Here is a 57231-nt window from a genome sequence, read left to right on the forward strand (position 1 = left end):
CACAACACTGAGACACGAGACGAACACACTACGGTGTGGAAGCCATTGATGCCCTGCTTCCAGGAAAAGCCTCTAAGCTTCAGATTACAAGTCATCGTACCCCAAACCGACACAGGTGGTCGGGTAGAGAATACCAAGGCGCTTGAGAGAACTCGGGTGAAGGAACTAGGCAAAATAGAACCGTAACTTCGGGAGAAGGTTCGCTCTTGACAGTGAAGTCCCTTGCGGATGGAGCAGTTGGGAGTCGCAGTGACCAGATGGCTGGGACTGTTTATCAAAAACACAGCACTCTGCAAACACGAAAGTGGACGTATAGGGTGTGACACCTGCCCGGTGCCGGAAGGTTAATTGATGGGGTTAGCGCAAGCGAAGCTCTTGATCGAAGCCCCGGTAAACGGCGGCCGTAACTATAACGGTCCTAAGGTAGCGAAATTCCTTGTCGGGTAAGTTCCGACCTGCACGAATGGTGTAACCATGGCCATGCTGTCTCCACCCGAGACTCAGTGAAATCGAATTCGCCGTGAAGATGCGGTGTACCCGCGGCTAGACGGAAAGACCCCGTGAACCTTTACTACAGCTTGGCACTGAACATTGAACCTACATGTGTAGGATAGGTGGGAGGCTTTGAAGGCGTGACGCCAGTTGCGCTGGAGCCGTCCTTGAAATACCACCCTTGTATGTTTGATGTTCTAACGCAGGGCCCTGAATCGGGCTCGCGGACAGTGCCTGGTGGGTAGTTTGACTGGGGCGGTCTCCTCCCAAAGAGTAACGGAGGAGCACGAAGGTTGGCTAATCCTGGTCGGACATCAGGAGGTTAGTGCAATGGCATAAGCCAGCTTAACTGCGAGACGGACAGGTCGAGCAGGTACGAAAGTAGGTCATAGTGATCCGGTGGTTCTGAATGGAAGGGCCATCGCTCAACGGATAAAAGGTACTCCGGGGATAACAGGCTGATACCGCCCAAGAGTTCATATCGACGGCGGTGTTTGGCACCTCGATGTCGGCTCATCACATCCTGGGGCTGAAGTCGGTCCCAAGGGTATGGCTGTTCGCCATTTAAAGTGGTACGCGAGCTGGGTTCAGAACGTCGTGAGACAGTTCGGTCCCTATCTGCCGTGGGCGTTGGATGATTGAAGGGAGTTGCTCCTAGTACGAGAGGACCGGAGTGAACGAACCTCTGGTGTTCGGGTTGTCACGCCAGTGGCACTGCCCGGTAGCTAAGTTCGGAATCGATAACCGCTGAAAGCATCTAAGCGGGAAGCGAGCCCTGAGATGAGTCATCCCTGACCCCTTGAGGGTCCTAAAGGGCCGTTGGAGACCACAACGTTGATAGGCGGGGTGTGTAAGTGCAGCGATGCATTGAGCTAACCCGTACTAATTACCCGTGAGGCTTAACCATACAACACCCAAGAAGTGTTTCGAGCCTTGTAACGAATACGAAACTACTTACATCAGCTTTCACAGATTGAAGAATTTGCCTGGCGGCCATAGCTCCGTGGAACCACCTGATCCCATGCCGAACTCAGAAGTGAAACGCGGTAGCGCCGATGGTAGTGTGGCATTCGCCATGCGAGAGTAGGACACTGCCAGGCACCCAACTTAAGAACCCCGCTCATCGAGCGGGTTTTTTTTATTGCCTGCAATTTATTAAAACTGACCTTTTATTCCCTCTTCTCTGCCGTTTCCCTGTTTTTCCTCCCCGATTTTCTCCGGTTATGCCATCGCCGCTGGCGTTGGTTGTCGTTATAATGGCCGCCCTCAAGCAAGGTGGTGGTATGAAAGCAGAATATCTACAGCGATTCGGGGGCATTGCCCGTCTTTATGGTCAGAACGCCCTGCGTTCCTTTAGCCAGGCCAAGGTCTGTGTGGTGGGGATCGGTGGCGTGGGCTCCTGGGCGGCCGAGGCGCTGGCCCGCGCCGGTATCAACCAGATCACCCTGATCGACATGGACGACATCTGCATTACCAACACCAATCGCCAGATCCACGCCATGCAGGGGACGGTTGGTCGCCTTAAAACCGAGGTGATGGCCGAGCGCATTCGCGCCATCAATCCGGATTGCGAGGTGATCGAGGTGGATGATTTCGTCACCGCCGATAACCTGGCCGAGCATATCAAGCGGGAGTTTGACTATGTGGTGGACGCCATCGACTCGGTAAAGGCCAAGGTGGCGCTGATTGCCTTCTGCAAGCGTAACAAGATCCCGGTGATTGTAGCGGGTGGTGCTGGCGGGCAGATGGATCCGACCCAAATCACCGTGGCCGATTTGGCCAAGACTATTCAAGACCCGTTGGCGGCCAAGGTGCGCTCCGACCTGCGCCGGTTACACAACTTCAGCAAGAATCCGGCGCGCAAATTCGGGGTGGAGTGTGTCTTCTCAACCGAGCAGCTGAGCTATCCGGATGGCAATGGTGGCACCTGTCAGGCCAAGGCGGCCAGCGATGGCACCATGAAGATGGATTGCGCCTCCGGCTTTGGCGCGGTGACGCCGGTGACAGCAACCTTTGGGCTGGTTGCCGCATCCCGGGTATTGAAGAAGATTGCCGAGCGGGGGGCCCGCGCCGAGAAAGCGGCCGGGAATGAAGAAGTAGGGTCGATTGGCGAAGCCTAATCGACCACTGAACAAGGCGGGTTAGACTACCTGCTCCCGGATCGCCAGTACGATCGCTCTGAGCCCGTTACCTCGTGACGGGCTCAAGTGTTTCTCAAGTCCCAGTTCGCTGAAATACCCTTCCATATCAAAAGCCTGGATCGCCGCAGACGATTGGTGGTTGAGCGCCGCCAGCACGATGACGATGAGGCCCCGCACGATGCGAGCATCGGAATCACAGGCAAAGTGCCAGCAGCCATCCTCGCTTTTTTCTCCCTTCAGCCACGCCTGGCTTTCACACCCCTTGAGGCGGAACTCCTCCTGCTGCCATTCGCCGGGTAGCGCTGGCAGCTGTTTGCCTAGCTGGATGATGAGCCGGTACTGGTTCTCCCAGCCGTGGGCGGCGGCAAACTGCTGGCGAATGGTGTCGGCGTTGGGCTCAAGGCCAATCTGGGTATATCTTGCGAGGTCACTCATTCGGTTATCTGCCTTAGAAGAAGTCACTGAGTTTGTGCAGGGCGGCCAGCAGGGCGTCGACATCGTCCCGATTGTTGTAGCAGGCCAGCGAAGCGCGCATGGTGCCGCCGATCCCGAGCGATTCCATCAGTGGCATGGCGCAGTGATGGCCGACTCGCAGGGCGATACCCTGCATGTCGAGCAGGGTGGCGGCATCTTGCGGGTGGATATCCTCCAGCAAGAAAGAGACAGCACCGGCGCGTTGGCCGGGTTCGCCGACCAGACGCAACCCCGGCACCTGTTGCAGGCCAGCTACCAGATAGTCGGTCAGTGCCTGCTCATGGCTGGCGAGCCATTGCCGGTCTTGCTCCATCACAAAGTCGATGGCGGCGGCGAGGCCGATAGCGCCAGCGATATGGGGGGTGCCCGCCTCGAATTTGAAGGGCAGGGTATTGAAGGTGGTGCCGCTGAAACTGACCCGATCGATCATCTCGCCACCGGCTTGCCAGGGCGGCATCCGCTCCAATAGCTCGGTGCGGCCCCACAACACACCGATGCCGGTCGGGCCATAGAGCTTGTGGCCGGAGAAGGCGTAGAAGTCGCAACCGATGGTTTGCACATTCACCTCGAGATGAGCCACCGCCTGGGCGCCGTCGATCAGCGTCACGGCGCCAACCGCTTTGGCGGCCTCTACTATCTGGGCGACCGGATTGACGGTACCGAGGGCATTGGATACGTGGGCCACGCTCACCAGCCGGGTGCGTGCTCCCAGCATGGCGTGATAGGCTGCCAGATCGAGATCGCCCCGCTTATCGAGTGGGATAACCCGGATCACCGCGCCGGTACGCTGGGCGACCAGCTGCCACGGGACGATATTGGCGTGGTGCTCCAGCGTGCTGAGGATGATTTCGTCCCCTGTCTTGAGTTCGTTCATCCCCCAGCTCTGGGCTACCAGATTGATCGCTTCCGTGGTACCACGGGTCCAGATCACCTCGTGGCTGCGGGGTGCATTGATGAAGCGGGCGACCGTTTCGCGGGCGGCCTCGAAGGCACGGGTCGCGCGGCCACTCAGGGTGTGGGCGGCACGGTGCACGTTGGCGTTGTCGATCCGATAGTAGTGAGCGATGGCATCCAGTACCGCTTGCGGTTTCTGGGTGGTGGCGGCGTTGTCCAGATAGACCAGAGGGTGGCCGTTTACCTCCTGCGCCAAGGCCGGAAACTGGCTGCGCAGTCGGTCGTGCTGTTGCTGATTCATGCTCCCCTCATCATCTGGAAAAAGTCATCATCTCAAAAGGTCGGTCATGATCCTGAAAATAGCGCCCGAACACAAGGCGCGATAAGCCCGATGGGCGGTTGCCTGCCGTGCAGCAGGTACGGCTCGTCGGGTGATTTCTGGTACAATGCCGCCCCTCATCATAAGCCAAGAGATCCGGCCCATGAAGCTCAACCCCAATCAGAACGAAGCGGTCAAGTATGTCTCCGGCCCTTGCCTGGTGCTGGCGGGTGCCGGATCGGGCAAGACCCGCGTCATCACCAACAAGATTGCCTATCTGGTGCAGCAATGCGGCTACAGTGCGCGCAACATCGCGGCGGTCACCTTTACCAACAAGGCGGCGCGGGAGATGAAGGAGCGGGTCGGCCAGACTTTGGGTCGCAAGGAGGCGCGGGGGCTGATGGTCTCCACCTTCCATACCCTGGGCCTCGATATCATTCGCCGTGAGCACAAGAGTCTGAATCTGAAGGCTAACTTCTCCCTGTTCGATGACACCGACCAGCTGGCGCTGTTGAAAGAATTGACTGAAGACGAGCTCGACAACGACAAGGACAAGCTCTCGGCCCTTATCAGCCAAATCTCCAACTGGAAGAACGATCTTATCCTGCCCGCCCGCGCCATGCGTATTGCTCGCGGGCCGGAAGAGGTGTTGATGGCCCAGCTCTACGAGCGTTATCACCGCCAGATGGTGGCCTATAACGCGCTGGATTTTGACGACCTCATCGTGATGCCGACCCTGCTGCTCAAGAGCAATCAGGAGGTACGAGAGCGCTGGCAGAACAAGATCCGCTATCTGCTGGTCGATGAGTACCAAGACACCAACACCAGCCAGTACGAGCTGGTGAAGCAGATCGTCGGCGAGCGGGCCCGTTTTACCGTGGTAGGGGATGATGACCAGTCCATCTACTCCTGGCGCGGTGCCAAGCCGCAGAATCTGGTGCTGCTGAGCGAGGATTTCCCCAGCCTCAAGCTGATCAAGCTGGAGCAGAACTACCGCTCCAAGCGGCGGATCCTCAAGTGCGCCAACATCCTGATCGCCAACAACCCCCACGTCTATGACAAGGCGCTCTTCTCCGAGCTGGATGAGGGGGTGAAGCTCAAGGTGCTGTTCGCCAAGAACGAGGAGCACGAAGCGGAGCGGATCGCCGCCGAGATGATGGGCCACAAGTTTATGAACCGCACCCGGTTCAAGGATTACGCCATCCTCTATCGGGGCAACCATCAGTCGCGCATCTTCGAGAAGGCGCTGATGACTAACCGGATTCCTTACCGCATCTCCGGCGGCACCTCGTTTTTCTCCCGCACCGAGATCAAGGACATCATGGCCTACCTCAAGTTGCTGGTGAATCCGGACGAGGACACTGCCTTCCTGCGGGTGGTCAACTTGCCGCGCCGCGAGATTGGCCCCACCACGCTGGAGAAGCTGGGCCAATACGCCAACCAACGGGGCAAGAGCCTGTTTGCCGCCAGCTTTGAGTTGGGGCTGGAGCAGCACCTCTCCGGGCGGGGCCTCGTGGCCCTGCAGGCCTTCACCAACTGGTTGGTACGCCTTGGCGATCAGGCGCTGCGCGGCAATCCGGTGGAGGCGGTGCGGGACATGATCAAGGAGATCCACTACGAAGAGTGGCTCTACGAGACCTCGCCCAGCCCGAAAGCGGCCGAAATGCGGATGCAGAACGTCTCCACCCTCTATCGCTGGATCACCGAAATGCTGGAAGGGGATGAGCTGGAGGAGTCGATGACGCTGGCTCAGGTGGTCACTCGCCTCACCCTGCGCGATATGATGGAGCGCAACGAAGGGGAGGATGATGCGGATCAGGTGCAGTTGATGACCCTGCATGCCTCAAAGGGGCTGGAGTTCCCCTATGTCTACATGGTGGGGATGGAGGAAGGCTTGCTGCCTCACCAGACCAGCATCGATGAAGATAATGTGGAGGAGGAGCGGCGTCTCGCCTACGTGGGGATCACCCGGGCCCAGACCGAACTGACCTTCACCCTCTGCAAGGAGCGGCGTCAGTTTGGCGAGTCGGTACGGCCAGAGCCGAGCCGCTTCCTGCTGGAGCTGCCGCAGGATGATCTTGAATGGGAAAACCAGAAGAAGGTGACTGCCGAGGAGCGCCAGCAGAAGGGGCAGGTCGGTGTTGCCAACCTGCGGGCGTTGTTCAAGAAGGATTAACCCTAAGGATTGGCCGGGGTCAGTAGCGGCACTATGTCTGCTCCCGGCATGGGCGGAGAGATATAGCGCCCTTGCCCCATCCGGCAGCCGATATCAATCAGCTTCTGCAACTGCTGCTGGTTCTCGATCCCCTCGACGACCAGGGTGTAATCGAGATCCTGACAGATATCCCGCATGGCGCGGATCAGCGCCAAATCTTTGGGCGATTGCAGCATCCTCTGGGTAAAGCTGTCATCCACCTTGATGTAATCCACCGGGAAGTGGAACAAGGCGTTGAGGGAGGAGAAGCCGGTGCCGAAATCATCGAGGCTGATCTGGATACCCTTGGCCCTCAGGTCATGAAGGGATGCCAGCGCATCGGAATCTTGCCGCGATAGCTCCCGCTCGTTGAATTCAAAAATCAGATAGCCGGGGGCGACCCCTTCCTCTTCGATAATTCCCATCAGCCGCATGATGTGGTCATGGTTGACCAGATGCTTGCCCGACAGATTGATGGCGACCTTGAACTTGCCCTGCCCGGAGATTGGCAGCCAGTTCTTCAGTTGCTGACAGGTGTGGCGCAGGATCTGGTAATCCAGCTCCAGAATCAGGCCGCACTGCTCCGCCAGCGGAATAAAGTCGAACGCATCCTTCAGAATCCCCTCCTCGGTCAGCCAGCGCGCCATCACCTCCAGTCCGGTCAGGCGGCTATCTTGCAGCCGGATCACCGGCTGGAAGTAGGGGACGATGCGCCCCTCCCGCAGGGCTCTGGCCAGCATCTCTTCCGGCGAATTCCAGTTCTGGTTGATGCAATCATCCGAGTAGCTGACGATGCGACTGCGACCATTGCGCTTGGCCTGATACATGGCCAGATCGGCCTGATGGAGCAGCTGGCTGATATCTGAGGTTTGCTCGGAGACGCTCGATACCCCCAGGCTGACGGTAATGCTCAGCTCGTTGCCGAGTAGCCGGAACGGGTAGGAGAGACGGCTGATAATGCGGTTGAGCACCGGGCTGATGTCATCGTCGCTCTTGCTGCTGTCCAGATAGATGACAAATTCGTCGCCCCCCAGTCTGGCCACCAGATCGTTTTGCCGGATGCAGGTCTGCAGGCGGCGGCTCACCTCCTTGAGCAGCTGATCGCCAGCGCTGTGGCCCAGGGTGTCATTGATCTGCTTGAAATGATCCACATCGATAAAAATTACCGCGAATCCCGGCGATTTGTAGCGGTTGTAGTGGGTCATGGCGTGGTTGAGGTGGTTCATCAACAGCGCGCGGTTGGGCAGCTGGGTCAGCGGGTCGTGAAGCGCATCGAATTGCAGCCGCCGTTCCAGCTCCTGATGCTGCTTGAGCTGCTTTTGCAGCCTGAGGTTGGTCTGACGCAGCTGTTGCAGCCGCTGGTTGATGGAGTCTTCGGTATTGATGTCGTTGAGCTGCTGGCGGATCCGTCTCAGCTCCAGCAGCAGGGTGAGCTGGCCACGCAGGAAGTCTAGAAACAGCTTGTCGTCGGTCTCCAGCGGTTGAGCCGTGCTGATGATGAAGTGGGCGAAGTACTGTTGTTGCAGCCGCAGCGGCATGCTGTGCCAGTAGCGTGACTCCCTGCTCACCTCGATATTGCTGGTGCTGTGGCACAAGCCGCTGATGAACTCGTCTCCCTGATGGGGATGGGCAGGGTAGATCTTTTCCAGCTTCTGACTGGTTAGCCTGACCAGCAGCATGTCCTCGATGGTGAGCATCTGGCGCAGTACCGCTTCCAGCTGGGAGAAGAGCGCCTGAGCCGGCAGGGTATTGGCGAGCCGCATGATGCGGCTGATGCTCTCGATTTTCTTTTTCCAGTTCGGGTCTTTGCGGATCAGCGGCGAAGGCAGCTCGGTGAGATGGGATCCCGCCTGGGTTTCGGTCAGCCGTTTGGCCAGACACTCCAGTAGCAGACGCAGGGTCGGCAGGTCGGCGGGGGTGCCACGCGCCAGTAACCACTGTATCTGGCCATGCTCGATGGGGAAGACGCACCACCCTTCGGCCTCATCCAGCTGGGTGAGTTGATCGGTGATGCGGGACTGCTCACGGCCCAGCTGTTGCTTGAAGATATCGCTGACCTTGTAGGCGTAAAGCCAGTTTAGACCGGTATCGGAGAGGCCCAGCATGCCGAAATGTTGCAGCGGGCAGAGTTGGTCAATCTGCTGGATCAGGGCATCGTAATCGTCAGACGTGGCAGTTTGTGGCGCCGGGAAGTCCATAATGGCAGAGACCAACGCCAACAGAGGAGTTGAGTAGTGGGGTTCGATGGATTGGGCCGACATGTGCAACTCCCGATATGTCTACCTTACAAGAGTAGTCGGAAGCCGATAGATTGAAAGGGCCGCAATTGCGGCCCTTTCAAATACTTACAGCTTGTCGATCATGTAGTGGATGGCGTTTTCAATCTCTTCATCACTACAGTTCGCACAGGTGCCGCGCGGAGGCATCATGCCGGACTTGCCGGTAAAGCCTTCAATGGCATGTTTCTTGAGAGTATCAATGCCCTGGGTGATGCGAGGATCCCAGGCGGCTTTGTCACCCCGTTTGGGGGCACCGGCGGCGCCGGTGTCGTGACAGGCAAAGCAGGCGCCCTTGTATACCGTTTCGCCATCGCGGGGACCGGAAGAGGCGGCCGCCGCCGGAGCAGCACTCGCGCCGGCAATACCTTCCAGATCCTTGGCGGTATAGACCTGACCGATTGGTTTGATCCGCTCGGCAATGGCTTCCGGTGACATCTCATCGGCAGCAAGCACTGCCCCAGACAAGCTGGCGGCCGTCATCCCGACAGCCAGCAAATAGCTCAGTTTTTTCAACACGCTCATATACTCCCAGCAGTCTTTTATTATCCATGTAAACGACGGGATTATAACCGAATAGTTACAGCCATTTAAACGCTTGTGTGTGAAGTGTTAAACACTCTGCGTACAAAGTTTTGGGCGATATCACGGCAATTCGGGCGGTGGAGATAAAAAGAAACCCGGCATTCGCCGGGTTTCGAGTAACCAAGGGGTGAAATGGGTTATTTATCCCAGCTCAGGATCACCTTGCCGGAGTGGCCGGAGCGCATCGCATCGAACCCTTGTTGGAATTCGTCGATGTGGAATCTGTGGGTGATGATGGGGGAGAGATCCAGCCCGGACTGGATCAGGCTGGCCATCTTGTACCAGGTCTCGAACATCTCGCGGCCATAGATCCCTTTGATAAACAGCCCCTTGAAGATCACCTTGTTCCAGTCGATGGCCATGGTGGAGGGGGGAATGCCGAGCATGGCGATCTTGCCGCCGTGGTTCATCTTGTCGAGCATCTCCTGGAAGGCGCTCGGGACGCCGGACATCTCCAGCCCCACATCGAACCCTTCGGTCATCCCCAGCTCGCTCATCACGTCGGCCAGCTTCTCCTTGGCCACGTTGACCGCGCGGGTGGCGCCCATCTTGCGGGCCAGCTCCAGCCGGTATTCGTTGACGTCGGTGATTACCACGTGGCGCGCACCCACATGGCGGCAGACGGCGGCGGCCATGATACCGATGGGGCCTGCCCCGGTGATGAGCACATCTTCACCCACCAGATCGAAGGAGAGGGCGGTGTGTACCGCATTGCCGAACGGGTCGAAGATGGCGGCCAGCTCGTCCGGGATGTTGTCCGGCAGCTTGAAGGCGTTGAATGCGGGGATCACCAGATACTCGGCAAAGGCGCCCGGGCGGTTGACGCCAACACCAATGGTGTTGCGGCAGAGGTGAGTGCGGCCAGCGCGGCAGTTACGGCAGTGACCGCAGGTGATGTGCCCTTCGCCGGAGACCCGATCGCCGATGGCGAAGCCGCGCACCTCCTGACCGATGGCGACCACTTCGCCGACATATTCGTGGCCGACTACCATGGGTACCGGAATGGTCTTCTGGGACCACTCGTCCCAGTTGTAGATGTGGATATCGGTGCCGCAGATGGCGGTTTTGCGGATCTTTATCAGCAGGTCGTTGTGGCCGAGCTCGGGAGCCGGTACATCCGTCATCCAGATGCCGACCTCTTTGTGCAGTTTGGAGAGTGCTTTCATGGCTGTTCCTTCAATATGAATGCAGAAAAAAGGGGCTGCAGCCCCTTGATTCAAATCAGATAACGCCGAGTTCACGGCCGATGCGGATAAAGGCGTCGATCGCCTTGTCCAGCTGCTCGCGGGTGTGAGCGGCAGACATCTGGGTGCGAATGCGCGCCTGGCCCTTGGGCACGACCGGGAAGGAGAAGCCCACCACATAGATGCCGGCTGCCAGCATGCGGCTTGCCATTTCGGAGGCCAGTTTGGCATCCCCCAGCATCACCGGAATGATGGCGTGGTCGGCGCCTGCCAAGGTGAAACCGGCGGCGCTCATCCGCTCGCGGAAGTAACGGCTGTTCTCTTTCAGGCGGGCACGCAGGTCGTGACCTTCCGCCAGCATGTCGATCACCTTGATGGTGGCGGCAACGATGGAGGGGGCCAGCGAGTTGGAGAAGAGGTAAGGGCGGGAGCGCTGACGCAGCCAGTCGATCACCTCTTTCTTGCCGGAGGTATAGCCGCCGGATGCGCCGCCGAGCGCCTTGCCCAGGGTGCCAGTGATGATGTCGACCCGCTCCATCACGCCGCAATATTCGTGGGTGCCACGACCATTCTCGCCGATAAAGCCGACGGCGTGGGAGTCATCTACCATCACCAATGCATCGTATTTGTCCGCCAGATCGCAGATGGATTTGAGGTCGGCGATGACCCCATCCATGGAGAAGACGCCGTCGGTGGCGATCAGCTTGAAGCGGGCGCCATCGGCGTCAGCCTGCTTGAGCTGGGCTTCCAGCTCGGCCATGTCGTTGTTGGCGTAGCGATAGCGCTTGGCCTTGCACAGCCGCACGCCGTCGATGATGGAGGCGTGGTTGAGGGCATCGGAGATGATGGCATCTTCGGCACCGAAAAGGGTCTCGAACAGGCCGCCATTGGCGTCGAAGCAGGAGGAGTAGAGGATGGTGTCTTCAGTGCCGAGGAAGGCAGACATCTTCTGCTCCAGCGCTTTGTGCTGATCCTGGGTGCCGCAGATGAAGCGTACCGAGGCCATGCCGAAGCCGTGGCTGTCGAGTCCCTGATGGGCAGCGGCGATCAGATCCGGGTGGTTGGCCAATCCCAGATAGTTGTTGGCACAGAAGTTCAGTACCTGCTCACCGCCGACGGCGATGCTGGCCTGTTGGGCGGAGGTGATGATGCGCTCCTGCTTGTACAACCCTTCAGCTTGCACCTGGTTCAGTTGCTCGGTCAGGTGACGATAGAATCCGTTAGACATCCTCGATCCTTAGTGGCTATTTCAGCTGCGTATCAACAGAGGGCGACATTTTACTGCAATCTGTTGCGGTAAATTCAAATGATTGTGCTGATATTCAACAAATGTGAAACAGATCTCACCCAGCTGGTTGGGCCAGCTGGCGGTAGTGCTGCTCCAGTTGCTGGATCTGTCCGGCCACCTGGGATTGCACATAGGGGCGCAGCAGGAACAGCACCTTTAATACGCCCTGATAGAGCAGCGGTTTGGTGATGCGGGTGTTGGGGGCCTGGGCAATCTGGAACGGGATCCAGCAGGTCACCACCATCTTGATGGTCTGGCCCAGATCCGGCAGGTCTTCATCGCTGACATCTATGATGCCCCCTTCGCGCAGGCTTCTGAGCAGCGCGACCACGGAGGCGCGCATCTGCTCTTGGGCCTTGAGGTACTTCTGTTGCAGTGGTTCGTCACGGCTCAGGATGTCCGGCAGATTGGCGTAGAAGAAGCGGAACTGCCACATCAGATAGAAGATGGCATCCAGATAGCCCATCAGATCCTGCAGGGTGATCTCACGGTTGCGGGTCGGGACGAAGCTCTCGCTCAGGTGGCGGGCATACTGGTCGAAGATGGAGTGGATGATGTCTTCTTTATTGCGGAAGTGGTAGTAGAGGTTGCCCGGGCTGATGCCCATGTGCGCCGCAATATGGTTGGTGGTGATGTTGCGTTCACCCTGATCGTTGAACAGCTCGGTCGCGCTGTGAATGATCCTGTCTCTGGTTTTCATCACTCATTCCTCCAACAGGTTCCGCTCGGGGCAGTTTTGAACAAGGTCGAATCCCCGGACGGCCCGTGATAAACTTTTCGGCAATTTCAAATTGGCTCACTATACACAGCTTTAACAAGCAGTCACATGTAGCCATCAACGTACGAGAGGCAAACTCCATGATCGTAGTAACTGGCGGTGCTGGCTTTATCGGCAGCAATCTGGTCAAGCAGCTGAACGCTCAAGGACGGACCGATATCGTGGTCATTGATGACCTGACCGACGGCACCAAGTTCGTCAACCTGGTCGATCTGACCATCGCTGACTACATGGACAAGGACGAGTTTCAGGCTCGCATCGTCTCCGGCGACGAGTTTGAAGAGTGGGACAACGGCATCGAGGTGATCTTCCACGAAGGCGCCTGCTCTGCTACCACCGAATGGAACGGCAAGTTCATCATGGAGGTCAACTACGAGTACTCCAAGGATCTGTTCCACTACTGCATCGAGCGTGAAATCCCGTTTATTTACGCCTCTTCTGCCGCGACCTACGGTGGCCGCAATGACAACTTCATCGAAGATCCCAAGTTCGAACAGCCGCTCAACGTCTACGGCTACTCCAAGCAGCTGTTTGACCAGTACGTGCGCCGCTGGATGCCGGAGATCAACTCTCAGGTTGTCGGCCTCAAGTACTTCAACGTCTACGGCCCGCGCGAGCAGCATAAAGGCTCCATGGCCTCCGTTGCCTTCCACCTCAATACCCAGGTGAAGAAGGGCGAGAATCCCAAGCTGTTCGAAGGTTGCGATGGCTTCCCGAACGGTGGTCAGATGCGTGACTTCATCTATATCGATGACGTCTGCAAGGTAAACCTCTGGTTCTGGCAGAACCCGCAGCACTCCGGCATCTTCAACTGTGGTACCGGCCGTGCCGAGCCGTTCCAGAACGTGGCCGAAGCGGTGATCAAGCATCATCAGAAGGGCTCTATTGAGTATATCCCCTTCCCGGATCACCTCAAGGGGCGCTACCAGAGCTTCACCCAGGCTGACATGACCAAGCTGCGCAGCGTGGGTTATGACGCCGAGTTCAAAACCGTTGCCGAAGGGGTAGCGGATTACATGGCCTGGCTCAACCGCTAACGGGTGAGCACAACGCGGCAGTTTGAGCGCAAAACCGGAAGTGGGCACTTGCCTGCTTCCGGTTTCTGGTCTCTGTGGCTGCTTGCCGTTCCTCTCTTCTCTACCGGGTAACCGCGCGATGAATATATTGATGGCACTCTCCCAGCTCGAGGTAACGGGAGCTGAGGTCTATGCCACCACGGTCGGTAACGAACTGACCCGGCGAGGTCACAACGTTTTTTACGTTTCAGATACTCTGACCAAGCCGACCCTTGGCCCCGTCTTCAAACTGAGATTCAACAAGCGCAGCATTCTGCGCCGCTTCTGGCACGTCTTTTACCTCATCTATCTCATCAAAAAGCACCATATTCAGTTGGTGCATGCTCACTCCCGTGCCTCTGGCTGGAGCAGCTACGTTGCTTGCAAGCTGACTGGCACCCCGATGATCACCACGGTGCATGGTCGCCAACCGGTGCACGCTTCGCGCAAGGCCTTCCATGCACTCGGCTATCGGGCGGTTGCCGTTTGTGAAGATATTGCCCATCAGATAGTCGACAATCTGGGAGTGGATCCCGCGATTGTGCAGGTGCTGCGCAACGGTATCGAAACCGACAAATTCCAGCCCGTGCCGGCGCCGGATAATGACAAGCCGGTGATCGCCATCATTGGCCGTTTGAGCGGCCCCAAAGGGGAGCTCTGTTACCGTCTGCTCGACGAGGTACTCGATCTGGATGCCTGCAAGGTGCGGATTGTCAGCGGTACCAAGGTTCCGGAGCGCTTTGCCCGTTTCGAAGGCCGTGCCGAGTTTGTCGGTTATGTCGATGATGTGCCCGCTCTGCTGGCGAGTTGCGATCTGGTGATCGGCGCCGGTCGGGTAGCGATGGAAGCTCTGCTCTGCGGTCGGCCCGCCTTTGCTATTGGTGAAGCCAAGGCCATAGGTCTGGTGACCGAACAGAATCTGGATGATGCTCTGGCGAGTAATTTTGGCGATATCGGCCCCAAGGATCTGGCCATCGATTTTGCCGCGCTGAAGGGCGAAATCGAATCCGCCCTCGCAAGCAAGGTGGTGCCGAAAGCCGTTCGCCAACGCATTCAGGATGAGTATGGCTTGCAGGGGGTAGTATCTGGTCTCGAAACCATCTATCAGGATGCCGTAGTCGAAACCCTGCGCCGCGAGATGCCCGTCATCATGTACCACCGTTTTATCGAGCAGGATAGCGAGAAAGGAGTGCATGGCACCTGGATGCCGATCACCATGTTCGAGAAGCATCTGCGACTGATGAAGTGGCTCGGCTACGAAACCCTGACTTTCCGCGATTTGGCGGACAAAGGATTTATCCACCGTCTGCAATACGGCAAGAAGTACCTGATGATCACCGCCGATGACGGCTATCAGGACAATCTGACCCGCATGCTGCCGCTGCTGGAAAAATATGGTTACAAAGCTGTAGTGTACGTAGTCACCGGCGAAGGTTATAACCGTTGGGATGTGGAGCATCCGACCAATCCGGACACCAAGGTCTCATTGATGAGTGGTGAGCAGGTCAAGGCGCTGGCCGCCAGCGGTCATGTGGAAATTGGTGGTCATACCCTGACTCACCCCCGCTTGAGCAAGCTCACACCCGAACAACAAGCCCATGAAATTCAGGAGAATAAACGCCAACTGGAGGCCCTGCTTGGCCATCCGCTGCTCTCGTTTGCCTACCCTTACGGAGATATGAACGAGAGTGCCAAGGAACAGGCTATCACCGCCGGGTATCGTTTTGCTGTCGCTACCAATAGCGGCCCCAAAGCAATGCACCAGGACCCTTTCCAGATCCGCCGGATTGCCATCTTCCCCCGTACCGATGTATTCGGGCTGTGGCGAAAAATTCGTGGGAATTATATTTTTCGTCGGAATGGCACATGACAGTGAACGCGACTATTGAGAAGATTACAGAATATTTTTTCGCACTAACAATATTTTTTGCTTTTGGCTTTTTATATGCTTCAGCAAGAGGTCATAGCTATTTATCTATTCTTGTTGTTATTTCCATAATATTGGGGCTAATTAACTTTGTTTATAATAAAAAAAGGATTGCGTTAAATAGTGGCTGTGGCGTCTTATTAAAGACCATACTAATGTATGGAATTGTGATGATTTTCAGTAGGCTATCACATGGGGAAGATAGCTCGCTTGTCAGAATCACACTTTTTTTAACAGCCTTTGTTTTTTTTGTACCTAAAACAGCATTGATAAAAAAATATGCTATATATGGCGTCATTGCTGGTGGCTGGGTCGTAGGATCTTTAGCTATTGTGGAGGAAAGTAAAGGGGTCGTGCGTGTTGAGGGATATACAAACGCCATTCTATTTGCTCAAGGGGCGTTAGTTATTTTTATTCTCAATCTACATGTTCTTTTTAATGAAAGCAAAGCTGCCACCAAAAAATTGATAACTATAATAGGGGCTGGACTATCATTAATCGCGATATACTTGTCTCAGAGTCGAGGTGTATGGTTGTCATTAGTTGTGGTTACGGCCGTGTATTTATTTTTTAACAGGGCTCTTCTTGTTAAAAATATAAGATTGATACTCCCTGGTGTAATTATTGTGTTTGTTGCTTTTAGCTATAATTCGAAGATATTCATCCAGAGAGTGGATGATGTAAAACATGATTTTATCCAAATGGAGCAAGGAAATTATCAAACGTCTATAGGGTTGCGTCTTGTCGTATGGAGAAGCGCATGGCTAGGTTTTTTGGAATATCCATTCATTGGGGTTGGCAAGGATGGTATTGATGGGCTAAAAAAACAGCAAGTCTCTGAGCACAAGATAAATCCTGTTTTACTAGTGGGGGATGGTGGTTTAGGTATGCCACATGCCCACAATCAATACCTAAATCAGTTGGTGATGCGAGGGCTTGTGGGATTTATCCCCATGATGATCTTATTAGCATCTCCCATATTTATGAGAGAACAGTTTGGTTTGTTAGGTATATATCTATCAACTGCATATTTGGTATCCGGTTTGACCGATGTGCCATTGGAACAAAAAGAAACCCTATATATCTTCTTGTTCTCGCTGTTGTTTGCGACCTTGGTCAGAGATATAGAAGCTGAATGTTAAGGCGTAAGATGGGCCTTGCTAGAGGCCCTATTTATTTGGAATAACAGATTCTCTATTCCATGATACATTTTCTCTAATTATTTTGGCTGGCTGTCCTGTAGCTATTACATGAGATGGTATCTTACCTGAAACTAAGCTATTTGCTCCAATGATAGAGTCATGACCAATATGTGTTCCCTTTAATATAGTACAACGCGCAGCCAGCCACACATGTGATTCTATATAGATAGGCCTTCCTTGGTTAAGCCATTCCCCAGAGTCAACATTGATTATTTTGTGTGAGTCAGTATTACGTATTTCTATCCCATAAGACAGCATACAGTCTGAGCCAATATTTATTTCGTGAGGTTCGTATGATACTATCGTTGCGCCGGCAATAGTGGAGCAATTACCTATTGTTATTTTACCGCCAACGTTATCAATATGGATTGTAGTGTTGTGTAAATCACATTCCTCGCCAATGTTAATACTGTTGTTATTACCGGTTACTATTATTTTGCATCTGCGCATTTTCGTATTTTTTGATATATTGATAATGTTGTTGTTACCTTTTATTGTCAATTGACATAAGCGCATTCTTCCGAGGCAATAAAAATAATTTCCTCTATGTATCTGAACAATATTTCTATAAAACAGCTGACTAATTGATAGCATTTGATATACCTGATATTAATTTATGCAGCATTAGGGCAGAGTTATCAGCACGATAAATATCTAACTGACCATCCTGTAATGGTAGCCGGGTTGATGGTTGATTCAGGAGATTAGATAAAGCCTGTTTATTTCCTACATCAAAGAGTTCGCCAAGCATGCCACGTTGTAATATTTCACTGGGACCTATGTAGCAATCGCTAGAGATAACGTTACCATTTAAATATAACGCCTCTACTATGACCAAGCCAAAGCCTTCATCTTTAGAGCTCAATACAAATTTTTTGGCATGCTTCATCCATACATATGGATTTTCACACTCCCCAATAAAAATAACATGTTTTTCCAAATTTAATGCTGTTGCTTTCTGCTCAAGATTAACTTTATCTGGGCCATCTCCAATAATTACCAAGTCTTGGTTGCAGCCTTGTTTTCTAGCCAGATAGTAAGCATCTAACAAGGTAGCTATATCTTTGGTTTCTTCATTTAGTCGACATACGGTGAGTATATATTCGCCATTCAATATATTCAGTGTGGACTCTGTTAGCAGTGAGTAGTCAATACTGCTATTTTTTAGGTCTTCGAAATTGAAGGGGTTATATATGACATGGGCCTTATCAATCCATCGAGGAGAAAAACTATGGATCTCAGCATGCATATCTTGGCAAATAGTAATGATTGCATCATATATATTGCAGCGTTCAGCGATATTTTTTTTCCTTCTCATAAGATGCTGGAAACTGGAGTGAAGATATGTTATTTTTTTTTGATTGAAGGATTTTATATATCTATCGAAGTCGCAATCTAAAAAATCGATTATAATATCTGTTTTCTTTAAAAAAAGATGGAGCATGATCCATCTTTTTATGGATTTATATGCTTTAATAATTGGATTCAGGTTATTGTATTCATAGAGACTAAATATCGAATGACAATTCGCATACTCCTCCATCTTGGCCTGTATTTTTGAGGTGGATGGTTTGTTTGTGATAACAGAAATGTCATATAATCCAAGTCTGGATAATGCCTGAACATATGTGAGTAGTACTTTTTCAGCACCTCCCATATCTAGGCTATTAATAAGAAAAGAGATTTTCATTCTTAATTATTCTCGATATGTGAACCATAGTTTCTATTTGGTATAGTTGTATCAAGATGACCCGTGTCCACACAGTTAGGCTCAATGCCATATGTTATAAGCCCACTTCTTTGTATCAATCCGGTAAGATAATCTGCCGGCATTCTTATTGGGTAGGCATGGTTGAGAAGTTTTTTGGCCCCATTGATGGAGAGAATATAAGCAACCGCACCTATAATACATCTCTTAGAATTTTTTGATGGCGATCTGTACCTGACCAAACGGTAGTTGTGTGGTAGTTTATGCGACCATGGCCAGCGTTTGGCTTTTCCATGGAATAGATATAGCATATCAAAATTGGGTCGCTGCATTATAGATGATAGAATATCTGGTACGCATGAAAGAACATAAGCATCATCTTCTAAAATCAGAGCATGATGTATATTATCTGAGATCATCTTTTCATAGATGCGAATATGGCTCATTGCACATCCAACTTCAGATGGGTTCATTTCATGGTTAAAATTCGTGCGGCAATATTTTTGGTCTACCTGAGAGAGTTCAGCCTGGGTTAGCAATGTGCCATCCACGCCAAAGAAAAACTCAAAATCTAGACCAAGTTGCATCATCCTTTTGGTAAGGATGTGCTGGCGTTCTTTATTTCTTTCAAGACTGATAATGTAAATTTTGAGGTTCATATTAGTGGTGGCTCTCATAGGCTATTTGGAAACTATAGCATTTTTCAACTTGATGTTCTAGTATTCCATGTTCTTCTCATATTTATGGAAGGATTATAGTTGAGAATAGAGAGGTTAGGCCTTACTGAATAATCATCGCGGTAAAGATAATGAAGGTTTTTTGGGGGGGGTATTGGTGATAAATTAATATAATGAGTAATAGTAATGGGTAGTTCATTGGATTGGTAGTATTTAAAAAGCTGACAGATTACTATCTGTTATTAATGTCTATAATAAAATCGATTAATTTTATTCCCATAAGTATGAACTTTGGGGCTATAAATAAGCCTTCTATTTCCACAGTGAGCATTGAGTGGTTTGGGAGAGTGCTGCCAATCTGTTCGATATCTTGGTATTCTGCTCCCCTTTATTTTTATTCTGAGGTCTCCATGGGGCTGATTAATGAGCTGCAACTGGCACGCGATGTATTGCGTCGCCGGTTGGGTCGCTGGTTGTTTGACCGGGCGCGCAGTCGCCCAGCTGACGATGGCAGTGGCAAGGTGGTGCTGCTTCGTTGGGATGCCAAGCTGGGTGATGCCATCGTCTCTTCCTGGGTTGCTCGGGAAATTCGCCGAGCACAGCCAGAGCGGGAAGTGTGGGTTGTGGCGACCGGTGCCATGGCGCCGCTATTTCGCGATCATTTGGGTGCTGATCGGGTCATCGAGATACCCAAGCGCCCGGCTTATGGCGAGCTTAAAGCTCTGGCGCACTCTCTTGGGCGGGTCGGATATCTGGTCCATCTTGGCAAGTCACTGAAGATGAAAGATATCTACTTTTTGAATCAGGTCGATGCCTGCCACATTGCTGGCATGGATGATGAGCTGGCTTCCATTGATATCAAGCTTGGCGAACGCACTGCCGGACGCCACTTTGCTGACAAGTTCGCGGCGCTGCTGGATAGCATGGGGATTCACGATCCCGATACCCGATATGTGATCCCTCAAAGTTCCGAGTGGGAGCAAAATCTGGCAGCATGGTGGCCTGCCACGCAGCAGGTGATCGCGTTTAACCCCTATGGCAGTGGCGGTGCCCGCCGTCTGCGGCCGGATATGATTGCCCGCATGCTGGAGCTGATGCTGGCCCATTGTCCGCAAACTCTCTGCCTGTTGTTCCCGCCCGGAATGGAGCAGGAAGTTGCCATATTGCGCGAGAAAGCCAGCGAGCCTGCTCGGGTTCTGCTGTCGCCAGAGACCCCATCGCTTGGCGGACTCTTTACCCAACTGCGTCACTCGGTTGGTCTGGTGTCGGTTGATACCGCCACCGTACATATTGCGGCGGGGTTGGCCTTGCCGATCCTGGGGCTCTATAACCCTGATCTGGGTGGGGGAGATGAAAACTACGCGGAGTGGCACCCCAACACTCAGGATGCGATGACGCTGTTTTCCAAGTCGTTGGCCAGTCAGGATATCAATTCGCTGGATATGAATGAGTTCGAGCAGACCTTCTCCAGATGGGTTGCCTCGTTGGATAACAAGAACCCTAAATAAAAGGAGTCACAGGGATTGAACGAATTGCACAAGAGATACGGGGCCAGTGTGTTGTTTTATCTGGGGCTTGGCGGAGGGCTGCTGCTCTCCTGGTTGTTTTCCGATCACCAACTCCTCACCGGCGACCAGACCCAGATGCTCCACAAGGGTTACCTTGGGGTTTATGAGGGGGTCTGGCTCAGCTATGGCAATGCGGCGAGTGCGGTGGGCAATGTGCCGGGGAGTTTGTCGGCCTGGCTGATTGGCGGGCCGCTGCTGCTGTGGGATTCTCCCTATGCCCCCATGGTGTTGCTGCTGGCGATGCGGTTGGTCGGGTTTCTGCTGTTTGATGCAGTGATCCGTCAGGTGTTTGATGACAGGGTGCGTCTGCTGTTTCTGGTGCTCTGCTGGCTCAACCCCTGGTTCCAGTACGAGAGTCTGCTCTACAACCCCTCTTATCTGTTCCTCTTCTCGGCCATGCACTGTTGGTCGGCCTGGCATATGCGCGAGCGGGCCTCCTTTTGGCACATGATCGTCCACCTGCTGGCCATCGGCATGGCGATGCAACTGCACTACTCCTGGCCGCTGCTGGCGGTAATGTCCACTTATCTGTTCTGGCGCCGCATTCTCAAGGTGAGCTGGAGCGGGGTGGTGGTGGCTGCCCTGTTGATCGGTGCCTCCCTGATCCCTTACGCCATGGAAGTGATGAGCAACAGCCATATTGCCCAGAACGTCGATCCCGAGGCGCGCCAGCGCTATATCGGCTGGGGGCTGGTGCATGTCTATCCGGTGCTGAAATCAGTGCTCTACTGGCTGCGCTACGGCTCCTGGCTGTTTGCCAGCAAGCTGGTCAACGATACCCAGTTCATCTGGCTGGCGGGGCATGAATACCTGCAGATGGCGGCGATTTGGCTGTGGCGGATCGTGATTTACGGCGTGGGCTCGGCGACCGTATTGCTGGCGGCCAAGGCCAACTGGCAGCTGTGGCGTGAACTCAAGCCGCGTCTGCTGCGCAGCGACCGTGCGCCAGTAGATGGCGAGAGCTGGCTCGGCCTCTATGCGCTGGCGGCGGTGCTGGCGGTGCTGGTGAGTGCGGCTCTGTCACCCATCATCTTCAATTACTGGCACCTGATGCTGATCTTCCCCTACGCCTTGTTCCCGATCCTGCTGTTACTGGTGCGTTGGAGCCGTCGTTATCCGCAGTGGGTTGGCAAGGGGCTGCTGGCAGCAACCCTGTTCTGCACCGCGGTCAACCTGATTGCGGCATGCGACAGCACCAAGTTCTCCTATCAGGCGGACTACAAAACCCAGGTGCTGGAGTATCTGCAAGAGATGAAGCTGCAACCCAAGCAGTGAGTCATCCACGGCCAGCTCCCCGAGCTCGGGGGCTGGCTGTCACTATTCGAAACGGTCCATATGGGCGAAGTTTTTGGCTTCGGCAACCCAACCCTCACGCCCCTGTTTGTCCCGAATTTTTACCCACCACTGGTTCTGCGGCGGCGGGCCGTATCTGATCTCTTTGCGCGCATAGTCATAATCGAGGATGTAGGTTTTGCCCTTGTACCAGAACAGGCTATTGCCTTCGCCCAGTCCGCCGAGGATATAAAGCGTTTCCCCTGCCTTCATATTCAACAGTGGCCATTTGCCCTCTTTGCTGTAGCCCAGCTTGACCGATCTGAGTATCTCGACGATCCCCGGTTGTTCGGTAATGACGACCCCGGTCAACCCTTCCACCTGCTGGCCGCGAGGTAGCCGGAACAGCGCTTTGGCAGTCAGGGATGGCTCGGCTCTGACGATCACCTCTTGCTTGGTGGTCCATGTCTTATAGGTGCAGCCTTCAAACGGGCAGCGACCCCAGTCCTAATAGGGCAGGTGCGGCTTTTCATCAGAATTTACGGTCGTGGCAAACAACGACAACAACAGCAAAAACAGTCTCATGAATCTACCTGTCCGGCGGGGTGCTCACCCGCCGGTGTGATGAATGGGGCAGCACTATATCTCAAGAGACCAAAATCCATCAAAGCAGCGGCATTATTGATTTTCACTGCAATAAAACGGGGGCCCATTGGTCATGGGAGTCGGGGAGGGCAAGAGGCCGAAGCGCGGCAGGAGCAGATAGCCCGCTCATTTGCCTTGTGCCATGCTGATGGCTATCAGGGCATCGGGTCGGCACTTATGGGCATCTCTCGTTCGGGCACGCGTTTGGTACTACTGCTATCGGTACTTCTTCTCCCTCTTATGACCATCAGCCAAGCCGTGGCGATCAACGTGCCACTGCGGGGATGTGTTTACCAGCTGGCGCCGCTGGTCACCATCGATCAGCAGGGCAAGGTCTCCGGGCCGGTGATCGACTACTTTCGCCGTCATATCGAACCCGCGATCGGGCGCACCATCGAGTGGCAGGGGCTCAATGTGGCGCGGCTGCTCAGCAACCTCGAGAGCGGCGAGTGCGATCTGACCCCGTTGCTGAGTTACAGTCCCAAGCGTGCTCGTCACTTTCGCTATATCGACCCCCACCTGTTGCTGCTGCGGCCGGTGCTGGTGGTATTGGTGCCATCGCGACTTCACTCGGTCGAACGGCAGGAGGATCTCTACGGCACCACCATCGGCTGGTCGAGTCAGGCGATCGTGCCGCCGCTGTTGCAGCATCCGCAGATCCATATCGACACCCTCTCCCAGCTCAGCTGGGAGCATGGCAACATGCAGAAGTTGCTGCGTGGGCGGATTGATGCCGCGCTCTTCTCCAACGATATTTCCGCCAACCATTTTCGCGCCAAACTTCCTGCCGCGACCCGCCTCATCTACCTGCCGGTCACCTCGCTGCAGGTGCATATCGTGCTGAACAAGTCGTTGGGGGATGGTAATCCCGATCTGGTGCAACATATGCGTCAGATGGTGGAGCGGGTGCCGCTCGCCTCGCTGGTGGAGCCAACCCCGCGGCTGTGGGGGCGTTGAGAGGGGGTTGCGTGCAATAATCTACAAGTCCAAGGCCCGCTTCTGGTGTATCTATAACCCATGAATACTACCGATTCCCTTATCCGCTACTGGCAATCCCCGCACCTGCCGGGGGTCGAGCTGTCACACTCCCACCACAGGGCGTTCAGCTACGGCCGCCATGTCCATCTCGACTACCATATCGGGCTGGTGCAGCGGGGTGGCCAGAAGTTTATCCACAAGGGGAACAGCCACCATCTGGTGCGCGGGGTGCTCTCTACCGTCAACCCGGACGAGGTGCACGACGGCCTCAGCCTGTTGCCGGAAGGGTATGAGGTGCGGGTCTTCGCCATCGATCCGCAGCAGCTGGCGCTCTGGCTGCCGGAGCAGCCGGAACCCTTCTTCGACAAGGGATTGCAGAGCCGGCCCGACCTCTATCAGGGCTTTGCCCAGCTGCATGGCTATCTCGACAACCCCAAGGCTGATGCCCTGCTGATCGAGAGCCAGTTGCTCGCCCTGCTGGGGGAGCTGCTGCATCTGGCCCCCGAGGTACACCAGCTGGCGGATCCCCAGCTGAGATTCCTGCGCGACTACCTGATGGCCGCCCTCGACGAACCCCACTCGCTGGAAGAGCTTGCGGGGTTGCTCGGGCTCGACCGTTTCGCCTTCCTGCGCCAGTTCAAGAAGCGCAGCGGTATGACCCCCTACGCTTGGCTGAAACGGCTGCGGCTGGAGCAGGGCAAGCGGCTGCTGGCGAGCGGGATGGCGGTGAGCGAGGTGGCGCTGGCGGTCGGCTTCTTCGATCAGAGTCACTTCCACCACGGCTTTCGCCAGGCATTCGGTCTGACGCCCGCCGAATTTCGTGCCCAGATGCAATCTTTTACAAGCCGCGCCCCCCGCTGATCCGCCATGCTGGCTCTCCGTCGTTAAAGCGAGAGTTGTTATGCTGACCAGTCTGTTCGTTACCCTCGGCCTGATGCACCTGATTGCACTGGCCAGCCCCGGCCCCGATTTCGCCCTGATCCTGCGCACCAGCCTGCACCGGCCGACCGCTCTTGGTGCGGCGCTGGGCATCTCGCTGGCGATCATGGTGCACGCCACCCTGAGCCTGACCGGGATCAGCATGCTGATCGCCAGCCATCCGCTGCTGTTTATGGTGATCAAGTGCTGCGGCGCCCTCTATTTGGGCTGGTTGGGGTGGGGCGCCCTGATGGCGGCTCGCCAGCAGAGCAGTACCGTGATGGCCAGCACAGCCAACGAGCTGCGCGGCTGGGGCAGGGGCGTACGCACTGGCCTTGCGACCAACCTGCTCAACCCCAAGGCGCTGGTGTTCTTTATCGGTCTGCTGGCCGCCATTGTGACGCCAGAGGTGGATGGAATGACCCGCAGCCTGCTGGTGGGCGAGCTGTTCATCATCTCCCTCTGTTGGTTCGGGCTGCTGGCGTGGAGCCTCTCCACCGATCGTGCCCAGCGCCTGTTACTGCGGGTGCAGCGGCCGCTCAATCTGGTGACCGGCGTGCTGTTTGCGGTGGTCAGCCTCTCCATTCTGGCGAGCATGGGAGCCGAGCTGGTGGCCTGACGAGTGGGCGCATGGGCCTATACTGCAACAAGGTTTACCTGTCAGGAGTGCCCGGCCATGCGTCTACTGCCTCTTTGCTGGTTGTTGGGGATGACCCCGGCGCTGGCGGCCCCGGTTCAGCTCAAATTGCTGGAGTGGGGCTATCTGCCAGCGGGTTATGAACAACAGTTTGCCGACTATGCCAAAGCCCATGGGGTGGAAGCGACGGTCAGCCGGATCGAGCCGCTGCTGACCGATTTCGACAGCGTCTACCGCGCCCTGCGCACTCGCAGCGCCGATGTGGTGCTGCCGACCAGCTACTTCTACAAGGCCCATCACCAGCCGCTGTTCAAGCTGCTGCTCCCCATCGATTTCAGCCGCCTGCAGCACTACGCTGAGGTGAAGCCCGCCCTCAAAAACACCGAGTATGACAAGCAGGGGGAGCGCAACTACTCGGTGCCCTTCTCCTACGCCATGTTCAGCCTTGCCTATGACAGCAAGCATGTACTGCAAGTGCCCGCCAGTTGGCAGGTGCTCGCCAACAGCTCGCAGCCGGGTCAGTTTGCCGAGTTCTGCGACCAGTTCGAACCGCTGCTCTTTTCGGTGCTGCTTTCGCTGGGCAAGTCGCCCGCCCTGTTTGCCAGCGGCGAGATGCTGGCCGACAAGACCTTGCAGCAAGAGGTGGAGCAGCAGCTGTCGAAGCGGCTGCAAGCCAGTCGCGGCTTCTGGTTCAATCAGGCCAACAGCTGTGAGGATCTGCGCCAGCAGACCTTTGCCACCACCTGGGGGCTGGAGCTGGTGGAGTGCAACAAGCAGAACGATCAGCAGTGGCGGATCGCCATGGTGCAGGAGGGGGCCATCTATGCCCTCGATGCGATCTCCATCGCCCGCCATGTCGGGGATGATCCCGCCCGGCTCAAGGCGGCCTACCTGCTGGTGGATTTTCTGCTGAGCGCGCCGCTGCAGCGCCAGATGCTGGTGGGCACGCCCACCATCTCGGCCAGCAATATTGCCTCCCGGCCGCCCCTCAGCCCGCAGGAGCAGGCGGTGCTGCCGGATCGCCCGCTGCCGGAGTTTGACGAGCGGCTGCTGGTGCCCGCGTTGCCCGCCCATATCAAGAATCGCTACAAGCGGATGGTGCAGCAGGCGATCGTCGCCAGCGGCAAAGAGGGGCTGGTCAAGCAGTGCCCCTGGGATCTCGATAACTGATGAATGAGCCTGCCGCTTCTCCGGTGGCAGACAAGTTTGCGCAAGATGGCTGATGATCGGTCATCGCCCGCTCCAAGGCATTCACCCGTTCAACTCACGCTGCTCGCGGGCTCGCATCGTTTGAAAAAACGGAGTGATTACCGCCGCCCCATTTAGCCGGATTAAACAACCGAACCCTCGCCAGATTGCCGTTCGTACCCTGGCTGACCCTGTACAAAAGTGCCTCAATTGTGACAACTTGGATGTGAGCTGAACAATCCTGATCTGTCCCTTGTGGGAAGGTGATGAATAGGTTATTTCTCTGTGACATTGGCGGCATCCGGCACGGGTTCTCCAGCCATGTGGTGTGAAATCCACAGCAAAAACAAACAGTAAAATGCAGGAGCAAATATGAAAAAGGTCGTGATGGTTGCCGTGGCTGCGGCCCTGCTGGGTGGCTGCGCCGTCAAGAATCAGGTATCCCACAGCTTGCAGGCGATCCCGCTGACAGCCTTCCAGCAGAGCGAGAGCAACCCCAATCAGCGTGTCTACAAGGAGCCGGGCGTTGATCTGCGCCAATACAATGAGGTGCTGCTCGATCCGCTGCAGTTTATCCGGCAGGAGAATGGTCAGTGGTATCTGCTGACCGCCAACGAACAGAACCAGATTGGCCGCTACTACCACGACACCTTCCAGCGCGAGCTGATCAAGCAGGGCGTCAAGATTGCCACTGCCCCCGGCCCTAAGGTGATGCGGATCCAGGCTGCCGTCACCAACTTCGACCTGACCCGTCCCGACCCCAAGCTGCGTGACCTGCTGCCAGCCAAGATCGCCATCAATGTAACCCGCGAAGTGATCGGCAAGGAGCCCTACCTGCTCAAGGTGGGCAGCATGGCTCAACTGCTCGACTCCCAAAGCGGCAAGCTGCTGGTGCGGGTGATGGATGCCCGCGAGAGCACGGACACCACCCACAAGGATGAGCCCATCACCGCCGAGGAGATGGAGAAGATGATCGACCAGTGGGCGGCCAATCGCGCCAAACAGCTGGCAGACAATCTGGGCCGCTGACGGTTTATCGCGTCTGAACGGGGCGCAGCCGGAGCCTTTTTGGCTGCATTAATGGCAAGATATTGATAAGGTGGTCATTTTTAAGGCAGGAGAAAATGATATGAAACGTGTGCTGTTACCCATCCTTGTTGCTGGCCTGTTGAGTGCCTGCAGCACCACATCATCCACGCCGGAGTGTGTGCCGATGGCGGGAGGCTGGCAGAGTCAGCCATTGCCCAATGCTGAAGGAGAGGCCGCGCTGGCCAGCGTGCTGGCTCGCATGAATACGGCCGCCAAACTGCAGAGCATCCGCGAGGTGCGCAGCCAGGTGGTCTCCGGGGTCAACTACGACATCGAGTTCCAGCTCGACAACGGTGAGGTGTGGAACACCCGTGTCTATCGGGATCTGAAAGGGAACTACCAGATGACCCGCACGGCTGCACAGGGCGAGCTTCCCCCCTGCCTTGCGTCAAGGCCAAGTAACCCCCGCTTATTGTGCCCCTCGCCAGAGGGGCTCATCAGACCAGAAAATTTCTGCTTTTCTCCCCGCATTCTGGCCGTCAGGATGACCCTTCCCGTGACTGCATCCTCATAGAAAAGGAACCGCTATGAATCGCCACCCCTGCATCAAACACTGGCGCGAGCTGCAAGAGCAGACGCCGCGCTACTACTCCGGCAGTCAGGAGCCCCTTTCCCGCGGCTGCGCCCTCGGCAAACACTTCGGCTTTAGCCGCATCGGCATTCACCACGAGATTGTCGAACCCGGCCACCGTACCAGCTGGCCCCATGCCGAAAAGACAGAGGATGAGTTTGTCCACGTACTGGAAGGAACGCCGGATGTCTGGCTCGACGGCGTGCTCTATCGGCTGCAACCGGAGGATTCGGTGGGTTTCAAGGCCGGTGACGGGCTGGCCCACGCCTTTATCAACAACACCGAAGCGATCGTCCGGCTGCTCTGCATCGGCGATACCGATCGGGAGGACAACCGCATCCACTACGCCGTTCACCCCGAGCGCAATATCACCCTCGGCAAGCTGCACTGGGATGACGTGCCCGAGCGCGAGCTGGGGGATCACGACGGCCTGCCCGACAAGCTGCGCGAGAACAACGGCCCCTTCTAGGGCGCAGCTCTTCTGCGCACCAGCTCAGCGCCACCCGATATCAAAAAGCCTGCCGCGTGGCAGGCTTTTGCTATCTCTTGGCCACCTGTGGCGAGCGGCGCTTATTGCAGGTTGAGCCCGCCCAGATAGTCGCGCTTGCCGAGATCGACCCCGGCGCGGCGCAACAGGGCGTAGGCCATGGTGAGGTGGAAGTAGAAGTTGGGAATGCCGTACTCATGGACGCAGGTATGGCCATCCATCCCCTTGCCGCCAGCCCAGTGGGGCACATAACGGCCGCTGGCATACTGGCTGTAGTCCGCGTCCAGCTTGCCTTGCAGATAGCTGATGGTCTTGCCGATATGGGCGCGCAGATCGGCGATGGTTTTGGGCTCATCGCCCATGGCTGGCAGCTCGCTGTGGCTGGCGGTGGCAACCACGCTGCGGGCCGAATCGCAGCAGATCAGCACCTGCTTGCAGAACGGCAGCATATCGACGATCAGCCGATCGCCGAAGAAGTTATCCACGTTGAACTGCTTTGCCGCGGCGTGGGCCTCGCCCTTGGCCAGACAGTGATCCAGATTGGTCAGCATTTTGATGAACTGGGCGGTGATATCGCGATTCATGAGCACTCTCCATCTTGTTGAAACAGCGGCCCGCGTGCGCGGCCACGGTGAATGAGACTGGCTAATCGGCCACCAATATACCCCAACCGCCGCCGGGTTCGAGCCTGCCGCGACGAAAAGGGCAGGGGAGGCGCTACTTCGCGCGACAGCCGTTGGCCAAGGGGCCATGCTCGCTTTTTCGCCCTGCGAGTCCCTTATCGCCCCTTTTTTGATCTGTGACATAAATCACCTTTTTTCAGGGGCGTAGGCTGAATGCCGTTGTCCTGGACAGACGCCTGCGTATTCGCCAGGACACAAGAATAGGAGAATGAAATGAAGATCTATGACCGTAACCGCAATGTGCTGAATCAGGGTCAGCGCGTCATGATTGCCGCCACCGGCGCTGTCGACTTCCTGAAAGAGGCCCACACCGACAATATGACCCCCTATCAGGCGGAGCATGAGAAGTGCGTGCTGCTGGCAAACTCCGGTGAGCGCTACGCCCCCATCGAGTTGATTAGACTAGGCTGATCCCTTTCCCTGTCACCCTACTCTTTACAATTCACCCGGCCGCCGCGCCTGACGGCCGGGTTTCTGATCTATCCCACCAAATGCCGAAAAATTGAACCGGGTCACACCCCGACCGATTTGAGCGATTGTCAGTCAGCGCAGGCTCATGCGAACCTTTAAACCCCGTTAACTCACTAAAAAATAACGACTATGTTCAGGCAAATAATGATGGGCGCCGCCCTGCTGTCGGCGGCGCTGCTTTCCGGTTGTGCTTCCGTACCCATGGCCGCTGCCACTGCAGACGCGCAGGCCAAGCAGTTTGTGGCGCCCAAGGATGCGGCCAACCTCTATATCTATCGCAACGAGACCTTCGGCACGGCCGTGAAAATGCCGGTGCTGGTGGATGGTTCTGCCGTAGGCGACACCGTGGCCCACAGCTATATCCTCAAGCAGGTGACGCCGGGCAGCCACACCATCACCTCCAAGTCGGAGAACGATGCCACCCTGACCCTCAGCACCGAGGCGGGTAAAAACTACTACGTCTGGCAGGAGGTCAAGATGGGCCTGCTGATGGCCCGCTCCAAGCTGAGTCAGGTCAGTGAGGAGGAAGGCAAGCAAGGGGTGATGGAGAGCAAATTGGTTAAGTAATCAGATATCTTCGTTGTACAAACAGGGCGTAGCATCAACAGTTACGCCTCTGTCAGAAAAGTGGGGCCCAGATTTTTCTAAACACATATGGGCTAACGCTTCATTAAAAATAATATTTCTGTTATTTTTAATTTATTTTATTTAGGGGATAACATGGCAAGCAGTTTTGGTATTTGGGCTACTGGCTCAGAGAATGCGGCAAAAATAAATCAAGTTCATATTAATTTGTGGACGACTGCATCTCCGAAAATAAGATGTATTGACATCGGGATAAACTTCTCAATTATTGATGAAGATAATGCTGAGCACCTGAATATAAATATTCCCTTTAAAGTAAAAAAAAGTAGCATTGAAGACCTTAGCACCAAAATGGTAAATAGTCAGGATTTACTTACTGCTATATTCAATGACTATGTGGATTTGCTTGAAAACTTAAAGACAAAGCATTCTAGAATTTGCTTTTCTAGTGGAGATGAGATATACCTTCATCTTAATATAGACTTTAATGCCACGTTGTCTGGATATGATAAACGTGTTTTTGTAGATGATACACCACATAATTACACTAATATCAAGTTTGATCTTAAGTCGTGTTTGGATGGTCTTGCAAAATCCAAAAAAACAGGAAGTGAAAAAAATAAAAACAACATTAAACTTGATCTTAAATCATGTTTTGGGGGATTGTCAAAGTTCAACGGAATGGAGAATGAGGAAAACAAAAAAAATAAAGAGCATTACATTAGATTCAGAATTCCCCTAGATGAAACAGCTTATGGGAGTATGATTCATACGATTAAAGGTAATGACGGGTTTCTCAAACCATTCAAAGAGCAGCTTGATGTTGTAGATTTCAGAATTAATGAGATAAGAGTGCTGCCTAAGGAAATAAAAACCAGTGTGGCAGCAACCTGTTCAACACCCCAAAAATATCACCTCTTTATCATTCGTGATGAAAGTGATGAGTATCAACTCTCTCATTCTGGAAGTAGTTATAAAAAATGTAGAATATTAGAGGCTGAAACATGGAGAAAATATTTTGAGCAAGCAGATATTTCAGTTCCTGAATCAAAATCAACGTGGATAAATAGAGTTAAGAGTTATATCTCAAAGAGAATTAAGAGCCGTAAAGACCCATTGCCATTTACTCAGCCAACCATGATTTATCATTGGTCAAAGGAGGCATCGAAAGAGAGTGACAATAAAATCACTGATTTTATTGCTGTGGCTAAATTTAAGTCAATTAAGCATAAATGGTATACGGTTATTATCTATATTATAGTAATTATGCTTATTAGTATATTTAGCTGCTTCTGTTATGATCTACTCAAAGTAAATATACCTTGTTTACTAGAAATAACTACACCAACTCCACCAACTCCACCAACCCCAGCAACTCCACCAACCGGAAACAACCCTGATTGAACATATTTGTTTTAATAAACAATGGGCTTTTGCTCATGTACATAGCTCTCATGTCGATATATACTATAACTAGTATTTATTTGAGGTGTAGTGATGAAGCAAATTGAAAGGCTAACGAAGTCGGATTTTAACCGAGAGGGAGTTCAGGTTCCCTCTTCGGTTAAAAATGTTGGCCTCGATTTAATGGACACTCCATCTGATTTTAATAATGGAGAGATAAAGCGTCTATTACGAAAACCAAGTGAGTTATATCGAAACTTTGATGATTGGTATTGTAAATCTTCTCGAGACGCTATGAAATCAAATTTCTTCTTTGATGAAGAGTTAAGGAGAGGAATTACTAATTTTTCGAAAGAAAAAAATAACATTCCGGGACTGGAACGTTATTTTTTGGTTTTATCTATTGATGATGTTCCTGCAGGAATATCAATTCTTAAAAATACGTGTGATGAGAAAAAAATCTCAACATTCACTCTCGAGGAAAAATATAAAAATGCAGGTTTGGCCAGTTACCTAATGTCTCGCTCTCTTGACTTCTTGGGGAAAAGTGATGTGTCGATAACGGTCAATGAAGACGTACTGGATGAACTATATCCCTTTTTGATTAAAAAGGGATTTGTAGTCGATAAAAAGGTGCTCGGAGAATACTGGAAAAATAAAAATGAATATCATTTTTTAAAGTTAAAATGAATGTTACTCAATATACATATACGATTGAGGCGCTCTTTTTACTCCAAGTCTAGATATTTCAAACCCACCTGCTTCGTATTTTATTAAGGCACCTACTTTTATCGCATAACCGATATCTACTCCAGAAAAATAGGAGTTGAAGTAACCTTCTGAAATTCCGGCCTCTTGGCTTGTTTTGATCCATATAGTACTTGGTCTATCAGATATTATAGTGTCAATGGTGAACTCACCGATTACTTTCCCGACAGGTTTGGTAACGTATACAACAACAGTGTTCACATCCTTTCTTTTGAAAATTTTACGTCTAAATTCATATGTTTTTACTCCTGAAAAAATTGCATTTGCATACTCTGGTTTAATTGACATTAGAACTCGCATATATACCTCACAAAGAATAATATCGGCATTCTATAATGCTTCCAATCTGGCATAGGCCGTCACCAGCCACTTGGCGCCGACGTCGTCGAACTGGATCTGCACTCGGCTCTGCTGGCCGACCCCTTCGAAGTTGAGTACCACCCCTTCCCCGAATTTCGGATGGAGCACCCGCTGGCCGAGCTTGATGCCGCTGGCGTCAAAGCTCTGCTGCACCTCGTTCTGGCTAAAGCGGCCGTACTGGGTGGGGCGGCTGACCTGAGTACGCAGCCGGATCTCTTCCAGACACTCGGCGGGCATCTCGCGGATAAAGCGGCTCGGTTTGTGGAACATCTCGCGGCCGTAGATGCGGCGGCTCTCGGCATAACAGATGTAGAGCTTCTCCATGGCGCGGGTCATGCCGACGTAACAGAGGCGGCGCTCCTCCTCCAGCCGGCCCGACTCCTCGGTGGATTGCTGGCTGGGGAACATCCCCTCTTCGACGCCGACCAGCAGCACCAGCGGGAACTCCAAGCCCTTGGCGCTGTGCAATGTCATCAGCTGCACCGCATCGGCATATTCGTCGGCCTGATTCTCGCCGGACTCCAACGCCGCGTGGGCGAGGAAGGCGGAGAGATCGCTCATGTCTTCCAGCTCGTCCGGGCGCTGGTACTGGCGGCAGGCGGTGACCAGTTCGTCCAGGTTCTCTACCCGTGCCTGGGATTTCTCGCCCTTTTCTGCCAGATACATCGCCTTGAGGCCAGAGTTCTGGATGGCGATATCCGCCTGCTGGTGCAGCGGCAGCATGGACACCTGCTCCTCCAGCGCGTCGATGAGATCGACAAAGCCGCGCACCGCGTTACCGGCACGACCGGTCAGCACCTTGTCATTGAGCAGCGCCTTGGCCGATTGCCACAGGTTGAGCCCCTGATCGCGGGCGTTGCCGCGCAGGATCTCGAGGGTGCGATCGCCGATGCCACGGGTCGGGGTGTTGACCACCCGCTCGAAGCTGGCGTCGTCGCCACGGTTGTTGATAAGACGCAGGTAGGCCATGGCGTCTTTAATTTCTTGCCGCTCGAAGAAGCGCAGGCCGCCGTAGATGCGGTAGGGCATGGCGTCCTGCATCAGTGCCTCTTCCAGCACCCGTGACTGGGCGTTGGAGCGATAGAGGATGGCGCAGTCGGCGAGCAAGCCGCCCTTTTCCTTCCAATCCTTGAGGCGGCCGACCACGAAGCGCGCTTCGTCCACCTCGTTGAAGGCGGCATAGAGGGAGATTGGGTCGCCTTCGGCCCCTTCGGTCCACAGCTCCTTGCCAAGGCGCTCGGCGTTGTTGGCGATGACGCTGTTGGCGGCTTTGAGGATATTGGCGGTGGAGCGGTAGTTCTGCTCGAGGCGGATGGTCTCGGCCCCCTGATAGTCGGTCAGGAAGCGCTGGATGTTCTCGATCTTGGCGCCGCGCCAGCCGTAGATGGACTGGTCATCGTCGCCGACGATCATCACCTTGCCGCTGTTGCCCGCCAGCATCCGCAGCCAGGCGTACTGGATGCCGTTGGTATCCTGAAACTCGTCCACCAGAATGTTCTGGAAGCGGTCGCGGTAGTGCTCGAGGATGTGCGGCTTGTTGAGCCACAACTCGTGGGCGCGCAGCAGCAGCTCGGCAAAATCCACCAGACCGGAGCGATCGCAGGTCTCCTGATAGGTCTTGTAGATCTGCTGATAGGTGCGGGTGACGGGATCGCCATAGAGGTCGATGTCGCCGGGGCGCAGCCCCTCGTCCTTCTTGCCGTTGATGTAGCCCATCACGGCGCGCGGGGCCCAGTGCTTCTCGTCGAGGTTGAGCGCCTTGAGGACCCGGCGGATCAGCCGGTACTGGTCGTCTGAGTCGAGGATCTGGAAATCCTGCGGCAAGCCGGCATCCAGATGGTGGGCCCGCAGCAGGCGGTGGGCGATACCGTGGAAGGTGCCGATCCACATGCCGCGCACGCCGTCGCCGATCACCTTCTCGACCCGGCCACGCATCTCGGCCGCCGCCTTGTTGGTAAAGGTGACCGCGATGATGGAGAAGGGTGAACAGCGTTCCACCTGCATCAGCCAGGCGATACGGTGCACCAGCACCCGGGTCTTGCCCGAACCGGCACCGGCCAGCACCAGCAGGTTGCTGCGGGGCGCCGCAACGGCATCTCTTTGCTTGTCGTTGAGCCCGTCGAGCAGGGTTGAAACGTCCATCACCACTCCTGTTTATTTATACAGGCGGGGATTATACGGCCATCCCCCTGCCAGACCAAATCCAAACTCGGGGGGAGGGGCAAGATGGGCGGTTGCAGGGGCACCGATGCGGCCATTTTTGGCTGGCGCAGAGAGAGGAGGTTTCCAGCTGTAGCCAATCCTTGCTCGCGCGGTTTGTGGGGATTTTGCGAGCCGGATCACGGGCTTGCCGGGGGGCTGGATGAATAAGATAGGAAAACGGTTTACAGTAACTTGCTGAACAATAAGAGAAATGTCGTTTGGGTCTTTTGGTTGTTAGCATAAAAAACTGAAAAGCAGCTAAAAAACAACTGCTTATAAGGTTATTTGCTTAGAATTCAAACCGTTAACGCAAACGTTTTTCCCTTATCATTTGCTTGACCCGCATCGGGGCTGACTTAGAGTAAGCCTGCGTGCTAGATAGCCTGCTCTGACAGGCAAGCAAGTTCCCTCACTTAATAACAATCAAGGATACGATCGTGACTAAAGTGCTCAAGCTGGCCACTGTGGCCTCCCTCACTCTCGCTGCTCTCTCTGCTCAGGCTGCTTCCGAGCCAGCCGTCATTTATGACACCGCGGGCAAGTATGACAAATCATTCAACGAAGCCGTGTTCCGTAACGGCGTCGAGCTCTACAACAAGGACAAGGGCGTCAAGGTCAAAGAGTTTGAACCCCAGAACGAAGCCCAGCGCGAGCAGGGTCTGCGTCGTCTGGCCAGCCGTGGCAACGGCCCGATCGTGGCGGTCGGTTTCAACATGGGTTCTGCGGTAGAGAAGGTCGCGACCGAATTCCCGAAAACCCAGTTCACCATCATCGACATGGTGGTCGACAAGCCGAACGTCCAGTCCGTCATCTTCAAGGAGCATGAAGGTTCCTTCCTGGTGGGCGCGCTGGCTGCCATCGCTTCCAAGAGCGGCAAGGTCGGCTTCGTGGGCGGCATGGATATCCCGCTGATCCGCAAATTCCAGTGCGGTTACGAGCAGGGTGCCAAGTTCGTCAATCCGAAGATCGAAGTGTTCCAGAACATGGCGGGCTCTACCCCGGCCGCGTTTGCTGACCCGGCCAAAGGTGCCGAGCTGGCCAAGTCCCAGTTCGCCAAGGGCGCTGACGTGGTTTACGCCGCAGCTGGCGGTACCGGTATCGGTGTCTATCAGGCAGCCAAGGACAGCGGCAAGTTCGCCATCGGCGTGGACTCCAACCAGAACCACCTGCAACCGGGCACCATGCTGACCTCCATGGTCAAGTCTGTGGGTCTGGCTGCTTACCAAACCTGGGATGACGCTGCCAAAGGCCAGTGGAAGCCGGGTATCAAGAACCTGGGTCTGGCTGAAGGCGGTGTGGATTGGGCACTCGACAAGGACAACGAGAAGCTGATCACCCCGGAAATGAAAGCCAAGGTAGATGCCATCAAGGCTGAAATCATCGCTGGCAAGGTCAAGGTTCATGACTACATGAGCGATAACACCTGCAAATACTAATTAGATAGTTGCTACGACTCTCAACGCACCACCGGCCCGCACGGGCCGGTTTTTAGTCTTATTTCATGAAACGCAGGGCTGCATCATGGACCAGACAGATCGCTATGCCATCGAATTAAGAGGTATCGATAAGCGGTTCGGCGAAGTGTACGCCAACAAGCTGATCGACCTTAAGGTTCGCAAAGGCAGTATCCACGGCATTGTCGGCGAAAATGGCGCCGGTAAGTCCACCCTGATGAGCATCATTTATGGTTTCTACCATGCCGACAAAGGCGAGATGCTGATCGACGGGAATCCTTTCAAACCCCATGGCTCACAAGATGCGATTGCCGCAGGGGTGGGCATGGTTCACCAGCACTTCATGCTGGTCAATAACTTCACCGTATTGGAAAACGTCATCCTCGGCGCTGAGAACGGCTGGCACCTTCAGCAGAGCGTGGCGTCAGCCGAAAAGTTGCTTGGCGAACTGGCGCGGGATTATGGCCTCGACGTGCCGCTGCACGAGAAGGTCGAAGATCTGCCGGTTGGCTTGCAACAGCGGGTCGAAATTCTCAAGGCGCTCTATCGCGGCGCCCGCATCCTGATCCTCGACGAGCCGACCGGGGTACTGACCCCGCAAGAGGCGGATCACCTGTTCGAGGTACTGAAAAAGCTGCGGGATCAGGGGGCGACCATCATCCTTATCACCCACAAGCTGCGGGAGATCCTGGCCATTACCGATCAGGTCTCCATCATGCGCCGTGGCGAGATGGTGGCCCACGTCGCCACCAAGGATACCGACAAGGAGCAGCTGGCCGAGTTGATGGTGGGCCGCAAGGTGCGCCTCAAGGTCGACAAGGGGCCAACCCAGCCAGGTGAAGCCAAGCTGAAGATCGAAGGGCTCAGCTACGTCGATGCCAGCAAGGTGGAGCGGGTCAAATCGGTCAGCTTCGAGGTGCGGGCCGGTGAAGTGGTCGGCATCGCCGGGGTCTCCGGCAACGGTCAGTCCGAACTGCTCAGCCTGCTTGGCGGCATTCTCAAGCCGAGCAAGGGTGGCTTTACCATCAGCAGCCGCAGCGGCGTGCACAAGGTGAGCGCTGAGCACCCGGCCGATCCCGAGCTGGTGCGCAACTACGGCCTCGGCCATGTGCCGGAAGATCGCCACAAGATGGGGCTGATCAACCGCTTCGAGGCGAAAGAGGCCTTTATTCTCGGCTATCACCGTCGCCCGCAATACAACAAGGGGTGGCTGCAGAACAAGGAGGCGATCCAGCAGGATTGTCAGGCCAAGATGGAGAAGTGGGACGTGCGCCCGCCCCATCCCGATCACAAGACCGCCAACTTCTCCGGTGGCAACCAGCAGAAGCTGGTGATCGCCCGTGAAGTGGAGCAGGACCCGGATGTGCTGTTGATCGGCCAGCCGACTCGCGGGGTCGACATCGGCGCCATCGAATATATCCACCAGCAGATCATCGCCATGCGCGACAAGGGCAAGGCGGTGCTGCTGGTCTCGGTGGAGCTGGACGAGATCATGAGCCTCGCAGATCGCATTCTGGTCATTGCCGATGGCCGCATCGTCGGCGAGCTGGATGGTGCCAAGGCGGATGAGCGCACCATTGGTCTGATGATGGCGAATATCGTTCCCGATGACGTTGCCAAGGAGGCCCACTGATGAGCCAAGTACGTATTCCTGCCTGGGTCTCCGTAGGCGTCTTGTCTGCGGTCAACATCCTGCTGGCCTTCCTGGTGTCGGCCATTCTGTTCTACTACCTCGACATCAACCCGGTCGATGCCGCCAAGATCATGTGGTACGGCGCGTTCGGCACTGGTGAAGGGGTCGGCTTCACCCTCTACTACGCAACCGGCTTTATCTTTACCGGTTTGTCGGTGGCGGTCGCCTTCCACGCCGGTTTGTTCAACATCGGTGGTGAAGGTCAGGCCTATATCGGCGGTCTCGGTGTCGGTCTGGTCTGTCTGATGCTCGGTGATGTGCTGCCGTTTGCCCTGCTGTTGCCGCTCTCCATCATTGCCGGTGGTCTGTTCGGTGCGGCCTGGGCCTTTATTCCGGCCTGGCTGCAAGCCAAGCGCGGCAGCCATATCGTGATCACCACCATCATGTTCAACTTCATCGCCGCCTCGCTGATGGCCTATCTGCTGGTGGAGGTGTTCAAGCCGCCCGGTTCGATGGCGACCGAGAGCAAGGTATTTGCCGAGGCAAGCTGGCTGCCCAAGATGAGCGGGCTGGCGAACCTGTTCGGGATGGAGATCCCCAACAGCCCGCTCAATATCAGCTTCTTCTGGGCGCTGATCTGTGCGGCGCTGGTGTGGGTCTTTATCTGGCACACCCGCTGGGGTTACGAGATCCGCTCGGTTGGCGCGAGCCAGAGTGCCTCCGCCTATGCCGGTATCTCCTATCCCAAGGTGGTGATCCTGGCCATGGTCATCTCCGGCATGCTGTCGGGCTTCTTCGCCCTCAACGTGCTGCAGGGTGAGCTGCACCAGATCAAGCTCAACTTCGTGGAAGGGTTCGGCTTCACCGGTATCGCGGTGGCGCTGATGGGGCGCAACCATCCGGTCGGCGTCATCATCGCCAGCCTGCTGTTCGGTTTCCTCTATCAGGGGGGCGCCGAGCTCAGCTTCGAGTTCGGTGTTGACCGCAACATCGTGGTGGTGTTGCAGGGTCTGGTGATCCTGTTCTGTGGCGCCCTTGAGCACATGATGCGTCCGCGCATCGAGCAGCTCTATCTGGCGTTTGCCAACCGCTCAGCCGCGCAAGCTAAAGGAGTCTGATCATGTTTGAAATTCTGATCCTGATGCTGGATGCGACCATTCGTACCGCGCCGCCCCTCATTCTGGCCGCCATGGCCGGCATGTTCTGCGAGCGCTCCGGGGTGGTCAACATCGCGCTGGAAGGCAAACTGCTGGCGGCGGCGTTCGCCAGTGGTGCGGCGGCTGCGGTCTCCGGTTCTGCCTGGATAGGTCTGGGGGCCGGGGTGGGTGTCTCCATCCTGTTTGCCCTGATGCACGGCTTTGCCACCATCACTCACCGCGGTGATCAGGTGGTGAGCGGCATGGCCATCAACATTCTGGCGGCCGGTCTGACCGTTACCCTGGGCCGTTACTGGTTCGATCAGGGTGGCCAGACGCCAGCGCTCTCCGGTGATGCCCGTTTCGCCCCCATCGATCTGCCCTATGCCAAGGAGTTGTGGGATGTGCCGGTGATCGGCCAGCTCTACAGCGAGTTGCTGAGCGGCCACTCCCTGCTGGAGTACGTGGCGTTCGCCTGCGTACCGCTGGCCTGGTGGGTGATGTTCCGTACCCGCTTCGGTCTGCGTCTGCGGGCGGTGGGCGAGGCGCCCGCAGCGGTCGATACCGCCGGTATCTCTGTGGTGCGGATGCGCTACACCGCGCTCCTCATCGGCGGCCTGCTGGCCGGTATCGGTGGCACCTATCTGGCGGTGGCCCAGACGGCCCAGTTCATCCCCAACATGAGTGCTGGCAAGGGCTTTATGGCGCTGGCGGCGCTGGTGTTCGGCAAGTGGCGTCCCTGGAATGCCATGGCAGCCTGTCTGCTGTTCGGCTTCCTCGATGCGGTCGCCATCCGCCTGCAAGGGGTCAGTATCGGTGGCTTCGCCATTCCGGTGCAGGCCATCGAGGCACTGCCCTACATCCTGACCGTGTTCCTGCTGGCCGGTTTTATCGGCCGCGCCGTGGCGCCGAAGGCGCTTGGTACCCCCTATGTGAAGGAGCGGGAGTAGCGCCCTTTATCGCGATACTCCCACCCAAGCAAATAACAGCAGGCCCACTTCGGTGGGCCTGTTTTTTATGGGCGGGATGGGGCAGACCAGCCGGGATCTGGATGGTGTGATAGAGGGGGGGGTGGCGTGAAGGGATAAATAGACTGCGCGAGTTGCTGCGGGTAGCGGCTGGCGTACAGGCGCTGACCCCTCCGCCTGCACCATTAAAAACCCCCTCGTATCGGGAGGGGGTTGCAGAGGTTATTGCCGGATTAACCCTGAGGATCAGGGTGCCAGCACCAGCTTGTAGACGCCAAAGCCGGGGTGTTTGGCATCGGTGGGCGGCAGGGTCTCCACATAGTTCAGCTTGCCGCCGGTCAGGGCTTGCGCCTCGCTGCGTGGCGAGCTGTAGATGCGCAGATCCAGATTGGCGGGCAGGGGGGCCAGCTGCCAGTTGTTGTCTGCCGGGGGCTCGAAACCGGCCGGATTCTTCTCTGCCAGATCCTTGAGGTATTCGGAGAGCACTTCGCGGGTTTCGAACTGATCTTCATGGACGATCACCTTGGCGTTGATGCCCGGGAAGTTGCCACCACCGCTGGCGCGGTAGTTGTTGGTCACCACGTAGAACATCTGGGCCGGGTCGATTGCTTTGCCCTGATAGGTGAGGTTGGTGATGCGGTAGCTGTCGCTCACCTTGTTGCCATCCACATCATAACGGGCGGGTTTGGTCACATCGACCTGATAGTTCACCCCATCGATCACGTCGAAGTTGTAGGTGCGGTACTTCTCGTTCACCAGCCACTGGGTTGCGGTACTGGCGGCATCGATCTTGTTGAACTGGACGGCACTCTTCTCCAGCCACTCCTGTACGGTCGCGCCATTGATGGCGACCACCTGCAGGGTGTTGGGGTAGACATAGAGGTCGGCCACGTTGCGCAGGGAGATATTGCCAGCCGGTACATAGGTGAAGTCGGTCGGGCCGTTGCGACCGCCGCGGAATGGTGCGGCGGCGGAGAGAATGGGCCATTTCTCCTTGAGCTGACCATCCTGTTGCAGTTTCTTGGCATGCCACAGTTGGGCGTCGCTGACGATCTGGATGGAGGGGTCATCCTGCACCAGCGCGAAGAAGCTGTGGATTGGCTTGGTGATCTTGCTGAGTGGCTCGTCCAGCCACTGGTTGGCCTGCTCGTGCTCGGCAATGACCTGATCGACTACCGCCTGATCTTCGGTGCTGCTGGCGCTGCTGTCGATTTTGCGCAGCTGGGACTGGCTGGAGGCCACTTCCCAGCGACCCTCTTTCCAGGTCATGTGCAGGTCGATGATGCCGAGGTGGTTGCCCCAGACGCCCGGCATCACGGTCGGTACGCCCGCCAGGGTGCCTTTCTCGTTGTCCACGTCGGTCATGTTGGGGTAGTCGCCCGGGAAAGTGCGGTGGGCATGGCCCAGCAGCAGGGCATCGACCCCCTTCACTTTGGCCAGCGGCAGGGCGGCGTTCTCCATCATGGGTTCGCGCGGGTCACCTATGATGCCGGTGTGGGCCACGACCACGACGATGTCAGCGCCCTTGGCGCGGATTTCGGGTACATAGTGTTCGGCGGTCTCGACCATATCGGCCACCACCACCTTGCCTTCCAGATTGCGCTTGTCCCACTGGGTGATCTGGGGCGGAGTCAGCCCCAGCACCCCGACCTTGATGGTCTGGGTATTGCCGTTGGCATCCTTCACCTGACGATCCAGCACCACATAGGGTTTGAACTTCTGCTTGCTCCAGTCGATGGTGCCCTTGCCATCACGGCTGAAGGCATCGGCCTGGAAGACGTTGGCGTTGATGTAGGGGTAGTTGGCCCCTTTCAGGGTCTCTGAGAGGAAGTCGAGACCGAAGTTGAATTCGTGGTTGCCCAGGTTGCCGACATCATAGCTCATGGTGTTGAGCGCCTTGATGGCGGGGTGGGTCTGCTTGCTCAGCCATTGCTGCTTGACCTGCTGGTCGTGGATATAGTCGGCAAGCGGGGTGCCCTGGATCAGGTCGCCGTTGTCGATCAGCAAGTTGTTGGCGTTCTCTTCGCGGGCCTTGCGGATCAGCACCGCGGTGCGGGCGAAGCCCAGTGAGGCATCCGGCTTGTTCTGGTAGTAGTCGTAACTCAGCAGGTTGGAGTGGATATCAGAGGTTTCGATCAGCCGCAGGGTGAGATCACCGGGGGCCTGAGAGTTGTTGTCGTCACAGCCGGACAGCAAAAAAATAACTGCCACCGCGCTCAGTTTGAGGGTGGTTTTCATTGTTGGATTCTCTTGTTATGGGTATGCCAGCGTGGTGCATTCTATCGACAGCAAAAGAATCCGATTGTGAGCAGGCTGGCAATTCGGGCTAATTACCCTCCTGTTAATAGACTTATGGCTCTGATTTTAATCTCTTTTTTGTCTTTCTTTAGGGCCGCTACTTTCGCTGCTTTTCCGCCGTGAGTCACCCTGTCGTCACAGCAGTGCGGTCGGTGCAAGCTGCGCGGCCTGCTGCTCCTGCGAGGCTGTAATGGTTGGTTACAGATCTCCATTCGACTGATAGATGACCTTTCCCTTAAATTCAGCGGCGATTGATTGCATCTAAAAATTACAAAGCGACAGCAAGGAATAAAACTTCATGAAAATGCACAACAAAGCGCTGCTGGCCATCGCCTGCGCTGCGGCCCTGTCTGCCTGTGACAGCGAAAAAGCTGCCAACAGCATCGCCAAGCGGGTGCCACTGGCTCTGCCGGAGGCGGGTCTTTACCAAGCGAATCTGATGAGCCGCGATGGCGACAAGGCGACGCCGCGCATGATCAAGGATCTGGATGGTCTGGCGCTGGTCTACCCCAAGGGTGAAACCGTGCAGCGCTGGGGTGTCTGGGTGGAACATCAGGCAGGCAAGATCGAGACCAACAGCCAGTGGCTGGGTCAGGCTGACCAGAAAGCCGACAAGGACGGGATCTACCCGGTGCAGCTGACCCGTACCAGCGAGCGGCTCGGCAGCGGCACTGCGGTGAGCACGGTAAGCAACAACCACAACCTCATCACCTTCCAGGATCAGCCGGTCATCGATCTGCAGGGCAAGGAGATCAAGCGCTGGGTTTTTGATTTCACCCGGAATGGCACCACCTTCTCCGACAACGCCCCCATCTATTCCGGTTTCAGCGGTCATGTGGCGGTGACGGCCCTGACCACCAAAGCAGTGACCACGGCCAGCTGGAGTGCAACGGGTAGCGATGGCTTCAGCAGCGACATGGTGGGCAAGGTGGATACCACCAACAACGGCGGCAAGCTGACAGTAGCGATCGAGTTTCCGGCGGCAGGTTGTACGCTGGTGGGCGAGGGGAGTGCCACTGCCGGGTTGAGCAAGCTCACCATGACCGGATTTGGCAAGTGCAACTTCAAGCAATCCGCCGCAGCCACGCCGATCGAGAACCTCTGGAATGCCGCTCTGGCCAGGGCGATGGATAACAGCGTCGCCTATGTCACCGCCTTTACCACGGATGACAAAAATGATGCACTGGTCATCGGTTTCCCCGACTCCAATGGCCTGCTGATCACCGCTGACAAGCGATAAGCAGCCAACGGCAGGGGCGGGCAAACGCACCTGAAACAACAAGGGAGCCAGTGGCTCCCTTGTTGTTTTCAACGCACGGCTTACAGCAGGAACAGGGTCGCCAACCCGAGGAAGATAAAGAAGCCGCCGGTGTCGGTGATGGCGGTGATCATCACGCTGGCCCCCACTGCCGGGTCGCGGCCGAGGCGGGTCATGGTCATGGGGATGATGACTCCCATCAGGGCGGCCACCAGCAGGTTGAGCATCATGGCCAGGGTCATCACGGCGCCGAGCGCCGCATCCTGATAGAGCAGATAGGTGGCAAGCCCCATGGTGCCACCCCACACCAGCCCGTTGATAAAGGCGACGCCGAGTTCCCGCAGCAGCAGGAAGGAGAGGTTGCCCGCCTGAATGTGCTGCAGCGCCAGCGCCCGCACTATCATGGTGATGGTCTGGTTGCCGGTGTTGCCGCCGATCCCGGCGACGATGGGCATCAGCGCCGCCAGCGCCACCAGCTGGGAGATGGTGTGCTCGAACATGCCTATCACCCGCGAGGCGACAAAGGCGGTGCAGAGGTTCAGCGCCAGCCAGGCCCAGCGGGTCTTGACCGCCTTGGAGACGGGCGCGAACACGTCTTCATCCTCGCTGATACCCCCCATCCGGCGCAGGTCGGTGTCACTCTCCTCATAGACCAGGTCCACCACCTCTTCAACGGTGAGGCGGCCCATCAGCTTTCCCTTGCCATCCACCACAGCGGCGGAGAGCAGGTCATCCCGCTCGAAGGTGCGAGCCGCCGCTTCGTCGTTATCCTCCGGATCGAAGGTGACCGGATCCCGCTCCATCACGTCGCTCACCAGGGTAGCGGGTTTGTGCAGCAGTACTGTGGTGAGGGCCAGCTCCCCCAGCAGGTGGTTGCGCCGATCGATGACGAACAGCTTGTCGGTGTTGGCGGGGATCTTGCCGCGCAGGCGCAGATAGCGCTGCACAGTGGCGAGCGTCACCTCGGGGCGGATGGTGATGATCTCGAAGTCCATCATGGCGCCGACGGTGTGCTTGCCGTAGCGGATCACCTCCCGCACCCGATCCCGGTCGGCGGGGGCCATATAGGTGAGCAGCCGCCCCATCAGGTTGCGTGGCAGGTACTGGCCCAAATAGATCTGGTCGTCGATATCCAGGGTGCGCAGGGCGTGCAGCAGCTCCTTGTCGCTCATCCCGCTGATCAGGCTGTCCCACACCGTCTCTGACGCTTCGACCAGGATCTGGCCGCGCTTCTCCTCCTCCACCAGTGCCCACAGGGCATGACGTTCATCGGGCGGCAGCGACTCCAGCGCATCGGCGACGTCGGCGGCGGGCAACCCGTTGACCAGCGTGGTGAGTTCGCTGGTCTGATCGCGTTGCTCGGCATCCTGCACCACCTGCGGGTCGAGCAGGCTGTCGGTGAGGGCATCATCGCGCAGCAGCAGGGTGAGAATGCGGGATCTGTCATCCGCGCGCTGCCGGGCGCTGTTCTTGATGGGAAGAGACATGGGATGAATTCCTGAGATGGTAGCCAAGGGCTCAATGCCCATAGGATACCAGACTTAAAACAACAGGTTATGACCGTGATGGGAGAAGAGGGAGGTAAAAGTGAGGCCACCTGCTGGTGGCCTCATGGTGAGTTGCCGAGGATCCCTCAGGCGAGGGCGCGCTGAGCCTGTGGTGCCTCGCCAAACCAGGCGAGCCGGTCGGCTAGGGTCACCACCGAGCCCACCATGATCAGCGCCGGACTCTCGACCCCCACCGCCAGTGCGGGCAGCTCATCGAGAGTGCCGCGAATGACCCGCTGGCAGGGTTGGGTGCCGCGCTCGATCAGCGCCACCGGGGTGTTGCCCGCCTTGCCGTGGGCCAGCAGCTGTTCACGGATGGTGGCGCAGGATGAGAGCCCCATGTAGAACACCAGGGTCTGCCTGTCTTTGGCCAGCAACGGCCAGTCGAGATCCCGGGCGCCCCCCTTGCCGTGGGCCGTGACGAAGCGCACGCTCTGGGCGTGGTTGCGGTGGGTCAGCGGAATGCCGGCGTAGGCGGCGCAGCCGCTGGCCGCAGTGATCCCCGGCACCACCTGAAAACCGATGCCGCTGCCGACCAGCGTCTCCAGCTCCTCGCCGCCACGGCCGAAGATAAAGGGGTCGCCCCCCTTGAGCCGCACCACCCGCTGGCCCTTCTTCGCCTCCTCCAGCAACAGCTGGTTGATCCCCTCCTGCGGCACGCAGTGGTTGCCCGCCTGCTTGCCGACGAAGATCCGCTTGGCATCCCGGCGCACCAGCGCCATCACCTCGTCGGAGACCAGCCGGTCATAGACCACCACGTCGGCCTGCTGCATCTGGCGCAGGGCGTGCAGGGTGAGCAGACCCGGATCGCCGGGGCCGGCTCCCACCAGTACCACCTCGCCTCCGGTCTGGCTCCCGTCGGCAAACAGGTTGTCGGCCAATTGGTGGGCAGAGGCACTATCACCGCGGGCCAGCGCTTGACCGAGCCGATCCGCCCCGAGCAGCCGCTCCCAGAAGCGGCGCCGTTCCCCCATGCTGGCGAAGCGCGCCTTGACCCGCTCCCGCAGGTTGCCGGCAAAGGCCGCCACGGCACCCAGATGTTGCGGTAGCAGGGCTTCGAGTTTTTCCCGCAGCAAGCGAGCCAGCACCGGCGCCTTGCCGCCGGAGGAGATGGCCACCATCAGCGGTGATCGGTCGATGATCGACGGCATGATGAAGCTGGAGCGTTTCGGGTCATCCACCACGTTGGCAAAGATCCGCGCCTGATTGGCGCTTTGATAAACCAGTGCATTCACCTCGCGCCGATCGGTTGCGGCCACCACCAGCCACTTGCCCGCCAGTTGTTCCGGCACAAATTCACCGGCCAGCCACTCGATGCTGCCGTTGGCAGCCAGTTCCGCCAGCTCGGGGTCGAGCTCGGGCGCGACCACAGTGAGCTGGGCACCGGCATCCAGCAGCAGGCGCGCCTTGCGCTCTGCCACTTCGCCGCCGCCGACCAGCAGCACGGGTTTGTTGTCGAGTCGGCAAAAGATGGGCAAGTAGTCCATGGGGCCTCCGGATCAGGCGGTTCGGGTCTTGTTGGCGGTGCTGGTGGTCTCGCTCACTGCAACCGGGCGTTCAGCTTTCGGGGTGGCATACCAGTAGCCGAGGCCCATAAAGAGGACGCCGGAGACGGTGTTGCCCAGCGTCACCCACAGCAGGTTGTGGCCGATGCCGCCCAGGGTGTAGGCCTCGGAGTGGGCGCCAAACCAGGAGAGGGCGAACAGGGTCATGTTGGCGATGGAGTGCTCGTAGCCGGAGGCGATAAAAGCCAGCAGGCACCACCAGATGGCGATGAAGCGGGCGGCCCCTTCGGTGCGCAGCGCCATCCAGATGGCGAGGCAGACCAGCCAGTTGCAGAGGATCCCCTTCATAAACAGGGTCAGCGCCGGAGCCTGGGTCTTGGCCAGCGCCACCTTGTGGGCCAGACTGCCCGCATCCGGCAGCAGGCTGCCGCCGTAGGAGTAGATGAGCGCCACCACGATGGAGCCAATCAGGTTGCCGGCCCAGGTCTGCCATGGTGATCTTGCCCGTCTTCACCCCGAAGGTGAGGAACATGGTGTGGCCGGTAAACAGCTCGGAGCCGGCGATGATGACCAGCGTCAGGGCGATGCCGAAGGTGGCCCCCATCACCAGCGGTCGGATGCTCGGATCCACCAGATTGCCGAGGGTGAAGATGAGGATGATGCCGAGGCCCACATAGGCCCCCGCCATGGCGGAGCTGAGCCAGAAGCCGAGCTTGTCGCTGCGCTCGAAGCGGTTGATGCGGGCCGCGTTGGCGGCGCATTTGTTAATGGTTTCCGTGTACATCTTGTGAGTCCTTGAAAGGGCTGCCCACAGGCAGCCCGAAAGAGAGTGAAATCGGCTTTAGACGGCGACCCAGACCTGCTGGTCGCGTACTTCAACGGGGTAGCTTTGAACCGACATGGCGGGATTGTCGAAACAGTGGCCATCGCTCAGGCGAAAGCGCTGCTTCTTGAGCGGGCTGGCGACCCAGAGTTCGCCGTCGTGTTCGCAGATCAGGCCCCGCGACAGCACGTTGGCGGCGAAGAAGGGATCCCGGTTGTCGATGGCGAACACCTCGGCGGCCGCGCTCGGGCGGAACAGGGCGATCTGGCGCCCCTCGATCAGAGCACAGACACCGGTTCCCGGCAGGATGTCGCTGAGTTGGCAGGCTAGTTTCATCATTTGGTTTCCACCTCGATCTGGTAGACGGGGATGCGCTCGGCCGGGGTGGCCGGTCGGTGCTGGTCGCGCTCGGCGACGAATTGCACGTCCGGGTCGCGCTTGTCGCTGTTGATGAAGTGGCTGAAGCGCTTGAGCGCCTCCTCTTCATTGAGGGTGCGCGACCATTCGCACTCGTAGCTGTCGATCAGGGTCTGGATATCGCGCTCCAGCGTCTCGGCCAGCCCCAGTTTGTCGTCGACGATCACCTCGCGCAGGTAGTCGATGCCCCCTTCCAGATTGCCGAGCCAGACCGAGGTGCGCTGCAGTTTGTCGGCGCTGGTGACGTAGAACATCATAAAGCGGTCGATCAGCTTGATGAGGGTCTCGCGGTCGAGGTCAGAAGCCAGCAGGTCGGCGTGGCGTGGCTTCATGCCGCCGTTGCCGCCCACATAGAGGTTCCAACCCGCATCGGTGGCGATGATGCCGACATCCTTGCCCTGCGCTTCCGCACATTCGCGGGTACAGCCGGAGACGCCGAACTTCATCTTGTGCGGGGTGCGAATGCCCTTGTAGCGGTTCTCGAGGAAGACCCCGAGGCCGACGCTGTCCTGCACGCCGAAGCGGCACCAGGTGCTGCCGACACAGGTCTTGGCCATACGCAGCGCCTTGGCGTAGGCCTGACCTGTCTCGAATCCGGCTGCCAGCAGCTTGCGCCAGATGGCGGGCAGGTCATCCTTCTGGGCCCCGAACAGACCGATGCGCTGGGCGCCGGTGATCTTGGTGTAGAGCTTGTAGTCGCGGGCCACTTCGGCCACCGCCAGCAGCCCTTCCGGGGTCACTTCGCCACCGGCCATGCGCGGGATGACGGAGTAGCTGCCGTCCTTCTGCATGTTGCCGAGGAAGATGTCGTTGGTGTCCTGCAGCGGAATATTGCGCGGGCTCAGCACATGCTCGTTCCAGCAGGAGGCGAGGATGGAGCCGACGGTCGGTTTGCACACCTCGCAGCCATAGCCCTGACCGTGCTTGGCCAGCAGTTCGTCGAAGCTCTTGATCCCCTCCACCTTGACCAGATGGAACAGCTCCTGACGGGAGTGGGGGAAGTGGGCGCAGAGGTGGTTGTTGACCTCGATGCCTTGCTTCACCAGTTCGGCGTTGAGCACCTGACTGATGAGCGGCACGCAGCCGCCGCAGCCGGTACCGGCCTTGGTGTGCTGCTTGATGGCGGCAAGGGTGGTGTGACCCTCGGCCACCGCCTTGGCGATGTCACCCTTGGCGACGTCGAAGCAGGAGCAGATCTGGGCGCTTTCCGGCAGGGCATCCACCCCCAGCGTCGGCTTGGCACCGGCGTAGGCGGGCAGGATCAGGGTGTCCGGGTGGCTCGGCAGCGGCAGGGCGTTGAGCATCATCTGCAGCAGGTTGCCGTAATCTTCCACGTCACCCACCAGCACGGCGCCGAGCAATCGGCTGTTGTCCTCGCTCACCACGATCTTCTTGTAGACGCCGGCCTGATCGTCCTGAAACACATAGCTGTGGCTGCCCGGGGTGCGACCGTGGGCATCACCGATGGAGCCGACGGAGACGCCGAGCAGCTTGAGCTTGGCGCTCATGTCAGCCCCTTCGAAACGGCTGTCGCCGCCGAGCAGATGGTCGACGGTGATCTGGGCCATCTTGTAGCCCGGTGCCACCAGCCCGAAGAAGCGGCCCTGCCAGGCGGCGCACTCGCCGATGGCATAGATGTCGGAGTCGGAGGTGAGGCAGTGATCGTCAATAACGATGCCGCCGCGCTCGGCGATGGCGAGATCACCGTAACGGCCGAGGGTATCTTGCGGGCGAATGCCGGTGGAGAAGACCACCACGTCCACTTCAAGCTGGCTGCCGTCAGCGAAAGCGAGGCGGTGCTTCGCCTGCTCGCCGCCATGCATCAGGATCTCGCTGGTGCTCTTGCTGGTGTGTACCTGCACGCCCATGGATTCAATCTTGCGGCGCAGCAGCTGGCCGCCCTGACCGTCGAGCTGTTCGGCCATCAGCACCGGAGCAAACTCCACCACGTGGGTCTCGAGACCCAGCGCCTTGAGGGCGCCGGCGGCTTCGAGGCCAAGCAGGCCGCCACCGATCACCACCCCGCTCTTGCCACTCTTGGCGGCGCTGCGGATGGCTTTCAGATCCTCGATGGTGCGATAGACGAAGCACTCGTGGTGCTGACTGCCCGCAATGGGCGGCACCCAGGGGTAGGAGCCGGTGGCCAGCACCAGCTTGTCGTACCCGACCACAGTGCCCTTGTTGGAGTGCACTTCGCGGTTGGCCCTGTCGATTTTTTTCACCGCTTCGCCGAGCAGCAGGCGGATGCCGTGCTTGTCGTAGAAGCCGGGTTTGACGAGGGAGAGATCTTCGCTGGTGTGATGGGAGAAGTAGGAGGAGAGATGGACGCGATCGTAGGCGGGACGGGGTTCTGCACCGAAGACGGTGATCTCGTAGCGGCCCGGGTCGGCCCGCTCGATCAACTCTTCGATGAAGCGGTGCCCCACCATGCCGTTGCCCACAACGACCAGTCTGACTTTGCTCATGATTGCCTCTAGTTTGGAGTAATAAAACATCATTCTGGGGCTAGGCTACCCAGTCAGTCGGGGCGGGCAATTGATGCAAATCAAGTGTCTATTTATATATCTCGTCAGGGGTAATTCGATAAAATTCAAAGATATACAAAATTAGGTATACCAGTTGATGATTTCTGGGGTGGCTCGGGGTGAGGGGTGGTGGAGGGAAAGCCCGGTTTAGCAACTGCCGGGGAGTGAAAACTTCTGGCGGAAAAAGGCCGGCCTCGCGCTGGGCGAGACCGGCATCAGCCGAGCAAGGCGGCGCGTCAGGCGATATGGCGGCGGAACATGGCGAGCGCCAGCGACAGGGTGACGCCGGCGATGGCGAGCAGCGGCCAGAGCAGGGGCCAGGCGGCCGACCAGTCAAACCCCTTGAGGAAGACCCCCTTGAGCAGCACGATGAAGTGGGTGAGGGGGTCGATGGCCGCCAGCCACTGGAACACCTGCGGCATGTTCTCTACCGGCGAGATGTAGCCCGAGAGGATCACCGCCGGTACGGTGAAGGAGAAGACTCCGAGAAAGGCCTGCTGCTGGGTCGAGCAGAACGACGAGATGAAGAGCCCGATCCCGGCCAGTGCCAGCCCGTAGCAGACCATGCCCGCCATCAGCAGGCTGAGGCTGCCGGCAAAGGGGAGGTGAAAGACAAAACGGGCGGCCAGCGCGACTATGCACCCTTGTCCCACCGCCACCATGATGCCGGGCACCGCCTTGCCCGCCATGATCCAGCCTGCGGTGAGGGGGGAGACCAGCAGCTGATCGAAGGTGCCCTCCTCCCGCTCCCGCGCGACCGAGAGGGCGGTAACGATAAGACAGCCGGTGGTGGTGATGATGGCCACCAGCGCTGGCAGGATATGCCAGTGGAATTCGACGTTGGGGTTGTAGAGGTTACGTATCGCCAGCTCGGGTTGCCCCTTGCCCTCACTTTGCCAGCGTGTGATCACCTGACTGATGTAACCCGCCGCCACCTGACCGCCGTTGGAGCGACGGCCGTCGATAATCAGCTGCACCTTGGCCGGTTCGCCCCGCGCCAGCCGGCGGGAGAAATCCCCCGGAATCATCAGCCCGAGCAACGCCTGCTGCCCGGTGATGGCCTCGGTCATGCCCGCCTCGCCCTGCACCGGGATGATGGTGGTAAAGGCGGGCATATGGGTGAGGCGCTCCAGCAGCTCGCGGCTCTGGGCGCCGCCATCCTGGTTGTAGATGGCCAGCGTGTTGCCGGTCACCTCCAGAGTGGCGGCGAACGGGAAGAGGGCGGTTTGCAGCAGCACCGGCATGATGAGCAGAAAGCGCCCCTGGGTATTGCCCATCAGGGCCTGCAGCTCTTTTCGGATCAGCCACCAGAGTCGGATCAGCATGGGTTACTCCAGAGTGCGCCGCGTCTTGCGGGCGGTCAGGGCCAGCCAGAAACCGGCCAGCAGCAGCAGACAGAAACCGTTGACCAGCAGGATCGAGAAGACGCTGCCCGCCTGATAGAGGGTCTGCAAGGAGCTCGCGAAGTAGCGGGCCGGAATGAGGTGAGTGATGGCCCGCAGCAGCGGCGGCATGCTGGCGATCTCGAACACGAAGCCCGACAGCATCACCGCGGGCAGAAAGGCGGCGATCAGCGCTGCCTGTGCGGCGTTGAACTGGCTGCGCATCACAGTGGAGAGGAACAGGCCGAGTCCGAGGGCGCTGCCGAGAAAGACGCTGGTGACCAGAAAGAGCAGCAGCAGGGAGCCGCGCCACGGCACCGCCATTACCGCCACCGAGAAGAGCAGGCAGAGCAGCATGGCAATGATGCCAAGGCCATAGTAGGGCAGCAGCTTGGAGAGCAGCAGCTCCCCCTTGGTAACCGGGGTGGCGAGCAGCGCCTCCATGGTGCCGCGCTCCCACTCCCGCGCCACCACCAGCGAGGTGAGCAGGGCGCCTATGATGGTCATCACCACCGCAATGGAGCCCGGTACCAGAAAGTTGCGGCTCACCAGCGCCGGGTTGAACCAGGCGCGGCTCTCTATCGATACCGGCATGGCAACCCCCTCGCCAGCGAGCCATTCCTGCCAGATCCCCTGCACATAGTTGGTGACGAAGTTGGCGGTGTTGGGCTCGGAGCCGTCGGTCAGCAGCAGCGCCTGCGGCGTGCCATTGCCCTGACCGGCCAGCGCGCGGGAGAAGCCGTCGTCGATCACCAGCAGGCCGCGGATCTCGCCACGGGCCAGACTGGCGAGCAGGGACTCCTTGCTCGGCCCGCTGTGGATCTCCAGCGCGGTAGAGCCGCGCAGGGCCTGCTCCAGCCGCACCGCAGGGGCGCCGCTGTCGGTACGCCAGATGCCGAGGCGCAGATGGTCCACATCCAGATTGATGGCGTAACCCATCACCACCAGCAGTACCACCGGCATGATGAAGGCGATGAGGATGCTGCTCGGGTCACGGACGATTTGCAGCGTCTCCTTGCGGCAGAGGGCCAGCAGTCGCCGACGGTTGATGCTCATGCTTCCTCCTCGCTGGCCCGCTCGACCAGGATGATAAAGGCCTCTTCCATTGTTGGCAAAGAACAGGTCGGCAAGGAACCGGTTGGCAAAGAAGTCGCCGCCTCTTTGGCGGCCAGCCCCTTGAGGTCGTCCGGAGTGCCGAGGGCCAGCAGCTTGCCGCGATAGATGAGGGCGATGCGGTCGCAATACTCCGCCTCATCCATAAAGTGGGTGGTGACCAGCACGGTGACGCCGTGGTCGGCCAGCGCGTTGATGTGCGACCAGAACTCGCGCCGGGTTACCGGATCGACCCCGGAGGTGGGCTCATCGAGAAACAGCAGCGGCGGCTCGTGCAGCAGGGCGCAGGCCAGCGATAAGCGCTGGCGCAGGCCGAGCGGCAGGGATTCTGCCTTCTGATCGAGCCAAGAGGCGAGGGCAAAGGCAGTCACCATGGCGTCGATCCGCGTCTGCTGGTGGCGGCCGAACAGGCCGTAAATACCGGCGAAAAAGGAGAGGTTCTGGGCCACGGTAAGCTGCTTGTAGAGGGAGAACTTCTGCGCCATGTAGCCGAGGCGCTGGCGCGCCGCCGAGGGGCTGTGGGCCAGATCGATGCCGGTCACCAGCGCCTGTCCCTCGCTCGGGCGCAGCAGGCCGCACTCCATCTTGAAGGTGGTGGACTTGCCCGCCCCGTTGGGGCCGAGCAGGCCGAAGATCTCGCCGCGGCGCACCGCAAAGCTGACATCATCGGTGGCGGCAAAATCGCCGAAGCGCTTGGTGAGGTGGCGCGCCTCGATTACCGCCTCGGGGGAGACCCCCTGCGGCAGTTCGGCTTCCCGCATCCCGGCCGCCAGACTCGACTCCCCGCCGGGGCCGCCGCCGAGCAGGTCGATAAAGGCATCCTCCAGCCGGGGCTGGGCCGGTTGAAAGGCGCCGTTGGCGAGATGCAGCTCCGCCAGCGGCGGGGACGTCATGCCCGGGTGCAGCAGCAGACGAACCCGCTCCCCCGCCACCGCGCCATCCATCACTGCCGGGTGAGCCAGCGCCCGGCGCAGCAGGGCGCGTCGCTCGCGGCCATCCAGTTGCCCCGCCTCCAGCAGCCAGCAGCGGCTGGCCATGGCCCCCATCAGATCGGCCGGCGTGCCGCTGGTGCGCACCTCGCCATCCGCCATCAGCAGCACGTGGTCGCACAGCTCCGCCTCGTCGAGATAGGCGGTACTCCAGAGCACCGTCATTCCCCCTTTGGCCAGCTCGCGCACCATCTGCCAGAGGGCTCGGCGGGAGATGGGATCGACCCCGACCCCCGGTTCGTCCAGCAGCAGCACATCCGGGGTGCCGAGCAGGGCGCAGGCCAGCCCGAGCTTCTGCTTCATCCCGCCAGAGAGCTTACCCGCCGGTCGTGCGGTGAAACGGGCCAGATCGGTGAAGGCGAGCAGCCGCGCAAAGGTGGGCGTGCGTTCGGGCTCCAGTACGCCGCGCAAGTCAGCGTAGAGGGTGAGGTTCTCCAGCACGCTGAGATCCTCGTAGAGGCCGAACTGCTGGGGCATGTAGCCGAGGCGCTGACGCAGCAGGTCCCCCTTGCTCACCGGGTCCAGCCCCAGCACCCGGATGGTGCCCGCTTCGGGGATCAGCAGACCGGCCAGCAGGCGCAGCAAAGTGCTCTTGCCCGCGCCGTCGGGGCCGACCAGCCCGGTGATGCCGCCAGCCGGAATGGTGGCCGAGATGGCATTGAGGGCGACCCGCTCGCCAAAGCGTTTGGTGAGCCCCTCAAGGGAGATGGCGCAGCTCATGGCACCAGCCTGACGGTGACCGGCATCCCTTGGCGCAGGGCCGGGTCGGGATCCTGCACCACGATGCGCAGCCGGTAGACGAGGTGAGTGCGCAGGTCAGGCGTCTCCACCGATTTCGGGGTGAACTCGGCGGTGGGCGAGACAAAGCCCACTACCCCGTGATAGGGCTGGTCCGGCCGCGAGTCGGTGGTGAGGGTCACCCTGGCGCCGCTCGGGAAGTGGCCGAGCCAGGGCTCCTCCACATAGGCGCGCACCCAGACCGGTGCGGTCAGGGAGAGGTTGAAAGCGGTCGCTCCGCTCTGCACCATGCTGCCGTTCTCGATGGCGCGGCTGATGATGATGCCGTCGCTGGGGGCGGTCAGGCTGGCATCCGCCAGCGCCAGTTCGGCACTGGCGAGCGCCGCTTTGGCCCCTTCCTGCTGGGCATCGGACTGGGCGATTTCCTCCGGGCGGTAGCCGGTTTCGAGCTGGGCGAGCTGTTCGCGTGCCGAGCGTACCTGCGCCCGGGTCTGATCTCGCTGGGAGCGGGCGGTATCGAGCTGACCGCGGGAGATGGCGCCGGTGGCTGCCAATGTGCTCTGGCGGCGCCACTGCTGGTCGGCCTCCAGCGCAGCGGCTTCGGCGGCGGCCAGTGCGGCCCGGGCGCGGTCGGTCTCTTCGCTGCGATAGCCTTTGTGGATCAAGGCGTTGGCGGCAGTGAGTGCAGCCAGATTGGAGCGGGCGCTGTCGCGGCTGTGGGTGAGGGGAACCGGATCGAGGCGGGCCAGCAGTTGACCGGCTTTGACGCTATCCCCCTCATCAACCAGCACCTGATCGACTCGGCCGCCGACCCGAAAGGCCAGATTGACGTCGCGAATATCGACATTGCCGTAGAGGATGGAGCCGTCGGCCGGGCGCCCCTGCCACCAGAGGTAGCCACCGATAACGGTTAGCAGCAGGGCCACGATTGCAATGCGTTGCTTCATACCGCTTCTCCTTGAGGATGGCTCTGCAACCAGAGGTAACCACTGAGAGCTGCCATTGCGATGCGTTGTTTCATGCCGCTTCTCCTTCTTTCAGGCCGCGCAGGGCCCATACCAGCCGCTGTCTGGCGGCCTCGGGGTTGTCTATCTGGCTGAGAAAGGGGGCTGCCTGTTCGGGCAGCCAGCCGAGCTGGCGACCGCTGCCGGCGATCACCAGCGGCAGGCCGACCGACCCCATGATGAAGATCATTAGCTGGAGCGGGTGGCCCGCGACCAGCGAACCTTCCGCCTGTGCCATCCGTACCTGCTCGATCAGCAGCAAGGGGTGGCGGCGCGGCAGGCTGAGCAGAAAGCGCTGGGCCGCCCCTTCACCCGCCAGCGCATCGCCAAACAGATGGTTGATAAAGCTGCGCTGGCGCGCCACCAGCCCGATCAGCGCCTCCATGGTGGCCTCGAACATGGCGATGGCAGAGGGGTAGGCGCCTTTGGCTGCCACCGATTTGAGCTCGTCATAGAGGGGGGCGTACCAGAGCTCGACCAGCTCGTCGATAAAGGCGTCGCGGTTACCGAAGTGGTAGACGAAGGAGCCGAGGTTCACCTCGGCCGCCGCCGCAAGTTCCCGCACCGTCAGGCCGCGCAGCCCCTTCTCGGTGGCGATGGCGAGGCCGGTATCGAGCAGTTTTTGCCGGGTTGGATTCATATTCCGGGTTCCTGTTGCGCAGGTTTTGATCTGATTTATACATATGTATAAATCAATTGCGCAGAAGTGGATAGAACTTTTTTTGAGCAGATTTCAGCGGAGATGAAAAACGTCGGGCTTTCGTAAGGGGAGGTATGAAAGCGCCTTGGGATTGAATGGATTGCCGCAGATAAGGGCCAGAATCCGGGCAGATGACGGAGGTGGTGGAGAAATAAAAACGCCTCCGCGAAGGGAGGCGTTTTATCGGGAGGGGCGCGCTTACAGAATAAAGCGGCTCAGATCCTCATCCTCGACAAGCGCACCGAGGTGGGCGTTGACGTAGTCGGTGTCGATGACAAAGGTCTCGCCGGACTTCTCGGAGGCGTCGTAGGAGATATCTTCCATCAGCCGCTCCATCACGGTGTGCAGACGACGGGCGCCGATGTTCTCGGTACGCTCGTTGACCTGCCAGGCCGCTTCGGCCAGACGGCGGATGCCATCCTTGGTGAACTCGATGTTGACCCCTTCGGTGGCCATCAGCGCCTTGTACTGATCGGTCAGGGAGGCGTTCGGTTCGGTCAGGATGCGCTCGAAGTCATCTGTGGTCAGCGCGGTCAGCTCGACGCGGATCGGCAGACGGCCCTGCAGCTCGGGGATGAGGTCGGACGGCTTGGCGATCTGGAAGGCGCCGGAGGCGACAAACAGAATGTGGTCGGTCTTGACCATGCCGTGCTTGGTGTTGACGGTGCAACCTTCAACCAGTGGCAGCAGGTCGCGCTGTACCCCTTCACGGGAGACATCG

General features: G+C 57.7%; 48 protein-coding genes, 2 rRNA genes and 1 pseudogene (2 of these 51 running past the window's edge). 25 read left to right on the top strand and 26 right to left on the bottom strand.

What is annotated here, in order from left to right; all coding sequences use genetic code 11:
• The 3 genes from ACTG1P_RS13700 to tcdA all read left to right on the top strand — a co-directional run.
• Positions 1-1399: ribosomal RNA gene (locus tag ACTG1P_RS13700) — 23S ribosomal RNA — on the top strand; it begins 1491 nt to the left of the window's first position.
• Positions 1400-1477: 78 nt separating this feature from the next.
• Positions 1478-1592: ribosomal RNA gene (gene rrf, locus ACTG1P_RS13705) — 5S ribosomal RNA — on the top strand.
• Positions 1593-1775: 183 nt separating this feature from the next.
• Positions 1776-2612 carry a tRNA cyclic N6-threonylcarbamoyladenosine(37) synthase TcdA gene (tcdA, locus tag ACTG1P_RS13710; protein WP_257691441.1) on the top strand — a complete coding sequence of 279 codons (837 nt, stop codon included), beginning with the start codon at positions 1776-1778 and terminating at the stop codon, positions 2610-2612.
• A gap of 21 nt (positions 2613-2633) precedes the next feature.
• Here tcdA and ACTG1P_RS13715 read toward each other — a convergent pair whose 3' ends face one another.
• Entirely contained in the window at positions 2634-3068 is a 435-nt protein-coding gene (locus ACTG1P_RS13715) for a SufE family protein (protein ID WP_335866255.1), read from the bottom strand.
• 13 nt (positions 3069-3081) lie between these two features.
• Complete coding sequence (locus ACTG1P_RS13720) at positions 3082-4302, bottom strand: aminotransferase class V-fold PLP-dependent enzyme (protein WP_440001493.1); 1221 nt, start codon at positions 4300-4302, stop codon at positions 3082-3084.
• 181 nt (positions 4303-4483) lie between these two features.
• On the opposite strand from ACTG1P_RS13720, the gene rep reads away from it, so the two are divergent.
• Positions 4484-6496 (top strand): DNA helicase Rep, encoded by a 2013-nt coding sequence (rep, locus tag ACTG1P_RS13725; RefSeq protein ID WP_005340859.1) that lies wholly within the window; start codon positions 4484-4486, stop codon positions 6494-6496.
• A gap of 2 nt (positions 6497-6498) precedes the next feature.
• On the opposite strand, the gene ACTG1P_RS13730 is transcribed toward rep, so the two are convergent.
• From ACTG1P_RS13730 to ACTG1P_RS13750, 5 genes are all read right to left on the bottom strand, one after another.
• The gene (locus ACTG1P_RS13730) at positions 6499-8775 is read right to left on the bottom strand and encodes a putative bifunctional diguanylate cyclase/phosphodiesterase (RefSeq protein WP_005355671.1); all 2277 of its coding nucleotides are present in this window, start codon (positions 8773-8775) and stop codon (positions 6499-6501) included.
• 84 nt (positions 8776-8859) lie between these two features.
• Positions 8860-9315: a cytochrome c5 family protein gene (locus ACTG1P_RS13735; protein ID WP_368174998.1), complete on the bottom strand. Its 456-nt coding sequence runs from the start codon at positions 9313-9315 to the stop codon at positions 8860-8862.
• A 197-nt stretch (positions 9316-9512) separates the two neighbouring features.
• On the bottom strand, positions 9513-10541 hold the full coding sequence (gene tdh, locus ACTG1P_RS13740; RefSeq protein ID WP_005340852.1) for an L-threonine 3-dehydrogenase: 1029 nt from the start codon (positions 10539-10541) through the stop codon (positions 9513-9515).
• A gap of 55 nt (positions 10542-10596) precedes the next feature.
• The gene (locus ACTG1P_RS13745) at positions 10597-11787 is read right to left on the bottom strand and encodes a glycine C-acetyltransferase (RefSeq protein ID WP_127007235.1); all 1191 of its coding nucleotides are present in this window, start codon (positions 11785-11787) and stop codon (positions 10597-10599) included.
• Positions 11788-11902: 115 nt separating this feature from the next.
• Positions 11903-12547, bottom strand: coding sequence for a TetR/AcrR family transcriptional regulator (locus ACTG1P_RS13750; protein WP_440001494.1), 645 nt, complete (start codon positions 12545-12547; stop codon positions 11903-11905).
• 158 nt (positions 12548-12705) lie between these two features.
• Between ACTG1P_RS13750 and rfaD the strand changes: the two genes are divergently transcribed.
• The 3 genes from rfaD to ACTG1P_RS13765 all read left to right on the top strand — a co-directional run bounded on the left by rfaD (position 12706) and on the right by ACTG1P_RS13765 (position 16749).
• On the top strand, positions 12706-13662 hold the full coding sequence (gene rfaD / locus ACTG1P_RS13755) for an ADP-glyceromanno-heptose 6-epimerase (RefSeq protein ID WP_040069912.1): 957 nt from the start codon (positions 12706-12708) through the stop codon (positions 13660-13662).
• Positions 13663-13780: 118 nt separating this feature from the next.
• Positions 13781-15550 (top strand): polysaccharide deacetylase family protein, encoded by a 1770-nt coding sequence (locus tag ACTG1P_RS13760; protein ID WP_440001495.1) that lies wholly within the window; start codon positions 13781-13783, stop codon positions 15548-15550.
• Positions 15547-16749 (top strand): O-antigen ligase family protein, encoded by a 1203-nt coding sequence (locus ACTG1P_RS13765; protein WP_440001496.1) that lies wholly within the window; start codon positions 15547-15549, stop codon positions 16747-16749. The genes ACTG1P_RS13760 and ACTG1P_RS13765 overlap by 4 nt, the downstream gene beginning before the upstream one ends.
• A gap of 27 nt (positions 16750-16776) precedes the next feature.
• On the opposite strand, the gene ACTG1P_RS13770 is transcribed toward ACTG1P_RS13765, so the two are convergent.
• Genes ACTG1P_RS13770 through ACTG1P_RS13780 form a run of 3 tightly spaced genes read right to left on the bottom strand, consistent with a single transcriptional unit; the run spans position 16777 to position 19176 of the window.
• Positions 16777-17403, bottom strand: coding sequence for an acyltransferase (locus tag ACTG1P_RS13770; RefSeq protein ID WP_440001497.1), 627 nt, complete (start codon positions 17401-17403; stop codon positions 16777-16779).
• Entirely contained in the window at positions 17390-18499 is a 1110-nt protein-coding gene (locus tag ACTG1P_RS13775; protein ID WP_440001498.1) for a glycosyltransferase, read from the bottom strand. Before ACTG1P_RS13775 ends, ACTG1P_RS13770 begins: the two co-directional genes overlap by 14 nt.
• Positions 18500-18501: 2 nt before the next feature.
• Complete coding sequence (locus tag ACTG1P_RS13780) at positions 18502-19176, bottom strand: glycosyltransferase family 25 protein (protein ID WP_440001499.1); 675 nt, start codon at positions 19174-19176, stop codon at positions 18502-18504.
• Positions 19177-19604: 428 nt separating this feature from the next.
• Here ACTG1P_RS13780 and ACTG1P_RS13785 point away from each other — a divergent pair, with 428 nt between their 5' ends.
• Positions 19605-20702, top strand: a complete 1098-nt coding sequence (locus ACTG1P_RS13785) for a glycosyltransferase family 9 protein (protein ID WP_440001500.1) — start codon at positions 19605-19607, stop codon at positions 20700-20702.
• Between the two features lie 135 nt (positions 20703-20837).
• Complete coding sequence (locus tag ACTG1P_RS13790; RefSeq protein ID WP_440002307.1) at positions 20838-22037, top strand: 3-deoxy-D-manno-octulosonic acid transferase; 1200 nt, start codon at positions 20838-20840, stop codon at positions 22035-22037.
• Positions 22038-22079: 42 nt separating this feature from the next.
• Here ACTG1P_RS13790 and ACTG1P_RS13795 read toward each other — a convergent pair whose 3' ends face one another.
• Entirely contained in the window at positions 22080-22481 is a 402-nt protein-coding gene (locus ACTG1P_RS13795) for a hypothetical protein (RefSeq protein WP_440001501.1), read from the bottom strand.
• 438 nt (positions 22482-22919) lie between these two features.
• On the opposite strand from ACTG1P_RS13795, the gene ACTG1P_RS13800 reads away from it, so the two are divergent.
• From ACTG1P_RS13800 to ACTG1P_RS13830, 7 genes are all read left to right on the top strand, one after another.
• Complete coding sequence (locus ACTG1P_RS13800; protein WP_440001502.1) at positions 22920-23636, top strand: substrate-binding periplasmic protein; 717 nt, start codon at positions 22920-22922, stop codon at positions 23634-23636.
• 60 nt (positions 23637-23696) lie between these two features.
• A complete protein-coding gene (locus tag ACTG1P_RS13805; protein ID WP_440001503.1) occupies positions 23697-24518 on the top strand; it encodes an AraC family transcriptional regulator in 822 nt (273 codons plus the stop codon).
• Positions 24519-24558: 40 nt separating this feature from the next.
• Complete coding sequence (locus ACTG1P_RS13810) at positions 24559-25194, top strand: LysE family translocator (protein ID WP_440001504.1); 636 nt, start codon at positions 24559-24561, stop codon at positions 25192-25194.
• A gap of 57 nt (positions 25195-25251) precedes the next feature.
• Positions 25252-26382 carry an ABC transporter substrate-binding protein gene (locus ACTG1P_RS13815; protein ID WP_440001505.1) on the top strand — a complete coding sequence of 377 codons (1131 nt, stop codon included), beginning with the start codon at positions 25252-25254 and terminating at the stop codon, positions 26380-26382.
• A 390-nt stretch (positions 26383-26772) separates the two neighbouring features.
• Entirely contained in the window at positions 26773-27429 is a 657-nt protein-coding gene (locus ACTG1P_RS13820; protein WP_440001506.1) for a DUF3313 domain-containing protein, read from the top strand.
• A 100-nt stretch (positions 27430-27529) separates the two neighbouring features.
• Positions 27530-28003, top strand: coding sequence for a cystatin domain-containing protein (locus ACTG1P_RS13825; protein ID WP_440001507.1), 474 nt, complete (start codon positions 27530-27532; stop codon positions 28001-28003).
• 13 nt (positions 28004-28016) lie between these two features.
• Positions 28017-28529 carry a cupin domain-containing protein gene (locus tag ACTG1P_RS13830; RefSeq protein WP_440001508.1) on the top strand — a complete coding sequence of 171 codons (513 nt, stop codon included), beginning with the start codon at positions 28017-28019 and terminating at the stop codon, positions 28527-28529.
• A gap of 101 nt (positions 28530-28630) precedes the next feature.
• Here the strand turns inward: ACTG1P_RS13830 and ACTG1P_RS13835 are convergent, their stop codons facing one another.
• A complete protein-coding gene (locus tag ACTG1P_RS13835; protein WP_278170820.1) occupies positions 28631-29131 on the bottom strand; it encodes a DUF1993 domain-containing protein in 501 nt (166 codons plus the stop codon).
• Between the two features lie 312 nt (positions 29132-29443).
• Between ACTG1P_RS13835 and ydfZ the strand changes: the two genes are divergently transcribed.
• The 4 genes from ydfZ to ACTG1P_RS13855 all read left to right on the top strand — a co-directional run bounded on the left by ydfZ (position 29444) and on the right by ACTG1P_RS13855 (position 32380).
• Entirely contained in the window at positions 29444-29641 is a 198-nt protein-coding gene (gene ydfZ / locus ACTG1P_RS13840) for a putative selenium delivery protein YdfZ (RefSeq protein WP_005357022.1), read from the top strand.
• Positions 29642-29830: 189 nt separating this feature from the next.
• Positions 29831-30268 carry a DUF2846 domain-containing protein gene (locus ACTG1P_RS13845; protein WP_440001509.1) on the top strand — a complete coding sequence of 146 codons (438 nt, stop codon included), beginning with the start codon at positions 29831-29833 and terminating at the stop codon, positions 30266-30268.
• A 153-nt stretch (positions 30269-30421) separates the two neighbouring features.
• Entirely contained in the window at positions 30422-31690 is a 1269-nt protein-coding gene (locus ACTG1P_RS13850; RefSeq protein ID WP_440001510.1) for a hypothetical protein, read from the top strand.
• A gap of 93 nt (positions 31691-31783) precedes the next feature.
• Positions 31784-32380, top strand: coding sequence for a hypothetical protein (locus tag ACTG1P_RS13855; protein WP_440001511.1), 597 nt, complete (start codon positions 31784-31786; stop codon positions 32378-32380).
• 3 nt (positions 32381-32383) lie between these two features.
• Here ACTG1P_RS13855 and ACTG1P_RS13860 read toward each other — a convergent pair whose 3' ends face one another.
• Both ACTG1P_RS13860 and uvrD read right to left on the bottom strand, forming a co-directional pair.
• The gene (locus ACTG1P_RS13860; RefSeq protein WP_440001512.1) at positions 32384-32746 is read right to left on the bottom strand and encodes an ASCH domain-containing protein; all 363 of its coding nucleotides are present in this window, start codon (positions 32744-32746) and stop codon (positions 32384-32386) included.
• 42 nt (positions 32747-32788) lie between these two features.
• On the bottom strand, positions 32789-34960 hold the full coding sequence (gene uvrD, locus ACTG1P_RS13865; RefSeq protein ID WP_421299470.1) for a DNA helicase II: 2172 nt from the start codon (positions 34958-34960) through the stop codon (positions 32789-32791).
• A 497-nt stretch (positions 34961-35457) separates the two neighbouring features.
• Here uvrD and ACTG1P_RS13870 point away from each other — a divergent pair, with 497 nt between their 5' ends.
• From ACTG1P_RS13870 to ACTG1P_RS13885, 4 genes are all read left to right on the top strand, one after another.
• Positions 35458-36456 (top strand): BMP family lipoprotein, encoded by a 999-nt coding sequence (locus ACTG1P_RS13870; RefSeq protein WP_279464104.1) that lies wholly within the window; start codon positions 35458-35460, stop codon positions 36454-36456.
• 85 nt (positions 36457-36541) lie between these two features.
• Complete coding sequence (locus tag ACTG1P_RS13875; protein ID WP_374880196.1) at positions 36542-38107, top strand: ABC transporter ATP-binding protein; 1566 nt, start codon at positions 36542-36544, stop codon at positions 38105-38107.
• The gene (locus tag ACTG1P_RS13880; protein ID WP_005357011.1) at positions 38107-39225 is read left to right on the top strand and encodes an ABC transporter permease; all 1119 of its coding nucleotides are present in this window, start codon (positions 38107-38109) and stop codon (positions 39223-39225) included. The genes ACTG1P_RS13875 and ACTG1P_RS13880 overlap by 1 nt, the downstream gene beginning before the upstream one ends.
• Before the next feature lie 2 nt (positions 39226-39227).
• A complete protein-coding gene (locus ACTG1P_RS13885; protein WP_021230728.1) occupies positions 39228-40193 on the top strand; it encodes an ABC transporter permease in 966 nt (321 codons plus the stop codon).
• Between the two features lie 264 nt (positions 40194-40457).
• On the opposite strand, the gene ACTG1P_RS13890 is transcribed toward ACTG1P_RS13885, so the two are convergent.
• Positions 40458-42449 (bottom strand): bifunctional 2',3'-cyclic-nucleotide 2'-phosphodiesterase/3'-nucleotidase, encoded by a 1992-nt coding sequence (locus tag ACTG1P_RS13890; RefSeq protein ID WP_227341625.1) that lies wholly within the window; start codon positions 42447-42449, stop codon positions 40458-40460.
• Positions 42450-42807: 358 nt separating this feature from the next.
• On the opposite strand from ACTG1P_RS13890, the gene ACTG1P_RS13895 reads away from it, so the two are divergent.
• Entirely contained in the window at positions 42808-43749 is a 942-nt protein-coding gene (locus ACTG1P_RS13895; RefSeq protein WP_440001514.1) for a hypothetical protein, read from the top strand.
• Positions 43750-43829: 80 nt separating this feature from the next.
• On the opposite strand, the gene mgtE is transcribed toward ACTG1P_RS13895, so the two are convergent.
• The 11 genes and pseudogenes from mgtE to hslU form a co-directional block, all read right to left on the bottom strand.
• Positions 43830-45254: a magnesium transporter gene (gene mgtE / locus ACTG1P_RS13900; RefSeq protein WP_440001515.1), complete on the bottom strand. Its 1425-nt coding sequence runs from the start codon at positions 45252-45254 to the stop codon at positions 43830-43832.
• Between the two features lie 146 nt (positions 45255-45400).
• Entirely contained in the window at positions 45401-46801 is a 1401-nt protein-coding gene (cysG, locus tag ACTG1P_RS13905) for a siroheme synthase CysG (RefSeq protein ID WP_440001516.1), read from the bottom strand.
• A gap of 12 nt (positions 46802-46813) precedes the next feature.
• Positions 46814-47603 (bottom strand): annotated as a pseudogene (gene nirC / locus ACTG1P_RS13910) (nitrite transporter NirC).
• Positions 47604-47660: 57 nt separating this feature from the next.
• Complete coding sequence (gene nirD, locus ACTG1P_RS13915; RefSeq protein ID WP_108572111.1) at positions 47661-47978, bottom strand: nitrite reductase small subunit NirD; 318 nt, start codon at positions 47976-47978, stop codon at positions 47661-47663.
• Positions 47978-50524: a nitrite reductase large subunit NirB gene (gene nirB / locus ACTG1P_RS13920; RefSeq protein ID WP_440001517.1), complete on the bottom strand. Its 2547-nt coding sequence runs from the start codon at positions 50522-50524 to the stop codon at positions 47978-47980. Before nirB ends, nirD begins: the two co-directional genes overlap by 1 nt.
• 296 nt (positions 50525-50820) lie before the next feature.
• Positions 50821-51909 (bottom strand): ABC transporter permease, encoded by a 1089-nt coding sequence (locus ACTG1P_RS13925; protein ID WP_440001518.1) that lies wholly within the window; start codon positions 51907-51909, stop codon positions 50821-50823.
• Positions 51910-51912: 3 nt separating this feature from the next.
• Entirely contained in the window at positions 51913-53022 is a 1110-nt protein-coding gene (locus ACTG1P_RS13930; RefSeq protein ID WP_440001519.1) for an ABC transporter permease, read from the bottom strand.
• On the bottom strand, positions 53019-54788 hold the full coding sequence (locus ACTG1P_RS13935) for an ATP-binding cassette domain-containing protein (protein ID WP_440001520.1): 1770 nt from the start codon (positions 54786-54788) through the stop codon (positions 53019-53021). Before ACTG1P_RS13935 ends, ACTG1P_RS13930 begins: the two co-directional genes overlap by 4 nt.
• Positions 54785-55753 carry a secretion protein HlyD gene (gene hlyD / locus ACTG1P_RS13940; RefSeq protein WP_440001521.1) on the bottom strand — a complete coding sequence of 323 codons (969 nt, stop codon included), beginning with the start codon at positions 55751-55753 and terminating at the stop codon, positions 54785-54787. Before hlyD ends, ACTG1P_RS13935 begins: the two co-directional genes overlap by 4 nt.
• A gap of 70 nt (positions 55754-55823) precedes the next feature.
• Positions 55824-56450, bottom strand: coding sequence for a TetR/AcrR family transcriptional regulator (locus ACTG1P_RS13945; RefSeq protein WP_440001522.1), 627 nt, complete (start codon positions 56448-56450; stop codon positions 55824-55826).
• Between the two features lie 258 nt (positions 56451-56708).
• A protein-coding gene (gene hslU, locus ACTG1P_RS13950) for an HslU--HslV peptidase ATPase subunit (protein ID WP_100644792.1) crosses the window boundary here: on the bottom strand, positions 56709-57231 show its end. 806 nt of this gene lie beyond the right edge of the window; the window shows 523 of its 1329 coding nt (coding positions 807-1329); its start codon lies off the right edge, out of view; it ends in the stop codon at positions 56709-56711.

The organism is Aeromonas sp. 11P (genome assembly GCF_051920165.1).
Taxonomy (GTDB): Bacteria; Pseudomonadota; Gammaproteobacteria; order Enterobacterales; family Aeromonadaceae; genus Aeromonas; species Aeromonas veronii.

Bases quoted from the DNA above. Each gene is read 5' to 3' on its own strand.
- tcdA (WP_257691441.1), top strand. From the start codon at position 1,776: ATGAAAGCAGAATATCTACAGCGATTCGGGGGCATTGCCCGTCTTTAT.
- ACTG1P_RS13715 (WP_335866255.1), bottom strand. From the start codon at position 3,068: ATGAGTGACCTCGCAAGATATACCCAGATTGGCCTTGAGCCCAACGCC.
- ACTG1P_RS13720 (WP_440001493.1), bottom strand. From the start codon at position 4,302: ATGAATCAGCAACAGCACGACCGACTGCGCAGCCAGTTTCCGGCCTTG.
- rep (WP_005340859.1), top strand. From the start codon at position 4,484: ATGAAGCTCAACCCCAATCAGAACGAAGCGGTCAAGTATGTCTCCGGC.
- ACTG1P_RS13730 (WP_005355671.1), bottom strand. From the start codon at position 8,775: ATGTCGGCCCAATCCATCGAACCCCACTACTCAACTCCTCTGTTGGCG.
- ACTG1P_RS13735 (WP_368174998.1), bottom strand. From the start codon at position 9,315: ATGAGCGTGTTGAAAAAACTGAGCTATTTGCTGGCTGTCGGGATGACG.
- tdh (WP_005340852.1), bottom strand. From the start codon at position 10,541: ATGAAAGCACTCTCCAAACTGCACAAAGAGGTCGGCATCTGGATGACG.
- ACTG1P_RS13745 (WP_127007235.1), bottom strand. From the start codon at position 11,787: ATGTCTAACGGATTCTATCGTCACCTGACCGAGCAACTGAACCAGGTG.
- ACTG1P_RS13750 (WP_440001494.1), bottom strand. From the start codon at position 12,547: ATGAAAACCAGAGACAGGATCATTCACAGCGCGACCGAGCTGTTCAAC.
- rfaD (WP_040069912.1), top strand. From the start codon at position 12,706: ATGATCGTAGTAACTGGCGGTGCTGGCTTTATCGGCAGCAATCTGGTC.
- ACTG1P_RS13760 (WP_440001495.1), top strand. From the start codon at position 13,781: ATGAATATATTGATGGCACTCTCCCAGCTCGAGGTAACGGGAGCTGAG.
- ACTG1P_RS13765 (WP_440001496.1), top strand. From the start codon at position 15,547: ATGACAGTGAACGCGACTATTGAGAAGATTACAGAATATTTTTTCGCA.
- ACTG1P_RS13770 (WP_440001497.1), bottom strand. From the start codon at position 17,403: ATGCTATCAATTAGTCAGCTGTTTTATAGAAATATTGTTCAGATACAT.
- ACTG1P_RS13775 (WP_440001498.1), bottom strand. From the start codon at position 18,499: ATGAAAATCTCTTTTCTTATTAATAGCCTAGATATGGGAGGTGCTGAA.
- ACTG1P_RS13780 (WP_440001499.1), bottom strand. From the start codon at position 19,176: ATGAACCTCAAAATTTACATTATCAGTCTTGAAAGAAATAAAGAACGC.
- ACTG1P_RS13785 (WP_440001500.1), top strand. From the start codon at position 19,605: ATGGGGCTGATTAATGAGCTGCAACTGGCACGCGATGTATTGCGTCGC.
- ACTG1P_RS13790 (WP_440002307.1), top strand. From the start codon at position 20,838: ATGCTCCACAAGGGTTACCTTGGGGTTTATGAGGGGGTCTGGCTCAGC.
- ACTG1P_RS13800 (WP_440001502.1), top strand. From the start codon at position 22,920: ATGACCATCAGCCAAGCCGTGGCGATCAACGTGCCACTGCGGGGATGT.
- ACTG1P_RS13805 (WP_440001503.1), top strand. From the start codon at position 23,697: ATGAATACTACCGATTCCCTTATCCGCTACTGGCAATCCCCGCACCTG.
- ACTG1P_RS13810 (WP_440001504.1), top strand. From the start codon at position 24,559: ATGCTGACCAGTCTGTTCGTTACCCTCGGCCTGATGCACCTGATTGCA.
- ACTG1P_RS13815 (WP_440001505.1), top strand. From the start codon at position 25,252: ATGCGTCTACTGCCTCTTTGCTGGTTGTTGGGGATGACCCCGGCGCTG.
- ACTG1P_RS13820 (WP_440001506.1), top strand. From the start codon at position 26,773: ATGAAAAAGGTCGTGATGGTTGCCGTGGCTGCGGCCCTGCTGGGTGGC.
- ACTG1P_RS13825 (WP_440001507.1), top strand. From the start codon at position 27,530: ATGAAACGTGTGCTGTTACCCATCCTTGTTGCTGGCCTGTTGAGTGCC.
- ACTG1P_RS13830 (WP_440001508.1), top strand. From the start codon at position 28,017: ATGAATCGCCACCCCTGCATCAAACACTGGCGCGAGCTGCAAGAGCAG.
- ACTG1P_RS13835 (WP_278170820.1), bottom strand. From the start codon at position 29,131: ATGAATCGCGATATCACCGCCCAGTTCATCAAAATGCTGACCAATCTG.
- ydfZ (WP_005357022.1), top strand. From the start codon at position 29,444: ATGAAGATCTATGACCGTAACCGCAATGTGCTGAATCAGGGTCAGCGC.
- ACTG1P_RS13845 (WP_440001509.1), top strand. From the start codon at position 29,831: ATGTTCAGGCAAATAATGATGGGCGCCGCCCTGCTGTCGGCGGCGCTG.
- ACTG1P_RS13850 (WP_440001510.1), top strand. From the start codon at position 30,422: ATGGCAAGCAGTTTTGGTATTTGGGCTACTGGCTCAGAGAATGCGGCA.
- ACTG1P_RS13855 (WP_440001511.1), top strand. From the start codon at position 31,784: ATGAAGCAAATTGAAAGGCTAACGAAGTCGGATTTTAACCGAGAGGGA.
- ACTG1P_RS13860 (WP_440001512.1), bottom strand. From the start codon at position 32,746: ATGTCAATTAAACCAGAGTATGCAAATGCAATTTTTTCAGGAGTAAAA.
- uvrD (WP_421299470.1), bottom strand. From the start codon at position 34,960: ATGGACGTTTCAACCCTGCTCGACGGGCTCAACGACAAGCAAAGAGAT.
- ACTG1P_RS13875 (WP_374880196.1), top strand. From the start codon at position 36,542: ATGGACCAGACAGATCGCTATGCCATCGAATTAAGAGGTATCGATAAG.
- ACTG1P_RS13880 (WP_005357011.1), top strand. From the start codon at position 38,107: ATGAGCCAAGTACGTATTCCTGCCTGGGTCTCCGTAGGCGTCTTGTCT.
- ACTG1P_RS13885 (WP_021230728.1), top strand. From the start codon at position 39,228: ATGTTTGAAATTCTGATCCTGATGCTGGATGCGACCATTCGTACCGCG.
- ACTG1P_RS13890 (WP_227341625.1), bottom strand. From the start codon at position 42,449: ATGAAAACCACCCTCAAACTGAGCGCGGTGGCAGTTATTTTTTTGCTG.
- ACTG1P_RS13895 (WP_440001514.1), top strand. From the start codon at position 42,808: ATGAAAATGCACAACAAAGCGCTGCTGGCCATCGCCTGCGCTGCGGCC.
- mgtE (WP_440001515.1), bottom strand. From the start codon at position 45,254: ATGTCTCTTCCCATCAAGAACAGCGCCCGGCAGCGCGCGGATGACAGA.
- cysG (WP_440001516.1), bottom strand. From the start codon at position 46,801: ATGGACTACTTGCCCATCTTTTGCCGACTCGACAACAAACCCGTGCTG.
- nirD (WP_108572111.1), bottom strand. From the start codon at position 47,978: ATGAAACTAGCCTGCCAACTCAGCGACATCCTGCCGGGAACCGGTGTC.
- nirB (WP_440001517.1), bottom strand. From the start codon at position 50,524: ATGAGCAAAGTCAGACTGGTCGTTGTGGGCAACGGCATGGTGGGGCAC.
- ACTG1P_RS13925 (WP_440001518.1), bottom strand. From the start codon at position 51,909: ATGCTGATCCGACTCTGGTGGCTGATCCGAAAAGAGCTGCAGGCCCTG.
- ACTG1P_RS13930 (WP_440001519.1), bottom strand. From the start codon at position 53,022: ATGAGCATCAACCGTCGGCGACTGCTGGCCCTCTGCCGCAAGGAGACG.
- ACTG1P_RS13935 (WP_440001520.1), bottom strand. From the start codon at position 54,788: ATGAGCTGCGCCATCTCCCTTGAGGGGCTCACCAAACGCTTTGGCGAG.
- hlyD (WP_440001521.1), bottom strand. From the start codon at position 55,753: ATGAAGCAACGCATTGCAATCGTGGCCCTGCTGCTAACCGTTATCGGT.
- ACTG1P_RS13945 (WP_440001522.1), bottom strand. From the start codon at position 56,450: ATGAATCCAACCCGGCAAAAACTGCTCGATACCGGCCTCGCCATCGCC.